Origin of the sequence: Chryseobacterium wanjuense (assembly GCF_900111495.1) — a bacterium.
Taxonomy (GTDB): Bacteria; Bacteroidota; Bacteroidia; order Flavobacteriales; family Weeksellaceae; genus Chryseobacterium; species Chryseobacterium wanjuense.
In genome coordinates, this window is sequence record NZ_FOIU01000005.1 from 57,672 (window position 1) to 115,342 (window position 57,671).

The window sequence follows — 57,671 nt, forward strand, 5'->3', positions numbered from 1 at the left end:
ACAACTTTACAGTTTTCAACAAGCATTTTTACAATAGCAGTCGCAAAACTCCCGCTCCCTACAACCCCTACGGAAATATCCTTTTTATTTTTTTTCGGACCCGCAGATTCTGTATTTGTTTTCTTTTTAGCCATAATAGAAATGTGAACTGCAAATATATTAAAACAAAGATTGAAGAGTGGTTTTCGGGGCATGATAAAACCCATTTTTAGATAAAATTAACACTTCGACAGTCTAATTACATGCTAAAAATTTAAATTGTAATTGTTATTCAGTTTCTTAACTTTAGTATTAATTATTAAAAATTTACACTATTATACTAAAAAAGGAACCATTGAGATTCCTTTTTCGCTAAATAATAATTTATTTTTCATTTGTATATTCACCTTCTACATAATTGCCATTTTGGTAACGGACCGTATCTGTATGCCAAGCGTAAACTCCTGAAACCATTATCCCTAGATCCTGGATGTATTCAAATATCATATTTTTCCAATTATCAAAAGAAGGCAGATGATTTTGCAAGACTAAAAACTCCTTCAAATAATCATCATGCAACTCAAGAGCTTTTATATAAGCTTCCTGGATTGTGATTTTATATTCCTGCTGCAATACCTTCACAATATTCATAGTGTCACCTTCCCGATGAAGTTCTTTAGGTAAAGAGATAATGTCGTTATGAATACCAATAAGCAATGAACAAAGGGTCTGAATACGCTTAATATGAGGATGATCAAAAATCTCATCCGGTATTTGTCGATAATCTTTTTGCATTGCAACATAATCACAATAGGGCTGAACACCGCTTGTATCTTCTCTGATAAGCAGATAGACAGGCAGTGGAGGAATTGTGTTCACTCTGTAATATGTTTTTTCTTCGGCATAACCTTTAAACACCCTGTCAACTGATTTTACAAATCTTTTGTATAAATGCTCCGGAAAATCGCATCTAAGAGCATCCTGCCTGAGTTTCCAATACAAATGGAATATGCCGTTTTCAGAAGGTTCTTTAGGGTCATTGCCTGTCAATAATTCATGAATGCGATTTGTAATTTCGTACATTTCGTTTCGTGAACAACGGTCAAAATAATCATCCATCATTGCGCCGTTTGCCGTGTAATTGGCAAGAGGAAGCAAATCATCAATTGATTTCAGAAAAGGACATCCACGTGCTGCAATATCACATAGATTGTGCTCTTTATGCTTTTCACGGGCTTGTTTGCTGTGAATAATGTATTCTGTATCGATCCAGTTATAATATTCTTCCCTCAATCGTTGAAAATCGGGATGAATTGTATCAGGAAAAGGATACTTAGGTTTGGGTAAATCGAGTAAGCCTGCGTAAAACTCTTCGTTTGTCATGGTTTTCATGGGAAATGATTTTGTTATTAGGGTTTATGTGGAAAATAAATTGAGTACTCTTGGATAGATTGTTTTAAATAACCTCAGATATTATGTTTTAGAAATGCTTTTTTACAGCTTACCGCAACATGCTGCAATTCATCAGCCTGTAATTCTGAATGAAGGGAAAATCTTAAAACAGGTCTTTTCTTCGCGGTAGCGGGGGTACAGAAAGGAGCCCCGAATATTCCTTCTTTATCTAAAGTCTGCTTCAGAAGCATCATTTTATATTCTGATTTTGCTTTGAGTCCTATTATTTGTGATTCGCTTTCACTCACATCAATGCCTGTTTCCATCAGAAGTTCTTTCAACTGATTTGAATGCCGATGTAGCCTTACTCTTCTTTCATCGCCTGTTTCTGAATTAATCAGATCCAATACTGCATTTAATCCGTTAATATCAAAGGGCATTAACGCAGAACTGAATATCTGCGGTTTGGAGGTCACATTAAAATAATCTCCGAATTCCTTCGGACATAAAATTAATCCGGCACGGGAAGCAAATGCCTTCGCAAGACTCGCTGTTCTGAATAAAACGACGTCATTGATCCCGAGTTCTTCAACCAGACCTTTTCCATTAGGCCCGTGAGTTCCGAATGAGTGGGATTCGTCCACGATAAGGGTACAGTTTTTAGTTCTTGCAATCTCGGCAAGTTCACGTAGCGGAGCTATGCTTCCATCTGTACTGTAAATAGAATCCACCACAATAATTCCTGAACCCAGCTGGCTGATTCTTTTTTCCAGATGACTGATATCGTTGTGCATAAAAGGCACAGCTTTCCCATTTCCCATTTGAATGCCGTTCCAGATGCTCATGTGCGCCATCATGTCGATATACACAGGAACATCCATATCTTCTACCAAAGTCTGCATTAATCCGAGATTGGCTACATAACCCGACTGGCAAAGGAGGGCAGATTCTGAGCCGAAAAAAGAAGCCAATCTCCTTTCAAGAACTGTTTGAGGTGCTTCTCCGTGAATAAATGATGCCGACATTAATGGTGTATGAGCTGCCCCGTCAAACGATCCGGATTGAGAAGCCAAGACTTGGGAATCTACGGATAATCGCAGATAATCATTGCTGAGGAGATTGATAGAGCCTTCGCCCGGCGCAGCTCCCCGGAGAATATGCTCGCCTCCCCATTCTTTATGTAGTCTGTTGGCATAAAAATCATCCATTCTTTTTAAAAGAAAATCAGGATATTTCCCATGCTTTTCCGGCAAGAAATACATTAAATTGTTTTCCATAGTTATGATGTTGATTGGTGTTTAATTTATCACAATCTAAAAGCTTTTCCCGGCGGAATTCTTTTTACATCATCATTATAGCTTCTTCATTAAAAAAATTTTCAGAAGAATTGATTTTAGAAATAATTGATATTATTCAAATTTAATAATTTTTCAATCATCAGTGACTTAAAATAGATTAAAAAATGCTTACATTTTCATAAGCATCACTTTTCAAAAAAACAAAATACCTGAATGCATCATGGGAAGAGAAATTTATCTGTCGAGCATTATCAATTAACATAAAATATATTTACTTTGTGTTTTAGGTGGCATTCAGGTATTGTTATAAGAATAAATTTATTTTTAACCAGCTTTAGAGAACAGTTTAAGCTGGAGCATTTTGCTATATCAGAATAAGAAATTAAAGTCTATTGCACTCTTTTTAAAGAAATTCCTATAATCGTATTGGAAGCAACAGTGGTGTATGCAGCATCTGTGGAATAGGCAACAATAGACATTCTGTAATATTTACCGTCTGAGAAAAGAATTTCTACAAGATCCTGCTCCATATTGGTATTATTGGTATTCAGCCAATCGTCACCGTCAATCGGGGTGCTGTAATAATTGGGAAGAATAGTCATATTCGGTGAGTTTTGCAGAGGATTTGAGGTAGATAAGGTGGCATACGAAATAATCACATTACTCGTATTGGTATTATAGAATCTCGGCCTCAGAACACTGTTGTCTCCTCCTAATATATCCAGCCTAATACCTTCGAACAGCGGGAGGTCAGCAGGATTTACAAATTCTGAGAGGGCTTTTCTGGTTATGGTTCCAATGTTGGTAGCGAGCCTTCCTGTCATCTGATTTTTGCTGGTGTTACCTGAGTTATTTTGAAATGTTCCGGGTACTACGAACCTATACCCTCTTTCTTCTCCTATCTGAAAGTCGCCGCCACCATCTGCGATGCTCAATCTGGTCCATTTTGCTCCATCCCAGTAATAATAGCCTTTGGTAGTCAATGTTCCGGCTCCTGTATTATAGACAAAAAGTCCTGTTGCGGGAGAGGGAATTGTGATAACGTCCGTGGTAGAATTAAGCGCAATACGCGGAGGCAGAAAACCTTTGTTGATGGAACTGACATCCAACATGGCCGACTGATCAGGATTTGAAGTATTAACCCCCACCTGAGCGGAAGCTGTGACACCAATTGCAATGATCATTGCAGATAAAGTTTTTTTCATAATATTTGTTTTAAATTAAAAATTGCAGATTTATGTTGTAAGTAGAAATACACTGAAAGACTTAAATAATTCACACAGAAATGAATATTTATCCAATAAAGCCAAGTCTCATGGTAATTTCCAGAGCGTTTTTATACAATTTGAAAATTATGATATAGGCTTAAAATTTTATATGAAATGTTCTTATTTTGCTGAGAAAAACGCTTCCTGCCTTTAACAGGAAGCTACCACTAACTAAATTGCATTAAACATAACACGATTATTTTTTAATCTTTATTATCAGTATTCTCTTAAAAGCCGGTTACCTTATAAGATAAATTTTCTTTTCCATTTGGTAACCGTATTTCTGCTGAGGTTGAAATGGCTGGCCAATTGTGCATTGGTGTACTTCCATTTTTTCTGATAGTCTAATATCTGAAGTATCGCTTCCTTGTCGTACGCGCGGTGATTTTGATTGAAACCTGATGTTTCTCTATCTTCTCCTTCATGATTAAAAAGAAGCTTGTTGAGCGTGATCACTTCCAATACGGATAATTTCTCTTTAGATAAAATAGAACTGTATTCTTCCTTTCTTTCAGGATATTTTTCATTAATGAGATCCGTATAAATTCTTTTATAATCCGGTTCTGATTTTTCCATAGTTTTTAGTTTTATCATGATTATTTCCTTGGATTTTCTTTATCCATCATTTCTTATACTTGGCAATCCATTTGTAAAGGGTGGTTTTAGGGATCTTATATTCATTCATGATCTGAGCTTTTGTCATTTCTCCCTTACTGATCTTATTCAGAATAAATTCTATGATTTCTTTTGTATAAATATTTTTCCGGAATTGCGGTAATGATGATGCGCTTTTCTTCTCAGATATATGGTTATAATCCCGGGAAGACATCGGAGCATACAATATCAAATGCTGTGAATAAAGCCTGAAAAAATCATAATCTAACAGTTTAGACCATCGAAGCAGCATTTTGGCTTCAAGATCATCAGACTGATACATCTTCAGGATTTCTTCTTCGGTAGTATTGAAAAAATTACAGATACGATCCATTTCTATCCCACTCTCAACAACGCCGCTTTCTATTATTGCCCCGATGTTGATCTCTTTTAAATCCATTTTCATTTATAAATTATTCTTCTTCATGAAATAAGAGATGATACCGTTCATTAATCTTTAAAACTGTTTCTTATTGTTTGATTTCAGCTTACTTTTTTACTGAAATATCCTTGTTATAGACAGGGATCCATGCACCATCGTATTATTGGTTGTGGCAGTACATAAAAACATTGGTCTTATTTTATCTCCGGCATTCAGGGTTCCTGTCCACAACAGTGCGTTTCCGTTATCCACTGTTGTACTCGACATATTTGATCTTGTATCTCTTAGTATAATATTCCAATTTGCTCCTCCGTCCGTACTTTTTTGAAAATAAGCCATCACAAACCATGAAGTAGCACTATTATCAGGTACTACATGGTTGTTCGAGGTCTGCATATTGATCATATAAAGTCCTCCTGCTCCGCTTGGAACGGTAAAAACATTGCTTGTCCAGGCATTCATCAAGTCTATATTTTCTACCGTAAACTGCCCTACCACACTGGTACCTCCACTTACATTTTGGGTTCCGGAAACATTGGCATTTACTAATACCTTTTGCGTTCCTGCCTCGCTCGGCAGACCGTTTACATATCCCAAAACACCATTAGCATCAGCTACTACGGTTCTGGTAGCAGTAAATGTCTGATCCTGTGAAGATGATGGACTTCCGTCCGGGGTTGTGGAAATAGCGTTTGTGGCACCGTTGGCGGGAAGATATCTCAGCCGGGTATTACCTCCGTTATTGTCAAATTTTTCTGTGGGATTATCTGTATTGATTCCTATGCTGCCATCTCCCGTAATATAAAGCCTTTGCTGCGAGGGTAGTCCTCCTCCGGGGCTGGTTCTGAATTCTAAAACAGACGGATTAACATTTCCATTTGCAGTAATCATCAAACCATTACTGTCTCCGGATGTTGATATTTCGGCATAATTATCTGCGAATGTATGCAGGGTAAGATTGGTAGATAATCCGTTGGCATTTACATCGGCACTATTTACTTGTATCATTGCATAATCTGTAAGTCCAATTTGTCTTAATCCATCATCAGAAAAGTTGGTTTGCTGCTCATTTCCTTCAAATGAAAGACTTTTTCCGTTGAAGTTTAATTTCCTGTAATCGGTCAATGCTCCGTCAGAATTGTAGATATTGGTATCTTTTGTTGTTGCCACCCATTTCGTCCCGTTAAAATAATAGTAGCCCGTCGCGGTCACATCTATGGTTTGGTTAGCGGGAGCAGTATCAGCAGCCGTCACATAAACCAATGCGCCTGTCTGAGCAGTGGTATAGGTTTTTCCACGGAGTTGAACGCCTGTTAATCTGGGTGCTATAATACCGTCCAGTTTTGTTGTATTGGTCGGCATTCCTGTTACATCTAATGTTGCCTGCGGTGTTGGAGTTCCTATTCCAACCTGAGAGAACAATAACGTGCTTGCAATCATTGCAAATCCTGTTGTAAATTTTTTAGTCATGTTTAAGGTTTTTACTGTGCAGAAACTTTGTAAAATTTGAAAAGTTCTTCGACAAAAGTATCAACTCTCAGGATAGATCTGAAGGAATAAAGGAGAGGATTTCAGTTATTAATCTGCTAAGAATTTTAATTTAAATAACTGATTTTCAGTGTGTCTTTTTTGTAAATCAATATTTTTGGATTTGATTTAATTTTTTGATCATTTTTCACTATTTCATGATATTTCTATAAATAAAAACTGTATTGCAAAAAAAAATTCCGGTCAAAAGACCAGAATTAAAAAGTAATTTATGATTAATGATTTTATGTATTTTTTTCATCAATTGTCAACTGATTGATGAAATAGGACGGTGTTACCCCGGTTTCTTTTTTGAAAGCCGCTGCAAAAACTTCTCTGGAGGCAAACCCACAATATTCGGCCAGATAAGTGATTTTATATTCCCGAAACACAGGTTCTTTATACAATAATTCTGTGATACGGTGAATCCTCAGTCCATTGAGATAATTATTGACATTTTTACCTTTATACTGATTAATAATTTCCGAAAGATACCGCGGATTGGTGTCAAGAGAATTTGCCAGATAGGAAAGATTCATCTCTTTTTTAAGAAACTTTTCAGATTTTTCAAACTTATCCAGTTTTTGGAGGATGGTACTTATTGTATTATCGTTGATATTCAGGATTTTTTCGAGATTTAAAGCTGGTTGGTTTGGCATCACCTCAACAGAGGTTTTGTTCTCTTCATTTTTCAGCTCCGATATGATATTCTCGTATTTTGTATGAAGTATTTTTTGATTTCTGCGCCATAGCAAAAATGTGAGTATACCCAGGATAAGAATTCCAGCTCCGATTATTGTTAAAATGTTGATCAAATTACTTTTATGATCTTTTTCTTTTTCCTGAACAATATTTTTAACAGGGTCATTGATTGCTATTTCCTGAGCATCAAGAATACTATCGTTCAGCTTCATATAAAGCTTGGTATATTTTGCAGAGTTTTGTAAATCTCCTTTATTTGAATAGGATTCGTATAATACTTCAAAAAGATCTCTTCGTATTTGCGGTTTACTGTCGCTTTTTTCCAGAATGATCCCTTTCTGAGCATACGCAATGCAGCTGTCATATTCTTTCTCATCATATAAAAGCCACGACATTTCATTATGAACAATGAGCGGAGCATCTTTTATGATGTTATATTTTTTACAGATATCCAATGCTTTATGAAAATACTCTTTCGCTTCCTTTGTCTTTTTCTCCCGATTACTCGTTACGCCCAAATTCAGGTAAAGAAATGCCAATGAAGAGTTTTTTCTACGTTCAATGTCCTTAGAATCGTCAATTTTTTGAAGCGCCTCAAGTTCTTTTTGATAATATTTTTTTGTAAGCCCCGGAACCGGAGATTTATTTCGCATAGCTTCCAGGAAAGCCAGATCAGCATATATCACTCCTAAAAAAAGATATTTTTTATTGCCATCCTTCATCTTGTTGTTGTACTTAAGTGCTTCATTCAAATAATTCAGACCTTCATCTACCAACCCAAGATTGGAATACGCAGCACCTAAATATGTGTAATGTAGACAGCTCAAATCATCCCTCTTTATTTTCTTTATTAATACTTCGTTTTCTTTACTGACTATAATTGCTTCTTTAAATTTTCCAAACGAACTCAATTTGTTCATTATAATTAAGTTGCATCCAAGTACTCCTAAATCGTAGTGAATTTCCGCAGCTCGTTTTTTTAATTCCTTTGCCTTATTAAGCAGCTCTTTAGGATTTGCAATATCTTCTGCCTCCAGTAAATTATTTATTTCTTTTTTAAGAGATTCCTCCGTTCTATTTTGTTTTTTTGCCGGGTCAGAACAAGAAACTGTAAAAAACAGTAATAGAAAATAAACTAAAAATAGTACAGGTTTTCGCATATCAATTGAGTTCATGGTTTATTTTTTTGATTCAATAGTTGATTTAAATTTTACACTTAATACTTTATTACCATTAATTAAATCAATAAAAAATCAACAACAAGTGATTTTTTTATCCCGTAAATATACATTCAAAGTTTGAAAATTTTATATTAAAAAAGAAAAGCTTCTTATTTTCCTCTATCTCAAACTGATAAAAACTAACCTCTACCAAATAGTCCCTGTTTAAAAGAAATTTTATCAAATTTTTATTGCCAAAATTCAATCGATTTTAATAATGGACATCGTATTTATATCGAAATCCGGAAGAATGGGCAATAAAAATGAAGATTTACTGTTAATAATTGATAATAAATGTGAGGAAAAAATGACATGAATAAATGACTCTGTGATGACATTTAAATAAAAATGAAGAAATTACACTGTCTATTTGTTAAAAATAATACCCAAAATTTATTTTTATTAAATTTGCACCTTTAAAACCGTTTTGTAATATACTAAGAGAAGAAATATGAAGAAATTTCTAAGCAGCAAAAGGAATGTAAATCTCCTTCTGGGAGGACTTTTACTAGTAGTTTTTGCCCAAGGCATTTTCATCGCAAAATTGTATTCTGAAAAGGATGACAAAAATTACGAAGTGAACCTTGTAAAAATAAACACTGAAAAAGACAGTGTAGATTACTTAAAAATGAAAACAGATCTTACATTAGTAGATCAAACCGTAGCGCAACTGAATTCTTTCCTGAAATCTAAAGATGTTTCCAGCGAAAAAGTAGCAGTACTGAGCAAAGACAGTATTTCGAATTCCGTTTACCTGGCAAAACAGGCCAACAGATACAGCCAATACCTGATGGATCTTCAAAACAAACTGATGCAGGTTCCTTTGGGAATGCCGACTGACGGATATATTTCATCCAACTTCGGGATCAGAAAAAACCCGATTCCATTTAAAACTGTTTTTGCATCCGTAAAATCCGGTGCAGCCACAGAATCTAAACCAGCTGCTGCAGTTGCTTCAAAACCTGAAGTAAAAGCTGAACCGGTAGAAAAAATAATTGAAGTGACCGACAGCTATGGAGAAAAAAGACAGGTAAAAGTAATGGTAACGCCAAAAGCAGCTCCTGCTGCTCCGGCTCCAACAGCTAATTCATCTACAAAAGCCATCGCTTCCAATACAACCAAACCAACCGAAAAAAATAATGCTCCGGCTGAAGCTGACCAAATGCAGTTCCACAAAGGATTGGATATCGCCGTTCCTTTCGGGTCTGACGTGATCGCAACGGCTGCAGGAACTGTGATTTTCTCAGGACAAAAAGGCGGATATGGAAACTGTGTGATTGTTTCTCACGGAAATGGTTTAGCAACACTTTACGGGCATTTATCCCAACTCGTAGCTAAAGTAAATGATAAGGTAAAAGTGGGTCAGGTAATTGCAAAATCCGGGAACTCAGGACGTTCTACAGGACCTCACCTTCATTATGAAGTACACAAAAACAATACTCCGGTAAATCCGAAGTTGTTTATGAATTTATAAAATAATTTAATCTGTATAGATTTCGGGGGGCTCGTCTTTGACGAGCCCCCCGAAATTTTAAATATATCTACGAAAAAATTAGTCATTTAATAAGCAGCGGTAAAACGCTCACGAATGTGATTGTTCTGTTCAAGTTCATCTACCAAAACTACCGCTACATCTTCCACAGAAAGAATACTTCTTCCGTTTTCATCAAATACCGGATTGTCTAAAGCCGTTCTGTATTTTCCAACTCTTACGCCTGCAGTTCCCTGATGCATTTCGATTGCGGGACTGAAGAATGTCCAATCCAACGTTTTATTTTCTTTAATTTTATTTAAATAATCTCTGGCCGCCGTCGCTCCTGCTTTATATTCTGCCGGGAACTCCGGAGAATCCACCAATTGGTTTCCGTCGATATACAAGCTTCCCGCTCCACCTACGGTAATAAATCTTTTCACACCGGATTTTTCAACGGCTTTTTCGATATTTTCTGATCCTTTTAAAAAGTCATCATACAAATTCGGATTCGTCCAGCCTGCATTAAAAGCACTGATTACCGCATCACTTTCCTTTAGCACATTGGCAAGTTCATCAACATTATTTACATCAACACTTTTTACTTTTACCTTTTCATTTTCATGTACTTTTGAGGCATCTCTTACGATGGCTTCCACTTCATACCCTCTGTTTGCCAACTCTTTCACTACCTGTGCTCCTACAAATCCTGTTGCACCGATTACCGCTACTTTTTTCATATAATTTTATTTTATTTAATTGTAATAAATATTGTTACATTTATAGTCAAAAAATTTTAGCTGAATTGATCACTGAATTGCTTCAACGACTTATTCCCTAAAAAATTTAAAACCAATTGATCCATTTCATCATACAATCCGTTCAGATGATTATTGATTTCCCTTCCCACCGTACAGGCCGGATTCGGATTCTGATTTTTCTTTCCTAATACTTCCGTGTTCTTTACAGCAAGATAAATCTCAGAAATACTTATAGAATCTGCATTTTTGGTCAATTGGCTCCCTCCTACTTTTCCCTGTCGGCTTGTAATGAGGCCAGCTTCCCTTAAAATGCTCAATTCTTTACGAACAATGACAGGATTTACATTAATGCTTCCAGCGATCCACTCGGAAGTAAGCCATTCCTGTGGACTTTGCGCCAATAAGGTCATGATATGTATCGCCGTAGCAAATCTTGTATTGTTCATCTTAATTATAATGCAAATATAAATAATTTTTTAATTGTAACAAATTTTATTACATTAAATTTTCATTAAAGGATCAGCCTATCCAAATCCAACAATAAATAATTGATATTCTGATTGATCGTGCGTGTTGCCGACTGCATCTGATTCAGCATGGCAGCGCGATTGTGAAGATCATCCGAACGGTAAAATCCTCCATCACTGAAAATTACTGATTTATCCGCTGCTTTCAAATCATTGTCAAACTGAAAATGAAGCCACCTTTTCTTAATATTCTGGATAATCGGTTTTCCATCTTTAGTAGAGAATTTTTTTTCCGTATACATATACCATACGAAAGGCGGGAAATTCGTAGATTCAAGTTTTTGTTTCCAAATATCCCTCAACAGATTTCGTGAATGAATAAATTCCACCTTCTTCCCTTTCGGGTTTAAGGTCGCTAATCCAAAACCGGCTCCCAGAACCCCTCCGCTGATGTCAATCGCATTGCTCCAGCCGTTATCCTGCACAATTCCGCCCGCCACTGAAGCTGCAGCACCCGCAACAATAGAATACAGAATCAGTTTGTTATTTCTGGAATCATTCAGGTTGTCGACATAGTTTCCGATTTGTGCCACCCTTTCACCTTCACAATCAAATTCCGCGGCTACAGCATCCAATTCCGTTAAAGCAATGGTTATTTTACTATTGATTTTGCTTTTAAGCTGTAAAACTTTCACCTGAGATTCTAGTGAGGTGTCTTTTTTAAGTTCCATGATCTGATGCACCTCATCCAGATTATCCAATGCATTTAAAATTAAAATACTTTGATCGGAAAACAATCCTTTCAGATCGTGGTTTGCAGCAATGATGGAATCTGAGTTGTAAGACGGAAATTTATTGACATAATTATATTGAAAAGGAGCCTTGCAATAACTGTCTTTCAGGGTAAGAATATTCTGCTTGATAACCTGGTTTTTCTTTGAAACACAGGAAATCAAGAGACTGAAAATTGCTAAAAAATAAAGTAGTTTCTTCATTTATATGCTTTACTTGATGTTGGTAAACGCAAAGACGTAAAAGAAATAATATGTTAAACTATTTAAGGCGTAACGATTTTATCTTCGATAAAATTTAGCGTTATATTACCTGCTGAAAATCTTCGATTTTCCTGCGCTTTAAAACATAATGCAATAAACGTCTTTACACCTTTGCATTTGCCAACATTAAATATACATAAATAAAAAAAATTTACCCGAAATACGGGTAAATTTTTAAGCTATTTTTAAGTTTTATTTTATTTGATTTCCAGCAGTTCCACTTCGAAAACAAGTGTACTGTTGGGTCCGATTTCTTTGCTGATCTGTTGATCTCCGTAAGCCAGATGCGGAGGAATGATCAGTCTCCATTTGCTTCCGACAGGCATTAGCTGAAGTGCTTCCGTCCATCCTGCAATCACTCTGTTTAAAGGAAAAGATGCAGGTGTCCCTCTTTTTACAGAGCTGTCAAAAACCTTTCCGGAAATTGTTGTTCCGTGATAGTGGCATTTTACTGTAGACTTCGGTCCCGGCTTTTCACCGTCTCCTTCCGTGATGATTTCGTACTGCAAACCACTTGGCAACTGAACTACACTTTCTCTCTTGCCATATTCTTCCATGTATTCTTTGCCTTCTTTAAGGTTTTTCTCTGCCAATTCTTTTTTACGTTTAAATAACATATCTGCTACTCCCATAATTGATATTTTTTACAAAGATAAGATTTTAGAGCCGGAAGATGGAAGTGGTGAGATGGAAGTTTTAATTTTGATTGATTCAATGATTTTATTTTCAATGGATTAAGCTTACATATTCTTACTTCCCGCTTCCAGCCGAGAAAAGTTCAAATATTTTTAATATTAAGTTAATAGCAATTCCGATACTTGGCGTTATAATTGGATTTAAAAACTAAATGCCACATCCACAAAAATATAATAAGAAATACGATAAGCTGACCGATGAGGAAAAAGAACTCCTTGAAATCAGCAAAAACAGCATTACAGATTTTGTTGAGCAGTCAAGTTCTGTCAGCGACGTTCATTATGCTACCAGAAATGCCCATGCAAAGACCTATGCCGTCGCAAAGGGAGAATTTCTCATTGATAAAAATGTTCCGGAAGAGCTTCAACAGTTTTTTGATAAGGAGAAATATGATCTCATCATCCGTTTTTCGAACGCCCATCTGAAAATTAATAAAGGTAAAAAAGATATTCCCGCGTATGGTTTTGCGGTGAAGATCAAGGACGAAAGCGGTGATCTGATCGCCAATTATCCTTTGGTGAATTTCCCGTTGTTTCCCATCAATTCTGTGAGTACGTTTTTGAAATTGTTTACTTCCGTCAACCGTTTTTTTGTAAAAAAATGGAGTTCATTTTCATTAATGATGCAAATCTCAAAGGTAATTCCTTCAACATTTACCGGCTCATTCTTAAAGAATATTTTTAAGCTTTGGAGAAAAAGAAACGATTTTATTTTATCATTTGATTATCATTCTGTCGGTGCTTACCGATTGGGAGAAAATATGATTAAAATTAAATTAAGTCCAAAATCCGTTGATAAAAATTTTAATAAAAAACTAAAAACAAAAGATGCACTTTCAAATTATCTTAAAACAAATGATTTTAATGCTGATGTACTGATTCAGATTTGCTATGACCTGAAATATCAGCCCATCAATAAGCTCAATGTAGAATGGAAACATTCACCTTACCTAAAAATCGGGGAAGTGAAGATCGAAAAAAATTCGCTTCTCGATCCGAATGCCTGTGATAACGAACTGCTTTCTTTCAATCCTTTTGAAAGTAAACCTTTTTTTCAGCCTGTCGGGAAAATTCAGAAACTTCGCGATGAAGCATATAAGATTTCTCTGCAGACGAGACGGAAAATTAATAAGCTGTTGAAATATAAGTGAGGGGCGAGATGCGGGTTACGGGATTCGAGGGTTTGAGGGTTTTGGAGTTTGAAAGTTTTTTTAATAAGAAATTACAATATCATTTCGAGGGAAGGAGAAATCTTTAATTTTAACGAAAACAAAAAAGGCTCTACACATGGTAAAGCCTTTTTTATTTTGATTTTAATATTACTCTTCTATTTTTTTGTCGTCGTTATCTCCGGTCACTTTTTCAGGGAATAAAACCGATAAAAGAACTGAAATTACAAGTACTCCCCCTACAATTCCCAACGAAATCGGTGAAGGAATGTGAATCCATGGAGCAATTAACATTTTAACTCCGATGAAGGCTAAAATAATGGCCAATCCGTAAGGTAATTTGCTGAACATATGAATAAAATTCGCCAACAGAAAATACAGTGATCTAAGTCCTAAGATCGCGAAAATATTCGATGTATAAAGGATAAACGGATCATTTGAAATCGCAAAAATCGCAGGAATAGAGTCTACGGCAAACAGTACGTCTGTAAACTCGATCACCGCAACGACTACCAACAGCGGTGTTGCCATTCTGATTCCGTTTTGTATGGTGAAGAATTTGTCTCCGTCATAGTTGTCTGAAACTTTCCAGAATCTTTTCACCAACTTCGCTCCGGGTGTATCGCCAAAGTCTTCATTATCATCATCTTCGCCTTCACCCCATGATTTAATTCCGGCATATACCAAGAATAATCCAAAGAGTGTCATAACTACATTGATCTTCACAGCATGTCCGAAAATATTCATTTCAGGAAGGTAAGTAAGATTAATAAGTCCGATTCCGGCAAAAATAAAGATCGCCCTGAAAACCAGCGCCCCAATAATTCCCCAGAAAAGAACTTTGTGGTGCAGGCGTTTCGGAACTTTGAAGAAGCCAAAAACGAGGATAAATACGAATAAATTATCCACCGAGAGCGCTTTCTCGATCCAATACGCCGCCTGATACTGCGTGAATTTTTCTACCGCCAATGCATGACTTCCGGCTCCTCCGTCTGTATTGTAAACCCAATACACCACTCCGGAAAAGACCATAGACAGCGAGATCCATACAATTGACCAGATGGTAGCTTCTTTGGAAGAAACTTCGTGACTTTTTTTATTGAAAACTCCTAAATCCAGAAGCAACATGATAACGACCGTTATCGCAAATCCCCAAACAAGACCGGGATGAAGGTCTAAAATACTAGTATTTTGTTCCACTTTTATATCTGTTATTATATGATAAAAGCAATAGCTGTACAGTGTACAAGTATTGCCGATTTTTATTTTTTTGAAAAATCTGATTTCAATAGTAAATAAGTTTTGGCTAAAGCCGAATTGGAAACCTATTTTTTTGAACGGGCTAAAGCCCGCTTCTATTGAACGATTTTACAAGTATTTCTGTTTTACAGTTTCTATGGTTTCCTGTAATTTTCTGTCAGCGGTAGGATCTCCGATTGCGTTGAATTTCCACTCTCCGTTTCTCTTGTAGAAAACACCCATCACCATTGCAACATGCCCTCTGAAAGATGCATCGTTGGCAATATCATATTTAGCGAAAACTTCTCTTACATTCGTAGGCGTTCCTTCGTAAATTCTGATAGAAGCGAAAGGAATTGTTCCGAAATCCTGTCCTTTGTAGCTGTTTAGAACCAAAGCAACATGCTCTACATTAGGTTCAAGATTGCTGAAATCTACGGTGATCACTTCATTATCAAGACCGTCGTCTCCGTTTACATCACCTGTTAAATCGTCTCCGCTGTGTCTTACAGAACCGTTTTTTGATTTTAAATTGCCAAAGTAAATAACTTCCGTCGCGTTTTTATTTGAATCATATAAAATACAGCTTCCATCCAAGTCTACTGCTTCTCTCGTAACTCCACCGAAAAAACCTTTTTTCTCGATTGCTCCCCAGTTGATCCCTACACAAGCCTGTGTAAGAGTTGTCCCGTTTTCTTTCGTAAGGTTAATTCTTTGACCTTTTTGTAAGTTAATAGCCATCTTTTTATGTTTGTTATTTATTATTTTTTTTAAGTGATTCAACTAATAATTAAATTAGCCTTTTCATTCTATTAGACCAACTAGCTTGGCTGCTAATTTGTCTTTTTATTAATTATTTAAATTTAAATTCAACATGGCGCGAAGAATATTCGTTTCTTCATTCACGTCGAATATTTTGCTCATAATATCTATACTTTCGAGATTTCGAAGATAGTCTTTTAAAACAGGTTCTACATCATCGGGCAATTTCCGTTTCCTTTCGTGGATGGTTTCTTCCAACTCTTCATTTTTCTTTTTCAACTGATTGATAATCGAAATCTGGTTGGATTCATTTTCGGAAGTATTTAAATAAGATAATTCATCATCGATTAAATACATTCTCTTTTCCTCTACATTAAATATAAAATGTTCATTTGATTGAAAAATCTTAAACAATTCATACTCATTCCTCTCAATTCTGTAGCCACACACAAAACGAACTTTAAACTGCTGTATATTCAGCTTGCCCAGCAATTTTCGCTCGATCGAATAATCCTGATACCGGTAAGAAGGAACCGAATGCGCTTTCAGTTTGCTTTCATCGGCATCCGTTCTGTAAAATTCTGCTGCGTATCTTTTTTGAAAATACAAAACATCATTCCAGTTCAGGGTAAATTTATCCTCCGTAAGATCTTTATACAGATTCCTCAGATGCTGGGAAAATATACCGCTGTAGATCTTCCTGTCTGTTTCAAAACTGTCGACTTTCTTTTCTTCAAAAGCCTCAATGTATTGATTATTAATATTAATCTCGTTAATAACAGCCAACAGATCGTTTTCCTTTTTCTTTTTGATTTTGGTCAGCAATTCTATTAAACTGTCGGTGTACTGAAGGTGAAAAAGCTCTAATTTGTTATAATCCAGCGTTTTATTTTCTTCGAAAAGTTTGTGTATGATATCCGTCTTGATATAGATCGAGATTATATCAACATTTTCAAAAAAATTCGAAAGAAGCTTAAGTTTCGTTAATCTTCTTTTGCTTTGTGATAGTATGCTTACAGCTTCATCATCCACCTTAGTCCTGTATTATTAACTTCTGATATTTGCTTTTAGTTCGTGTTCCAATGTCTGTAAATCCTGATCCAGCTTTCTTCTGTTTTCAGCGCCCTGTTTTTGGATCTGTTTTACTTCATTTAATGTACTGATCAACATATTGGTGGTTTCTCTCAATGTTTCGGCAGAGACAATGGTCTGTTCGTTGGCTCTTGCAACATTTCTTGAGTTTTGCCCCAGACGTTCGGCATTTTTTCTTAAAATTTCTTCCGTTGTAGAAGATACTTTCTGCTGAATTTCAATATTCTGCTGCTGTCTGTGCATCGCAACCGCCAAAGAAAGCTGGTTTTTCCAAACCGGTAACGTCGTCGTTAAAATAGTCTGTGCTTTCTCAGCGATCGAAACGTTGTTATTCTGAACCAATCTGATCTGCGGAAGAGACTGCATCATAATCAGACGAACGACTTTAAGATCGGCCATTCTTCTGTCTAATCTAGCAATGAAATCTCTTTTGTCAGCAATTTGATAATCTGCATAATTCTGAACATTCGTTTCCATTTCCGCCAATTCCTGAGATGCTTTTTCCATTCTTAAATTTCCTGCAATCACAAGATCTTCAATTTGTTTGATGGAATTTACATTGCTGTCGAAAATAGTCTGCAACACCGCATTATCCTTAGAAGAAGTGATAATTCCAGCATTTACCTTATGTGAAATCTGATCAATATTATTAACGATTTTGTCGTATTTAGCAAAAAGATTTTCAACCTGCGTCATTACCTTTTTCATGAAAGGCAACTTGCTTAAAAAACCTTTTACAGGATTTCTGTTGTTGATTTCATCAACATCTACATAGTTTAATTCGACTAATAAATTGTTAATCAATTCACCTACTTCACCAGAATTTGATCTTCTTACGTTTCCTAAAAAGCTGTCACTCTGATTGGCCAGCGTTTTTTGAAGATCTGCACCGAAATTCACGATGGATCCCGGGTTTGTTTCATCGATAGCATTGGCCATCGTTTCGTATTTCTGACGCTCCTCTACCTGCAATTGGTTAAGGTTTACATTTCCGTCCCTGTCTACAAGAACCGCTGGAGCCGCATTTTGAGCTGGCTGAGCCGGCGGAGTCATAGAAGTTGGTTCAAACGTTTTCAAAGGTTCGATTGACCCAAGAGGATCTATTGGTTGATTTTCCTGATTATCCATGATACATTATTGATAAATTGATACAAATTTCTCAAGGCCTTCTCTTTGCCCGCTTCCTACTGCTTCGAATTTCCATTCTCCGTTTCTGTTGTAGATTCTTCCGAATTCCACTGCCGTTTCGATGGAGAAATCTTCGTCTAGCTCGTATTTCAGGATTTCTTCATTTGTATCCGTATTGAAAATTCTGATGAAAGAATTTCTTACCTGCCCGAAGTTCTGCTTTCTTGCATCTGCATCGTGAATCGTTACTACTACTGTAATTTCTTTTACAGCGGCATCAATTTTAGTTAAATCAATTTTAATTTGCTCATCATCTCCCGCTCCGTCACCTGTCAGGTTATCACCGGAGTGAATCACTGCTTTATCCGGAGACTCAAGATTGTTGTAAAAAATAAAGTGATTATCAGAAATTAACTTTTTATTTTCTCCTAATAAAAATAAAGACGCATCCAGATCAAAAGCAGTTCCTGTCGAGGTATTGTTGATATCCCATCCTAAGCCTACCGTGAATTTTGGTGCATTTATATTTTCTCTTTGTCCTTTCTGTAAGTTAATAGCCATAATATAATTCGGTTTGTGTTAATATGTTTATATTGTTTTCGTATTCTTTTATCAGGTGGTAATTGTTGCTGATCGCCAGTTCCAGCAAGTGATCCATCTGTTCCTTTTTTACTTTAGACGAAAGATATTCAAATTTACTTGATTCTAAGCCTAAAATATATTTTACAATCCTTGTATTAAACTGGAAACTCGGCTTCACCATTACTTCTGCGATGTGTTCTACATTTTTCACTGCATAATAATTGAAGAAGTTTTCAATTTTAGGGTCGATATTAAAATTCATCAGTTCAGCGTAATACATGAATAAAAAATCTGCTTTTACGTCAAATTCATCAAGGATTTTATTCACTGTAAATTCATGACTTCCCGTGATTTTGATATCGTCTATAAAAATACAAAGTTTTCCCCGTAAAAAATCTTTATCCAGATAATAAGTATCATTGGCAATCAAATTTTTACGATCTTCAAAACTCAGATTTCCATAATCTGTCGTGTAGGTATGATTTCTGTTAATTTTCGATAAAATGCTGGATTTTTTTCCTTTCTGGAATAAATAAAAATCCAAATATTTTTTAAAATAAAAACACAGAAAATTAGAAGCCGTAGGAATCGCCATATAAGGACTCGGCAACACTACAATTTCTTTATCCGTATCTAAAAGGCTTTCGTTTTCAGCAATAAAACCTTCGAATAACTCTTTCGCGAATTTCTCCGCATACGACTTATCGCCATACTTGAAATAGCTGTATTCTGCAGGCGAAAAAGTGAATTCGTCCGCCGAATGAATGTGGTGTAAGCTGTATCTCCTGTTCATAATTATTCACAATTATAGTTGGTGTTTTAGTAAGTGGGCATTGAAACCAAAATCTCTGGCACCTTTGTAATCAGCAATCGGGTTGTCGCCGATGTGTAAAATCTGATGCATTTGCAGATCCGGGTTTTTAATCCTGTTTTTCACCTCCTGAAACACAAGAGGATTGGGTTTCGAACAATTCAATTCATCGGAATAAATATGAAAATCTATATACTGATCGAGGTTTTCATTGATCAGGAATTTCCTCATCGTGGTTCCTTTGATAAATCCTGTATTGCTTAAAATATTGATTGTTTTGCCCTGATTTTTAATTTCGTCAAAAAACTGGTGCAAATTTTCAAAAATTATCATGGGTTTGTATTCCAGGAAAAGCTGTTCGCTTTTTAGATAAAATTCATTTAATTGAGTTCTATCTAATTGTTTTACATCTACATTCAAAGATCCCAATATCAGTAAATATATTTCGAACGTATCGATATTGCCACCAATAACTTCATTAATGGTATTACAAAGATCATCATAATATTTTACGGTTTTCGCAACTTCCTCAATCGGTTTTTTTACGTTAAAAAATGAGGAGAACAGCTCAACTCTTTTTGCTTTAAATTCAGGATGAGATTTGATTAAAGTGAGCCACAGGTCAAAAGAAAAATGACAGTGGTTGTGAATGTCGATATCTGTTTTCAAAACGGTTACAGTTAAAAGTTTTATTTAGCTTTTTCTGAAAAAGATTTTAATTTTTTTATCATCATTTTGTGTCCGAATTACTCAATTCTTCCCAAAGATAAAATTTTTAAATTAATGGATCGAGTTGATTTGTTGTTTTAAGATATTTTTATGATTTTCCAACATTTGAATTTTATTTTTTTGATTTAATTTATGAAAAATCTTTAACGCAAAGGTCGCATGGTTTTTATTTACATTTTTGAAAATATTTTCCAGACGCAAAGGCACTTCGTTCAGCAAATGATAGCAGCACGTCTTAGCCCAGTAAAACGACTTTCCGTTCATAGTGTTAAAAATAATTGATAAACAGAATTTTTTAAATTTCAGTCATTTGAAAAAAATTAAAAAAAGTTTTTGCTATTAAAATATTTTTTCTAATTTCGCAACCGATTAAAAATCAACAATGTCAACAAAAATGGTAAATATTATAATCACAAACAATCCTATCAGAGCTGTGTACTTTGGTAGCACTAAATATTTATCTGAATAACGATCGACCTTTATTAAAACAAAACATATGGAAGGCCTATCTATTCGGATAGGTCTTTTTTGCTACCCCTACTTTCAGCTTTTTTACATTCGAAAAGGTTGTCTCATTTTTTTTAACGCAAAGAACAATTTTTCTTCCCGAATAAGGAAAGAGAGCAAAGGTTTTAATCAATAAATTGATTATAAGAAGCCAGCTTCATAAGCTACTTTGCTGCCTCAAATAAAACAGTTTCAAATAGAAACTTTGCATTAAAAAATGAAGCACAATCTTAAAAATCAACAATTTAAATTAAACAAAATGAAATATAATACAAGAAATATAGGGATAATAGCACACGTCGATGCCGGAAAAACGACCTTAACGGAAAGATTGCTGTATTACACAGGAATGATTCACAAAATAGGAAACGTAGACGAAGGAAATACCACGATGGATAAAGATATCCAGGAGAAAAACCGAGGAATTACGATTTCATCTGCAGCGATTTCTACCCAATGGAAAAAAGACCAAAATGTTTTCAATATCAACATCATTGATACTCCGGGACACATTGATTTTGCTGTGGAAGTTGAACGTTCTTTAAGAGTTTTAGACAGTGTTGTGGCAGTTTTCTGCGCTTCTTCGGGAGTTCAGCCACAGACGGAAAATGTTTGGTTCCAAGCTGAGAAACATGGTATTTCCAAGATTTGTTTCATCAATAAAATGGACAGAATCGGAGCCGATTTCTTTGCTGTTTTAAATGAAATTAAAGCAAAATTAAATGCAGTTCCTTTGGCTTTGCAAATTCCGATCGGTTCTGAAGATACTTTTGAAGGCGTCATAGATTTAATCAAACAAAAAGCGTTGTACTGGATCGATGAAAACGGAGAAACGATTATTGAAAAAGAAATTCCGGAAAATTATAAAGCCGAGGCTAATGAATGGAGGATAAAATTAATGGAAACTTTAGCAGAATCTGACGAAACTTTCTTCGAGCATTTCCTGGATTCCGAAACTCAAATTTCTGAGGAAATGATTGTTGAAGCGATACAAAGAACCTGTCTGTCAAGAAGTTTAGTTCCTGTTTTATGTGGTTCCGCTTTTAAAAATAAAGGAGTTCAACCGTTGCTTGATGCGATTGTAAGTTACCTTCCTGCTCCCCATCAATTACCTTCTATTAAAGGAAAAGATGCGAAAACGGAAGATACTATCGAGCTTGAAAGAAATGAAGAAGAAACTTTTTCAGGGTTGGTTTTCAAAGTGATAATTGACAAACATATGGGTAAACTGGCGATGCTGAGAATTTATTCAGGAAACATTACATCCGGGGACACTGTTTTGAATGTGAGAACAGGTGAAAATTTCAGAATTTCGAGGATTTTGCAGATGCAGTCGGACAAAACCTTAACGATTGAAGAAGGAAAAGCGGGCGATATCGTCGCTTTAACTGGAATAAAAGATTCGAAAACAGGAGATTCTTTATCATCTGTTGAAAAACCTGTTTTGCTTGAATCCATTACGATTCCGGCGCCAGTTATCCGCGTTTCGATTGAACCAAAAACAAATGCCGATGAAAAATCTTTCGGATTGGTTTTGGCTAAAATCCAGGAAGAAGATCCATCGTTGGTCGTTGAAAGAGACCGACAGACAGGTGAAACTTTATTGAGCGGTTTGGGAGAATTGCATCTGGAAGTGACTTTAGAAAAAATCCGATTGAATCACGGAATTAAGATCAATCAGGGAAAACCTAAGGTTTCGTATCGGGAAATGTTAACCGAAACAAGAACTCACAGAGAAAAACTGGTGAAACAAAACGGCGGAAACGGCCAGTTTGCCGACATCACTTTTGAAATCGGGCCTCGTGAGGATCATGAAGTCGGCTTGGAATTCATTAATCAAATTAAAGGCGGCGTGATTCCGAGTGAATTTATTCCGTCTGTTGAGAAAGGCTTCAGAGAAGCGATGGAAAACGGACCGTTGAGCGGAAATCCTTTGGAAAGCATGAAAGTTACTCTTTTGGATGGATCGACTCACAGCAATGATTCTCATGCTCAGGATTTTGAAGTGGCAGCAAGGGATGGTTTCAGAGCAATAGGACAATCTTGTAAACCTAAATTAATGGAACCGATCATGCAAGTTGAAATTCAGACGATTGAAGAATACACAGGAGCCGTAACCGCGGATATCAACAAACGAAGAGGAATTATCACTTCGATTGATGAAAAATCCGGAAGAAAAATTTTCGCAGCGGAAGTTCCTTTGGCTTCTACTTTCGGATATATTTCTGATCTGAGAACGTTGACCAGTGGTAGAGCTTCGATCAGCATGAAATTGTCGCACTATGCTTTGGTGCCTGATTTCATGGCAAATACATTAGTGACCTAAAAAACGAGGGCTGTAAATTTATTTTGCAGTCCTTGTTTGGGTTATAAAGGTGAATGGTCAATGGTGAATTGTGAATTTTTCTTTTCCTCTCGCTGATTAGGCAGATCTTTTTTATTAAAAAATACTTCCTAACAATTCTCGATATTAAAACCTCCATCATCCAGCTTCCCGACTTCCAACCCATTACTCTCAAACCCTCCTACTCAACACACTCTCTTACTTCTCCGGCATCACCTTATACGTCGGGTCTTCCTGAATATTCACTTCAATTACGGCTTCGGCATTTTTCAGCATTTTCCGGCAGTCTTCGCTCAGATGTTTTAAATGTAGTTTTTTGTTTAGTTGAGCATATCTTTTTGACAATTTGTTTAATGCATCAATGGCACTCATATCGACAATACGGCTTTCTTTGAAATCGATGACCACTTGTTCAGGATCGTTTGTGGGATCAAATTTATCTATGAAAGTAGTTACAGAACCGAAAAATAATGGCCCGTAAATTTCATAATATTTAATACCATTTTCATCAATATACTTCTTTGCACGAATTCTTTTCGCATTATCCCAGGCAAAAACCAAAGCTGAAATAATAACGCCCACCAACACGGCTAATGCCAAATTATGTAAAACAATGGTAATCAGAGCAACCGTTATTCCTACAAAAATATCGGATTTCGGCATTTTGTTGACAATTGTGATTGAAACCCACTGAAAAGTACTGATCGCGACCATCATCATTACACCTACCAAAGCAGCCATGGGGATTTTTTCAATAAACGGAGCGCCGACCAGAATGATAATTAAAATAGTAATCGATGCAATAATCCCGGAAAGTCTTGCCCTCGAACCGGCATTAAGATTCACCAAAGTCTGGGCAACCATCGCACAGCCACCCATTCCGCCGAAAAATCCGTTGGTCATATTCGCAATACCTTGAGCTACAGATTCTTTATTGGCATTTCCTTTAGAATTGGTAATTTCGTCAACCATGGATAATGTAAGAAGAGATTCAATCAGGCCAACTCCCGCCATAATTAATGCGTAAGGGAAAATAATCTTTAACGTTTCCAGAGAAAAAGGAACTTTCGGAATATGGAAGCTTGGAAGACTTCCGCTGACGTGAGCAATATCTGCAACTGTTTTAGTATTAATATTAAAACCTAAAACAATAGCAAAAACAATAAGGATTGCCACCAAAGAAGCCGGAACAACCTTCGTGATTTTCGGAAAAAAATAAACAATGGCAATCGTAAGAGCCGTTAAACCCGACATAATATATAAAGAGGTTCCGTGCAGCCAACTGACAACGCCATTTGCCTCTGTCATTTTAAACTGTTCAACCTGCGCCATAAAAATAATCACTGCCAAACCATTCAGGAAGCCGTACATGACAGGTTGTGGAATTAATCTTACAAATTTTCCCAACTTGAAAATCCCGACCAGCATCTGGAAAATTCCGGCGAGAACTACTGTCGCGAAGAGATATTGTACGCCGTGAGATTGTATTAATGCTATTAAAACAACAATCGTAGCTCCCGCTCCACCGGAAACCATTCCCGGACGGCCACCCAAAATTGCGGTTACCAGTCCCATCATAAAAGCAGCATAAAGTCCCGTTAAAGGTGAAAGCCCCGCAAGAATTGCGAACGAAAGCGACTCGGGAATCATGGTCATGGCGACGGTAAAACCTGCCAGAAGTTCATTTTTGTAATTTATTTTCTTCGAAAAATCGAATAATACTACTTTATTTTCCATTCGGATGCAAAGGTATGCACTAGAAATTTTGTGTACAATTTTTCAGAATATTCATTTAATATTTCACAAAATGTAGATGGTTACAGTGCTTCTTTATCAAATATAAAGCACACACAGATATTTCACACTATAATCCACTTATCCTATACTATTTTCATCAAAAGCGTATTTTAACAAAATTTTTTACTTTGTTTTTTGGGTTTGATTTCTATTTTTTTATATATTTGGAAATGAAGATATTAATTATTTCTTAAAATTTCAATAAATACAATAGAATAAATCTAAATAAATTCTATTGAAGAATATAATAAAAGTAAGAAATTAACAAAAAATTTATATAAAGAGAAAATTGCATGAAAGAGCTTTAATAGGTAATATATTATTCATACTTAAAATAAGAAAAGGTTAGAATATAAGGTTTTACTAAGCGAAAGGGATGAAAAAACGAATGATCGCTCAAAGCATTGACGGATGTAATATGAATACGCAAGGAATTCTTTACAATATACACTGAAATCAATAACACTGGATTTTATACTGGGGTATTTGTTTGGTCAAAAATTGTCTGAGTCTGTAACAGAATCATGGTTTTGTTATTTCAAATCAAATAATATTTTGATCTGAAATTTTTATTAGCCTTTTTTTTAACTTATTCTTATATTATATATCAGAAATATGATCCTATTTCGTTTTGCATGCAGACTATTTAATAAATAACAATTTATTAAAAATGCTATACAAAGAAATACATATAGGACAATTTATCAAAGAGAGAGTCGATGAACAGGAAATTTCTATGGAAAGAATCTGTAATTTTCTGAAGAAAGACGATGAGTTCATTGAAAAAGTTTACAAAAGCAAATCCATAGACACAGACCTTCTTCTCCGTTGGTCTAAATTATTGGAGTACGACTTTTTCAGACTTTACAGCTCCCATCTTATTTTATATTCTCCCCCATCTGCTGTTAATAAAAGTACCAGCCAGAAATCTGAAAAAATTCCTTATTTCAGAAAAAATATCTATACCCAGGAGATTAAAGAATTTATTATTAAAAAAATTCAGTCCGGCGAGATGACACAGAGTGATGTGATCAAAGAATATTCTATTCCCAAGAGTACGCTGCACCGTTGGCTTCAAAAAAACGATACCAATTAAAACACAAAAAAAAATATGCGTCCGAACTATAAAAAGATTTATCTGGATATGTTGAAACAGGATCAGCCGGAAAAGCTGCAGGATCCTAAAATACAATCACTTCTGAAAAACCTTAAAACAACAGAAGATGTTCTGAATTTTAATGAACTGGTTTTTAAACAATCTAAGGAAAGCTTAAGAAACAACCAGAAATTAAAAACCTACGACAAGAAAACAATGCTGAAACTGTTGCAATATCAAAAAAAGCACGGATTTTCGACGAGTTTTATGTCTAAAAAATATAAAATAAGCAGAACCACTCTTGCAAAATGGAAGAAAACTTTCGAAGAGGAAATTTTATAATACAATCATACAGCCGGTAAAATTTACCGGTTTTTTTTATTTTATTTAAGGCAAGATTAAGTTAAAAATAAAAAAATAAACCGTTTTGTCATTTTTAAACAATTAAATTTTTACACAAAAATAAACGGGAAACAAAAAATTCAGATCTAAAGTATTGTATGAAGTGAATAAAATATAAAGATTTAATTAAGAAATTTAATGTAAACAAAATAGGAACATTTAAATAAAATAATTAATAATCAACAAGTTACATTAAAATAGTATGCGAATGGTATACTATTTTTTTTGCATTTTCATGAAATTTGTTTCCCTTTGCAACAGAAAAACACACAACGCATTTGAAAAACTTTCGAAGTCAACAAATGCAAACATGAAAAGGGAAAAAAAGTTTTGACACAAAAACACAGATGAAAAAAAGAAGTTTATGCCGGGATCGCCCCAAAAAAATCCCGGTGTAAATTTCAAAACTAAAAAACACAAATGAAAGAATGGAATTCGATGTCGGGAAAATGCCCCAAGCTCCCGACTGAGATTCCAGACGAAAACACAAATGATGAAGAAAATTTTCAATTAAAAACATAAAACACAAATGAAAGGATGGAATTCAACGTCGGGAAAATGCCCCAAGCTCCCGACTGAGGTTCCAGACGAAAACACAAATGATGAAGAAAATTTTCAATCAAAAACATAAAACACAAATGAAAGGATGGAATTCAACGTCGGGAAAATGCCCCAAGCTCCCGACTGAGGTTCCAGACGAAAACACAAATGATGAAAATTTCATACACTGAAAAAAAGTAAAAATACATAATGAGGGATTATAGCAGAGAAAATGGGTAATATTTTTCTCATCCTGATATTACCCGGCTGCTATAAATTTTAAAACAATAATTTAATTCTAAAAAAATAGAAACCTTTTTAAAAATTTACAAGAAAAAGGTACACACAATCAATATTCATCAATAAATATTATTAATCATAACGATAAATTTGATTAAAACTTAATATTTATTCTTTTTTTTCAATCAACAATCTTATTTTTGTAGGCTAATTAACACAATCAGTTATTTTAACTTCAAGGGGTGAAAGTTAATATGAATAAAATACTCATTTTTATAAGAAGCAGCATTGTACTGCTTGTCTTCGTATGCTCAAATAGAGCAGCCGGCCAACAAAATCAACTGAAACAAATTGATGATCTTCTGGTAAAAGCAGATAATTATAATAAAAAATTTCAGGATATTAATGAACTGAAAACCGCTCAGCAGGCTTATAGTCTGGCTCAAAAAGCTGGAGATGACAATAGAGAAGCTAAAAGTGTCTATTATATAGCCCGGTCTTTATTCAATCTAGGTTTGTTTAAGGAAAGCCTTTCTTATGTGGAAAAAGCAGATTCTGAAAAACATTTTACCAAAGATCCTATTCAAAAGGTTTTATTCACAGAATTGAAGGCCTACCTTTATAAATCTTTGAAGCTGGATTCTCAAAGTAAGAAAGAATTTACAAATGCTTTTTCACTGCTTGGCGATAATAACAGCAATGATGCCTTTGAAATCAGATCCAGAATCTATGCAAATCTATCGCAAAATACTACTAATCAAGACTCTATACTCATCTATTATAATCTTCAAAAAGAAGAATTAAAGAAATTGCCTGAGAAAAAATATTTTGGAGCTTATTGTGAAAACTACAACTATATCGGAAATTTTTATCTGGGAAATAATAAGCTTGATTCTGCCTATTATTATCTGGATAAAAGCTACCAGCTCAAACAAAAATATAAGGATCCCGTACTTTACGAGCAATATTATTTTCTAGGCTCTTACTACAAGCAAAAAAAAGAATATAATAAAGCATTGGATTATTTTCTTAAATGTTATGAAAATATGAAGAAGTATTCATCCAGACTTGAATATTTTCGTTCTGTATACTCTCAACTTACTTCTACCTATTCATCGCTAGGAAATAAAGCAAAGCAAAAAGAATTTGAAGATCTGGGGAAAAAGACCGATATGAAAATCCTTACAGAGCAAAACAAGAATGTAGAACATGCACTGAATATTATTTTAAATGACCAGGAAAAAGAATTAAAAAAATCTGAAACAACAAAATACATCTGGATTTTTACCGGGATTCTGGCTTTAATATTAATTTTTATTTTCGTTTACCGCATTTTAAGAAAAAATTTAAAACATAAAGAAATACTCATTACCGAAGTTCACAGTACCCTTCAGGAAAAAGAAGAAATTATTTCTCAAAAGACTGTTGAGACTGAAGAACTTCAGCTTAGGGTAAATGATGCTTATAATGAAGTGATTGACCTTGCCAAAAAAAATGATCCTTCTTTTTATTTTCGTTTTCAGGAAGTCTATCCTGATTTTCAGAAAAAGCTTTTAAAATACAGCCCGGGTCTCCGGACTTCCGAGCTTAGTCTTTGTGCTTACACTTTTTTAGGATTTAATGTGAAAGATATTGCAGATTATACATTCAAATCTGTGAACACCGTACGGAATAGAAAACAAAACCTTAGAAAGAAATTTAATTTATCCGGTGAACAAGATATGGCGATTTGGTTAAGAAATTTAACTGAAAGAAAAAACTAGAATAAAAATAAAAAACTAACTATCAACAAGTTAAATAAAAGTAGTATATGAATAGTATACTACTTTTTTTGTGTTTTCATGAAAATTGTTTCCCTTTGTACCAGAAAAACACAGATGAAGAATAGAAATTTTATGTCGGGAAATGCCCCAAAAAATTCCCGGCATACATTTCAAAAAACAAAAAACACAAATGATGAAAATTTTTCATAAGTAAATAACAAAGTAAAAATGAAAGGATGGAATTCTAAGTCGGGAAGTTGCCCAAAATTTCCCGGCTAAAATTCCGAACCAGAACACAAACGATGAAAATTTTCAATTAGCAAATAAAAAAAGTAAAAATGAAAGGGGAAATTCTATGTCGGGGGGGGGCGACCTCAAACTCCCGGCATACATTTCAAAAAAAAACAAACACAAATGATGAAATTTTTTTCAAAATTCTAAACACAAATGAAAGGATGGAATTCTAAGTCGCGAAAACGCCCTGTTCCCGACTAAAATTCCAGACGAAAACAAATGATGAAAGTTTTAAAATTTAAAAACACAAAAAACACATAATGAGGGAACTTATAGCTGCAGGTAATGTAATCATCCCTATATTGCCTGCCCTATAATTTCTTAAAATCCTAAATTCTACATTTTTTGCATTTGCGGTAAAACTTATTTTCTTATAAATTTTATTAATTAAATCAAATAATTTAAATATAAATCTTCAATTAATTTTCGCATCTACGATTTTATTTTAGTAACTTAGTAAGATACTGTCATGATAACTTTAAGGGGCGGAAGTTAATATGAAAACAACCTTTATTTTCTTTAAAAACAGCATTTTACTGTTTATATTTTTATGTTCAAATATAACGTTGGGGCAGGAAAATCAATTGAAACAAATTGATAGTTTTCTCCATGAATCTGAAAAAAAACATAGTCATTATAACCATCTGGAAGAACTGCAGATAGCAAAAAAGGCTAATGTATTAGCCAAAAAAATTGGTGATAACCAAAGAATAGCCGAAAGTAACTATATAATTTCCAGAGCATTAGCCAGCCTGGAATTGCCAAAGGAGAGCCTATCTTATATTCAAAAAAGCTTAAATCAAAAGTATACTCAAAAAAACATTCTGCTTCAGGCAAAATTCAAAGAGATAAAAGCATATGATTTTTATGTTTTGTCTTTAAAATCTCAAAGTTCACAGGAACTAAAAAGTATTTTAAAGCTTTTAAAAAACAAGACTGATACTGCTTCAGCACGTATTCTGGCAAGAATTCATACCAATATTGCCAACCAGTATTTTGATAAAAATTCTATTGATTCTGCATTTATTTACTACAGAACCGCTGGGAATTTCTTCGGAAAGCTCAATGAAAAAAGCGCTCATAACACAATAGCAGAGTATTATATTGCGCTAGGAAATGCTTTTTCTCAAAAAAAGGATTTTGATTCTGCATTTCATTATTATCAGAAAAGTTATGACCTGAAGACCAAGTATAAAGATCCTATTATATTTATGCAGTATATTACTTTTGGTAACTATTATCAGGATCAAAAAAAGTATAATGTTGCTTTAGATTATTATTTAAAGGCACTCCAGAATATCAAAGAATATTCAATTAATATCACTCCGTTCAATTCACTCAACAAAAATATTGCCGATGTCTACGGAGCTCTTGGTGATAAAGAAAAACAGAGCCTTTTCGAGAATATTTATACCAATAAAGAAAGTGAAATAGCCGCCACCAGAAGTGAAAGCATGGATTATGCATTGAGTATAATTGTCGATGACAAGGAAAATAAGTATGAAACTTCTGAAAAGAAAAAATATATCTGGATTTTTGTTGGCATTGTGACCCTTGTATTATTCTTCTTTTTTATTTATTCTGTATTAAGAAAAAATTTAAAGCAAAAGGAAACAATTTTTTCTGAAGTACACGGCACATTACAGGAAAAAGAAGAGATTATTTCCCAAAAGACCGTTGAAACCCAAGAGCTTCAACTTAAAGTAAATGAGGCATATAATGAAGTTTGTGAATTGGCAAAAAATAATGATCCCAACTTTTATTCCCGTTTTCTCGAGGTCTATCCTGATTTTCAGAAAAAACTTTTAGAATACAGTCCCGGCCTCAGAACATCTGAGCTTATTCTTTGTGCCTATACATTTTTAGGATTTAACATTAAGGATATTGCCGATTATACTTTCAAATCTATCAATACTGTACGAAACAGAAAACAAAACCTTAGGAAAAAATTTCTCATACCCACAGAACAGGATATGGGAATGTGGCTACGAAATGTCCTGGCTAAACCAACTGGTAAAGAAGAATAATATCAAAAATTATAAAATTTAAACAGTTAAAAAAAAATTGTCTTTATTTAAAATTTCAATTTCAATAAAAATTGTTTAAATCACTTCAACTAGACGCTAGTTAAAACTTATCTTACTAAAAAAACCAAAATTAATAACTGACAATCAATTAATTATAAAAAACAGTATCTAAATAGTATATCCTTTTTTTTGTTTCTTCATGAATTTACCTTCTCTTTGCATAGTAATTTTTTTCAGTCGATCGTTATTAATATTTTATTAAACACAAATGATTAAAAAATTATATCAATAAGTTTCGCCCCAAATTTTCTGGTATAATTTACAATAAAAATTATTTCAAAAAACTGAAAAATATTAGATTTAAATTACAAACACAAGCAATGATGAAATTTAAATTTCAACGAAAGCCGGGAAGCTTTTTTTGATATTTAAAACCCAAACACACATGTGAAAAAAAATTTTATTAAAACAAGGGCAATATTTCAATATTGCCCTTTTCTTAAAACACTCCATTTTCAAATAATATTCTTTATATACTTTCAATTAAAAATCCGATGAAAACATTTTCATCGGATTTTTTATTTTCATAAAGGTAATGACAAAAAGAAAAGGACAAAAGCGGGGCTTTTCATTCGCCGGAGTCGAACCGGATAGCCTTGCCGGAGTAACCGACTTCGCTATTCCTCCCCAAAGGTGAACGATGGAACTTTTCTTTACGACACTTTATGTAAAACAAGGCTACAACCAAAAAGCGTAATGTCGTGCTCTAACCAACTGAGCTACTTTTCCTATTTGAATTTTGTGTTTTGATTGTGGAAAAGGCGGGACTCGAACCCGCGACCCCGTCGTAATGAGCGAAGTAACACTATTCTACGGCACCTGTTTCAATTTTTATGCAAAAAAGAGACAAAAGGCGAAAAGACAGACATGCACCTGATCCCTACTGTTATTCAGGAAATTGCACTTTTCTTAGATTTTTGAGATCTAAATTCTGACTCGAAGTAAGCCTTTTCTACGGCACTCTTTTATTTTTTAATCAAGGTAAAATTATAGAATCCTTTTTTCAGTTCATTTGCTCTACCAACTGAGCTACTCTTCCTCGTGGAACAGGCAGGATTCGAACCTGCGACACAATGTTTGGATATCGAAGTATGATTCTAAGACGACACTTGATTTTTATTTTATCGTTTCAATGTTTATAGTTTTTAAAATCGAGCAAAAATTTGAAAGAGGCTTTTTTTCAATTTGGATTCGAAGGAACTCTTTCTTACGGCATCGATTGTTTTTAAGTAAGGTAAAAAATCAAACAGAGACTTTGCATGCGGCACGCTACCAATTACGCCATCCAGAATTTTCGGGAACAGGATTCGAACCTATATAACCGCTCCTTAACGAAGAAATTCTGTTTTACGACACTTACTTTTTTGAGTTTTTATGGTTATTGTTTTTTGTTGTTGCAAAATTATTGTGTTAGTACGCATTCTTTTTACGCAGTTGAAATTATTTTTAAATTTAAAAAACCAAGTAACAAGTTATAGGAGTTTTTTATGTTGTTCAAGTTTTAAATTTGATCGATGGAACTCTTATGGTAACGACATTGGTTAATATAAACCGAGCAATATAGCGAAAAGACTCTATGTCAATTGGAAGTCGAAGGATTTCTTTTCTTACGGCATCGGTTTGTTTTATTAATCATAATCATCTTTTGCAAAGAAAGTAATCTGGGCCTTATCTAAATCAATTAATAAAAAACATATATAAAAGCCCATATCATAGCCACTCCAATCTCCAATGTTGAATATTCTATAATTATCGTTTTGAAACAATTTCACTAGAAAATCATTGATCATTTTACTTGTCAATCTATCTGAAGATTTCCATTCTTCGTATACACTTCCCTCTTTTGCAATCTCAAACAAATATCTTTGTAGCTTCAATTTATTCATTTCTGCTATGGGTAATTTTCTAAAATTTTCCAATGAAGTATATTGTGTGGCTATTGTGAAAAAATCGCTATCTTCATAGAAGTAGAGACTTATCCTTCTTAAAGTTTCATTATTTATAAGATGATAAATAAAATCTTTTGCATCAGAAGTTGCAGACTGAAAAGGAATATTAATATCAAAATCTTCTAACGGTTTATGAATGGAATTAAGATAATTTCTAAATTCCTCCTGATTACTCTCAATTGTTTTGATAAAGAAAAAACCATTAAAGATTAATTTAGAATATTCCTTTATAAATTCAGTTTCCTCTAAACCAATATTTATTTCGCTAAACTCAAAATCTGCTACTTTTTTATATTTATTTTCCATTTCTGCAGTTTGTTTTTTCCTAGCCCCGATTGCAACGGCATCCTTTTTCTTTTTTCTCAAAAAAGAAAAAGATATAGTGGAAAGCGGGAAATAGCTCTTAAAAAAATTGGTTATTAGTTTTATTTTTAAAAGCAGTGCCTTTTACAGTACTACTTTGTTAATCATTTCAATCGCTGATTTTCGGTCTTCCAAAGCATTCAGTACATCGAAAATTTTGTCGGACCAACCTGCGATAAGGTATACATCATTCTTTTTGATATCCAATGGTTGTTTTCCGTAACCTGCCAAATCAAAAATATACAATTTTGCATTGGGGTTGAAACGTTTGTATTGATTCCATGAGCTTTCAAAAGAATTTCTATCTCCATTGCTATTCCATAGCTGTGTATCGGTGAACAGCATTACTTTATCTACCTTTTCACTTCTGTTCAAAAGATCTTCGATCACCAGATAACCGTTTGTGGAATAACCAACTTCACCTTCTCTTTTATAAAACGCATCAACGTTTCTCAAGATACCGTTTTTAGGCATCGGAACTCTCTTCCAACGGTCACCAAACATACCTGAAATCACATTTTTGCACTGTGACTGCAACATCATCGACATCAACAAACCGATATCGTACAACAAAACCTTAGATTTCGGAGAAACCGGCTGCTGCATCGACCCGGAAACGTCTGCCGCAATCACCACCGAAGTCTCGAAGCCAAAACCTTTGATGTTTTTTGCGCTCACCAATACCGCATCTTCCAATGCTTCCAAAATTGATGACAGATATTTTGAATCGATCGCTTTCAATTCTCTATACGCCGCCAAAAATCTGAATGGCAATTGCTTCGAATTTCTCACCGCCTTTTCATCTGACAAATAGCTGCACACCTTGTAAATCGCATCTGAGGAGACGTTGGCTTCCAGAATATTTCTGAGATTTCGCAATGTTGCCATATAACCCAATTTGTTGCTGAAAATCAGTTCTTCCCATTTATTTTTGAAAGCAATTTTTTTTTCTGCTTCATTGAAAAATTTTGCCTGTCCCAACATGGAAAGTTCAACTTCCCATGTGTAAGGCGTTTCTAACGAATCGTTTACAATTTTATTGAAAATAGCCTGTTGATTTTCATCTTTTGCTTTTGGGTGAACCAAAAACAAGGCATCTTTCAAGGTTACTTCCGCTTTTCTGTTGTATTTCGCGAACTGGTACTCATCAAATTTATTGAATGATTTTACCAGACCTTTTTGAATCTGTTTTGAAAGTTTGTTCAACTTTTTAGTTTCCGTTCTTTCATTGGCCAACTGGTAATAAGCCAGCAATTCGGTGATTTCGTCAGCTCTTTGGATGACTCCGTCCACGGTTTTGCTTACCAGGTCTGTTCCTGATGTTTGCTTTGCCAATTCGGTCGTCAATACCAAAGGAATCGAACGCAGGTACATATCTTTTCTAGCATACACCGCCAGTTTTGCCACAAATTCAGGGTCGTTTTTCTGAATCAGAGTCTGGATTCTCGCCAGTCTGTCAGCTCCTTTTTCATAGTTGGTATTGGATAATCCTGTTGTAACAACAGCACTGTATAATTCTTCTGCAGGTGTCATCGTGTAAGCTTTTGCACCTTCGTAGTTCAGGACTACTCTTTTTTCTTTTCTTAAAAAATTAAATTTCATGGTTACTGTTTTATTGTTAAACATGTTGGAAGATTATCACTTCCTCACTGATTTCTGATGCAAAGTAAGAGCAGTGATGCGCAGTGTTTTTGCGTAGTTGTTTTTTTTAACACTAATGACACGAATTTTTGTAATAAATTGTGTGATTGCTTATAATAGATTCTTTATTACGCGTTGCTTCATTCGGAACGACAGTCCGGATAAAACAAGCATAAAATTTACACTCGTCTTTATTTTGTAGCCTTGATGAGATTCGAACTCACATTCCCTATCGGCATTGCGGCTGTAAATACGCTTCCCTACTTTCCCTAAACGATTTCGGTGCATCTGTAAACTCTACCCATTAGTCCGCGCAGGTCTAACCGGAATATCCGCAAACTCTACGGTAAGTAATATTTTGCCGCAGGCTTTTCCTTTTAAGCTACAAGGCTGATTGTAAAGCAGGTTTCTTGTTACAGAAACCCACTTTTTATAGTAAATGATTATTAGTTTCTATTTTGCAAAAATCTCTTTCAGCTGAGAAACGATATTGCTGTTTCCGGAAACGGTGATATCTCCAATTTTGTCGGCGATTTTCTCCATGTATTCCATTTCTTTCAGCTTCCAAAGGACTTCGTTTTCTTCCATTAATTTGGCTGTGTTCAGCAAACTTCTGGTAGAAGCGGTTTCTTCGCGACGCATGATGCTGTTGGCCTGAGCTTTTTTCTCGGCAATCAAAACCTGGTTCATGATTTCTTTCATTTCACCCGTTAAAATCACATCACGGATTCCTGCGTCGGAAGCTTTTAAGCCCAATTCCTCTGCCTTATTTCCAAGATTTTCAAGGATTTCTTTTCCTACAGAATCTTTTTTCAACAGCAATTCATCCAATGTCAAAGCTCCCACGAATTCACGCAAAGCCAGCTGCATCAGAATATATAATTGCTTGTCATATTCTTTATTTTCCATCAACGCTTTTTCGATGTTTTCCACCTGAAAACGCACATAGAAATTGATACGAAGCATCGCCTTATCCTTTGTTAAAAGTTCCTGACCGGCAATTTCCATTTGCTGCATACGCACATCGATGGCTTTTACCTCGACAGAAATTTCATTGTTCCAGAAATAATAGGTTCCGGCTTCTAGAACCTTTGTCAATTTTCCGTCAATTAACAATAATCCTTTATATTGATTCGTCACCACAAACTTTCTTGTGAAATTTTTCAACTTCATATTTTCAAGAATTGTTTTGGAAATTTTCTCTGTAATTTCAACTTTGGTTAAATCCATTTTTTGAAAGTCTCTGTTTAGAATTCCTTTCCAGAAAGCATATTGACCAACATTCAGTACTTCTTTGAAAATTCCGTTTTCAAAAACCAATACGATTTCACCGTCTTTTACTTCAACGACTTCTAGCATTGATTTCAGGTTTTCATTTTTCAATAAAAGAGTAAGATCATCAGAATTAGCCTTAAACAAAGACTTCATATCATATACCTCTACGGATTTATTTCCGTAAATCCAGTGTTTACCCTCTTTTAAAATTTCAATTAAGTTTCCGTTTTTGAAAACCAAACCTGTCTGATAAGCATTAATTTGTACATTTTTTAACATCGTTTTTATATTTATAAGGATTATTAATTTTAACTAAAAAAGGAAAATCCCAGAATCTTTTCTTCTGAAAATGGCGGAAGAAAGGAGTTCGGAAAAATTCATTGAGTTCGGAAAAAATATTTTCAAATTCAATTTCTAAGTTTTGAGATTTTGGGCGTGTCCCTCACCTTGCTAAACCAGCAACTCGGGTCGCTACGTTCACTTCTATCTTTTTTTTGCAAAAAAGGATATCCATTACCATCGCTCACGCGGAAAACCGTTTTCCTTAGAAAAAACAATCAGTAATAATTGATTCTTCATCTCGATTTCATTTTCGGAAAACATCTTTCTTTCAGGCTTTTTCAAAATGTGATTCAACAACTGAAAAAATCCCGGACTTTTCCATGGTGAATATTTTTTATGAGATATTCAAACTCGCTTAAAAAAAATAGATTTTTAGTCTATTTTCCAACTACAGTGAAAGTGTAGTGCTCTAACCAACTGAGCTATCCCGTGCGCAACGAGAGAGGGAGTCGAACCCTCGCAAAAATCTATTGTTCTACCTATTGAACTATATCCCCTTTTGAGAGATAGAAGGACTCGAACCTTCAACCGATAGAGTGGTGAGATTTTTTGGAAAATCTCTAAACCTTCAAGCCAAGCTGAACAGAATCAATAATGTCTCTCGCCAAATTTTTCTGCAATGGTGCTATACAGAAACACTCAACATGACCTACCTGATATTTTGACTAAAATCTTTTTTTCAAAATTTTAGTGTTGTTTCATTTTGATGATGCAAAGTAAGAACATTGATGCGCAGTGTTTTTGCGTAGTTATTTTTTTTTATATAAACACGAATTTTTGCACTAAAGGCACTAATTTTTGTTTTTTGATATTTGTGAAAATATTTGATTGTTATAATAGATTCTTCATTACGTGTTCCTTCATTCAGAATGGCAATCAGGAGGTTTAACATAGGCAACAAGCAACCGATAACTAGCAACCAGCAACCAGCAACAAACCACCATCAACCAAAATAAAATCTATCTATCATTCATTTTACATAAAGGAATTAAGAGTTTGGAATTTTTGGAAATCTCTTTCCTAGTTTTGTTTTGATTAAAATTAAAACTATGATTAAAGGATTATATGAAACTCACATTCAGGTAAGTAATCTGGAAAAAGCTGTAGAATTCTATACTAAAGTTTTAGGACTGGAATTAGCCCATAAAGAAGAAAGCCGTAGAATTGCATTTTTATGGATCGGAAAAAATAAGGAATCAATGCTGGGTCTATGGGAACAGAGAGAAAATTTGCAGACCAGACATTTTGCTTTTACAGCTGATAAAGAAGATATACTGAACAATTCCGTTGAGTTTCTGAAAAATAAAAATTTAAAACCATACAATTTTTTGAAAGACGGAATTGAAAAACCTATGGTTTTCGCCTGGATGCCGGCTTTGGCAATTTATTTTAATGATCCCGACGGAAATCAGCTGGAATTTATCTCGATATTGGAAGGAGAAGGAAAACCGGAATTGGGTGTGCTTTCTTATGAAGAATGGCTGGAGAAAGCAAGAGCATAAACATCTATTTTTCGCCTTACATTAGCAAATCTCAATTGAAAAATTCTCAAACCGTTAGGTAAACAATTGTCTGAACTCTACCGGACTTAATTTTGTTTTGCTTTTAAACAGCCTGCTGAACGATTGCGAATGTTCAAACCCAAGTTCATACGCGATCTCGCTTACCGACAAATGGGTGGTTGACAATCTTTCCTTCGCCTTATCTATAAGGCGATTCTGAATGTGTTGTTGCGCATTTTGCCCCGTAAGGCTTCTCAGCATATCACTTAAATAACTTGGTGATAGATTAAGATGATCTGCCAGATACTGAACTGTAGGCACTCCTTTAAACAGACTTTTTTCTGTATTAAAATATTCATCGAGAAGGATTTCGGTTTTTAACAGTAAATCGGCATTAACAGCCTTTCGGGTAATAAACTGGCGTCTGTAAAAGCGGTTGCTGTAGTTTAGAAGTGATTCGATCTGGGAAATGATGACATCCTGGGTCATATCATCGAATCTTTCATTCAGTTCTTCTTCAATGTTTTTAAAAAGAGTGATTATCGTTTCCTTTTCCTTAGCGGAAAGATGCAGTGCCTCATTTGCCGAATAAGAAAAAAAACCATATTGCTTAATTTTTGAGGCAAGCGGGTACGTTAATAAAAAATCAGGATGAACAATGAGAGTATATCCTGAATGATCACCATTATGGTCACTATCTGCAGTTACCTGATGGGGAGAAACAAAAAACATTCCGCCTTCATCGAAGTCATAGTACTGCCTGCCATATTTTAACTTACCTGTCAGATTAAATTTCAAAGATATTTTATAAAAAACAGATGTACGAATAGCCGGCAGGTGACCTGTCGGCAATGTATTGGCAGTATTATTAATAAGGCTTATCAGTGGGTGCAACGGTTTGGGAAGCCCAAGTAGCCGATGCACTTCTGACAAGGAATTATAATGGTAAGGAGTATTGGCTTCCTTCATATCATAAATATAATTAAAAATATTGATTACCAAGGAATTTCTCCTGTCTCAGGATTATTATCGGGGCAGAAAAACTTACCTGTTGGCCCGTCATTATCAATGAGTGCATAACGAAGAATATGTTCTGCAGCTACCTCTACGCTTCCCGTTCCAAGGTGATGATTAAAGTCTGTAGCAGTAGACGGTGGACTCACAGCGTTTACCTTAAAATCTGTGTTACGCAGCTCATAAGCCAATGCAATAGTATACATATTTAATGCAGATTTTGAAGACTGATACACAGCACCTTTTGCATGATAATATTTGTATTCAGGGTCGCTGTGCAAGGTAAGTGACCCCTGGCTTGAGCTTACATTTACAATTCTTGGTGTCGGCGATTTCTGAAGCAGATCAATAAATGCCTGCGTTGTTCTAATGACACCAAATACATTTACATCATATACTTCTTTAAATTTATCAACACCCGTACCGAGTGCAGTGTGCATCAACGGAATATCTCCTTGAAATTCTATCCCGTTAATACCTGCATTATTTATCAATATATCCAGCATATCTGTTTTATTACCGATTTCATTGCGTGCTGCATTTATTGATTCCTGATCTGTGACATCCAGCTGTATTGCTTCAATATTTACAAGACCTTCGGATGTAAGTAATTCTACAGCATCCAGACCAGATTTAAGATTGCGGCTTCCTATAAAAACATAATATCCTTTTTGGGATAACTGTCTTGCCATCTCCAAACCAATTCCTTTATTGGCTCCTGTAATTAATACTTTTTTCATTTTATATCTGTTTAAATTTCAGATACAAAAATCGTTATCATTGTCCCCGGCTTTGTAACCTTATTGCGGTATTTTGTAACATAATCATTGGTTACAGAAAAGACTTTACGTAGATAGTTTCTGAAGACACCAATGCAAAATTTTCGCAATATTCTTCGCATCATCCACACCTCTGTGATGTGTACCTTCGAGCGTGAGATTCAGCTCGCCCAAAGCTCTTGCCATGCCCACACTTTTGCGAACAGTCGGGTGTAGTTCCCCGAACAAAGTTTTCACATTGATATGATCATCACTCAAAGGATAATCCAGATTGAATCTTCTTGCCTGGTTTTGAAGCATATTCAAATCATAGTTTCCATAACTTGCCCAAGTCAGGTCTTCAGAATCGTATTCCGCTCTCAGAATATCCAATGCATCTTCGAATAAAATACCTTCATCATCAAGCATTTGTTGGGTAATGGAAGTCAGTTCCGTACAAAACGGGCTCACTTTTGAAAATTGAGGTTTCACTAAAATCCCCTCATTTTGCGAAATTTTACCGGTTTTTGCATCCATAATACAAACTCCGATTTCTACAATTTCACTTTCCTGGCCTCTCGGCGGGCGGTCATTCCAACACGTGGCTTCGAGGTCTATAATTAATATGTTGTCTGTTGTTTTCATTGTTGAATATTTAATTGTTAAAAGGATGGAAGCTGGGAGTTGGAGGCTGGAAGTAATTTACACACTGCAAAAACTTCCCGCTTCCATCATCCATCTTCCTTACCAAATAATTACTCCAAAATCTTCCTTAAAATTTTGGCAGCGTTGTAAGCATCGTCTGCTCCGCTGTGATGATTTCCTTCAAAATTCATATTCAGGAACTTCAGGGCTCGTTTTAAGCCCATCATTTTATGAAGTCCGTTATAATTTTTGAATTGATGCATCACATTGATATAATTTTCCGAAAAAGGATTTTCGATTCCAAACCAATCACATTGTTCCATGATCTGCTCTTTATCGAAGTTTCCAAAACCGGCCCAGGTAAGTAAGGCTGAATCATATTCATCCCTGATTTTTTCGCAGGCTTCTTCGAAATATATTCCTTTTTCTTCAATTAATTGTGGAGTAATTCCGGTGAGATCTGTACAAAATTTGTTGATTTTAGACCTTTCAGGAATGACATAAATGCTTTGTTTCCTGGAAATTGCTTTGGTTGTTCTGTTTAATTCGCAAATTCCTATTTCTATAATATCGGTTTTTTGACCAGGCGGGATTCTGTCGTTTTCCCAACACGTGGCTTCCAAATCGACGATTAATATTTCGTTTGTTGTTTTCATGTTTTTTTAATTTAAAGAATGGAAGCTCGAAGTTGGAGGTTGGGAGTGAATTACACACTGCAAAAACTTCCTGCTTCTAGCATCCAGCTTCCATCATACTAATTTCTCGGTGCAAATGGCGGCGTCCATTTTTTCTTTTTCATGATCTCTTTCACTTCCTCGTAAGAAATTGGGTAAAAATTATGACAGTCTACTCCAACATCGATGCTTAAAGCCATTTCATCATCCGGCAATGTTCCGTGGGAATGTCCGTAAAGCTGCCAAATCCCACGATGTGAGCCATTCCAGGTACGCATGGCGTAATGAAAAAGAATGATTTTCTGTTTGCCATTACTATTTTCCGGTTCATCAATTCTTAATTCGTGGTAATCTCGAATGGAATCAAATCGTTTTGGGTAAGTCAGCGCTGCACCTTCGTGATTACCTTTTATCAAATGGATATTTCCGTTTAATTGATCCAGAATTTCTTTGGTAAAATCCGGTTTTCCTAAACTTAAATCTCCTAAATGGTAGACCGTGTCACTAACTCCGATTTTCTCATTCCATCTTTTAATGAGTTCTTCATTCATATGATCCAAAGACTCAAAAGGTCTTTCAGAGAATTTTATAATATTTTCGTGACCAAAATGATGGTCTGCTGTGAAAAATATATTGGGTTTCATTTTTTTTATTGTTCATTTTTAACTACAAAATTTGAACGTTCTCACTGTCATTCTGAATGGAACGAAGTGTAGTGAAGAATCTCTAAAATCCTTATGCGAGATTCTTCCTTCGTCAGAAAGACAAACTAACTGTTTAAAATTGCAATTTTAGTTTAATAAATATTTTTAATCAATTTCCTTGAAACGCTTTATAAAAAGCCGTTTCAATTTCCAGTTGATCACTTTCTACATATCTTCGTGAAAAGTGAATCGGAATTGCCTCTTTCACTTCACATTCATTCATGACTTTTCCGGATGCAGACGCAAAACTATGATAATTGATCTTCGCAAATTCCTGATCTTCATCTTTGTAAAATGTTTCGATGTAAACCAGATCTGCCCCTTTGAAAACCGTTTTTATTTTTTCATAATTGTCTTCACAAACGGCATGATCCATAATTACACCTAATTTGTATCCTGTATTTCTAGTCAATAAATGAAAAAAAGCTGAAGCTCTATACACTGTTTCTTCAATCTGAATTTCTTTATCGGAATCGTTATTTTCAAAAGCTGTTTTTAATTCGCTGATCCATTTTCCTTTTTTAAATTCAGAAGCATTCTCATTAAAAGTCACTGAATCTTTTTCCTTGAACAGATAAGCAATGGAATCTGTTTTATGATCGAGAATGGCAAAGTCAACATTCACATATTCATTTTCAAAAAGGAAATTTTGTGTTTTTATCAATTCAAGATTCCAATGTGGCGGATGAATTTTATAAACATTAATTTCTTCTCTTGAAACGATTTCTCTAATCTCATATACAATCGCATTTTCATCAATTAAATTCCAAGTGTAAGATTTTAATCTGGCTTCAATCTGCTGATGAATATTTTTCGGTCCGCAAATCACAATTTTTTCTCCGCTTCCAATCTGATGTCTGAAAATTCCATCAAAATTTGAAAAATGATCAATGTGAGTATGACTGATGAACACCGCCGAAACGGATTGAACTTCTTTCACCGTCAATAAACTTGCTTCACCGCAATCACATAAATAATGCTTTGCTGAATTTGGGACTTTTATTAATATGCTTATGTCTTCTTTTAAAAGACTTTTTATTTCTGCTTGTAACATTTTTTTTAATTTTTTATGAACCACAAAATCATTTTCTCTGTTTGTATTCAGGAGAAATCTAAACCTCAATTTTTAAATTAATTTTTCCACAAATATTGCCTAGATTCCTACGGAATGACAAACTTAATCGAAAATTTTATGGTTTTATTTTACACATAAAAAAGTTTCGATAAAATAAATTACCGAAACTTAATCTCTATTTTAAACAATAAGTTCTTTTACCAGTTTTCTGCGCACACCAAAATCAGACTTTCTGATCTTACACATACGATTATCAGAGGTATGATGGAAAACAATACCTTCCATATTATTCTCAGGATTACTCAAAAAGTTTTTGATAAATTCAAAATCTAAACTTTCTAAACTAAGAATATTTTCTCCATGTTTTACCAATAAATGACCTTCTATATTTTCAGGATTTCCTTGTATTTTCTCACCAATAAGTTCATACGTTCCGTCTTCCACTTTGCCCAATTCAGCCAAAGCAGCGAAACCTTCCCAAAAATATTTATCTTCTTTTTTATCAATATCACAAGCTACCCAATGCGGATGATGACCGGTAATAAGATCAGCTTCCTGACACGGAATTGCACCATCTGGAGCTATTTTTCCCTTCTTGGCATCGTATCTTTTGTATAATTTCCCATTGATTACTGCACATGCAGAACCATCAAACTTTTGTGTAGCAACAGCTTCTCCACCAAAAACCCATTTATTTTCAGGATTAATTTCGTTAATAACTCTTCCTAAATTATTTATATCTTTTTTGAATAATGTACTTATCTTTTTCATTTTTTAATAGTTTTTAAAGTTTTTTAAAAGGCTTTCAATATTTTCCTTTCCAACAGGATTCATGGAGTGGCAATAGAATTTTGGCAAATTCAAATAGTTATCCATACAATATTCTATGAGCCATTTTGCGCAATCATAGCCTGTTTTTTCCACAAATTCCTGAGAATCCGGTTTTAAATAATGTTCATCCGCAAGGTCGTGGTCAAAAGAGATCATTTCCGGAAGTCCTTTTTCCAAAATCCTGTTGACAAACTGTTCGTAATTTCTAACGATATGCCAGTCTTTTCTGAGGAAAATATCCTGTTTGGTATAATGATATGCCTCAATCGGGTATCTTATATCATCCAGAAATAAGAATCTTTTTGTTATTTCCATTGCTTTATTTTTTTAATTGGAAAAGTAAATTTTCAATGCTTTGACAATGCTTTTCACGTTGGTGTTTGGATAAAACCCGGAGCTGTTGATGCAATTTATTTCAACAATTTTCCAACCTTCATCGGTTAAACAAATATCCATTACAAAGGCTTCTTCTAGGTTGAAAATCTGGATCATTTCATTAGCGAAATTCAATCCGTCTTCTGAAATTTTTTCTTCGAAAGGCGCATTATCATTAAATTTATAATATCCTGCATCAATAATCTGTCCACCAACAATCCAAAGTCTTGCTTCTTTAATCGTTCGTTTTGCTTCAGAAATTTGAATCAAAGAATCTTCTGTAATTCTGTTTAATTGATTTTTTAATGATTCAAAAACGAAATCTTTCCATTCTGCTTCTGTGAAAACTTTTCCTGTGAAAATTTTAGCTTCATTATAAGGTTTAATGAATTTAATTTCATCTTTTTTCCAAATCAATTCTTCTGAAATTTTATGTACGGAAACTTTATGATTGAGAAGATTTTCACCATAATATTTGGAATACACTTCATACAGGTGATTTCCTCCATAGAAAGAACCGGGAAACCAATCTGTATTTTGTTTTGCCAATCTTGCAATCGTCACCGAACCATATACAAAAACATCTTTTCTGTCTGTTTCGAAGTCTATTTTTTCTGCAGTTGGAGGAATATTAATTACATGGTAATCAATATTTAATTCTTCCAAAGCATCAAAAATTTTGTAGTGATCGGGATCTAAATATACATTAGCCTGAACTAAAAAATACATGGTTATTAGTTTTTAAGGTTTTATTTATTTTTTTAGTTGGAAGCTAGAAGCTGGATGCAGGAAGTTAAATTCATACAGTTAAAAAACTTACATCATCATACATCCCGCTTCCTACTTCCTCACACCATCATATCAGCACAATTGGAACTAGCGAATGCATAAGGTTTTGCTTTAAACACATATCCCATTCCCAGAATGTATCCCATTGCGTCTTTCAAAGCGATGTTGGATTTGAAATCCGGGTCGGTATTAATGTCTGCGTGCACCTCCATTTCCACACCATAAGCATCCAGAATAGAGCAGATCGTGTATGCAATTTCTACGGATTTGTTCACCTCGTTCAGCATTCGTTCTTTGATACTGATATTCTGTATTTCTCTTTCTTTTCTGATAAAGGTAAACGCTCCTTTTCCCTCACGAATAAAGACCACTGCCGTAGCATAATTGATGGCATCACCATACACATGGGAGTCTGAACCCACGCACACTTTCAGTCGGTGTCCATTGGCTTGTTCGCGGATGATGGCTTCTTCTACCAGCTGTGTGATAGAGTGTTGGAAAATTTTCCCAGTCATGTTTTGCCACATTTGTTGTTGCGTTTCCATTTTTTCTACATGTTTTGTTTTGTCTAAATTTTTATTAATTATTTGTTATGTTAATGATGAATTATCAATCGCTTTGCTTGTCAATTTTAAAATTCACTTGCAACGCAAAATTCACATTTGACCATTCACTTTTTTGTTGATTCATCAGGACTCGAACCTGAACAACAAGAGTCAAAGTCTTGTGTGCTGACCAATTACACTATGAATCAGTTTTAAGTTTTGAGTTATTACCCATTGTCCATTACTTATATTTAGGTCTGAGAAAAGCTTGTCTATATTTATAAACTATGCCTGTTATATTTGTAAAGATCTTCTGCGCTCAACAAACTTTTCTCTTTCCATTTAAACCTATTTTTTTGTGAATTGTGAATTACTTTGTAGTCAATTTTTTAAAATTCACTGGCGTAGCAAAATTCGCTACCCACTTATTCACTTTTTTGTATTCTATAAGGGAATCGAACCCTTGTTTTCTGCTCGAAAGGCAGGCGTCCTGAACCGTTAGACGAATAGAGCGTTTTTTGAATTGTAAATCGTCAATTTGCTTTGCAGTCAAATTTTTAAAAATTGACTACAAAGTAATTCACCATTCACTTTTTTTGACCACTGATCAGGAATCGAACCTGAACAACAAGAGTACATTTCCTGCATGCTGCCATTACATTATCAGCGGTTTTGTGGAAGTAGTAGGATTCGAACCTACTCAGCAATGAAGCAACAGATTTACAGTCTGCCCCGACTCTCCAACTTCGGCGTACTTCCGGATTTGGTGCTAGTTGATTGTTGTTGGTTGATAGTTTTTAGATCATGCAATATCTCTAACTTCTAATCTCCAGCATCTAATTTCTTTTTTGTGAAGAAAAATAAAGCTTGTCATTATTTTTTTAGTTTGATATATGAACTTCTTCGCTCGACAAACTCTTTTTTTCTTCGGAACTAATCTCATTTTAGTTATTTGAGATGGTTATGGGATTCAAACCCACTCAGCTCACGCAACGGTTTTGCAGACCGCCCCGACTCTTCCACTTCGGCGAACCATCGTTTTTTAACAAGTTGTTAGTTGGTTGCTAGTTGATTGTTTTTAGATAATATTACATCTCTAAATTCTCATTTCTAGCTTCTAACTTCTACTAAAAAAATAAAGTTTGTCTCAATTTTTTGTTTGATATAAGAACTTCTGCGCTTTGACAAACTTTATTTTACCTAAAATTTATATCATGTTTACAACTTCCCTCATCCATCTTCAATTTTCCAGCCTCAGGTGAGTTAAGAAAAAGCTTGTCTATATTATATCGTGTTTTTGGCGTAAAGATCTTCTGCTCTCGACAAACTTTTTCTTTTTCTCTTTGAAACAATTAACTTAGTCTGAATTGTGAATTGTCAATCTACTTTGATCGTTAAGTTTAAAATTCACTTGTGAAACAAAATTCACTATTGACCATTCATTTTTTTTCGTCTGGAAAGCAAGATTCGAACTTGCGACCTCCCGCGTCCAAGGCGGGTAAACAACCACCGTTATCTTTCCAGTTTTGCAGATTCACTTCAAAATTCTTCTCCGAGAGACAGTCGGATCCGAAGTTTTCCGTGAATCTTTGCGGTCTATGCGAGAATCGAACTCGCAGTGCCTGAGCGACAGTCAGGCAGGTTAGCCATTACCTCAATAGACCATTTTTTTGTGATTCCGACAGGACTCGAACCTGTAACCCTGGGTTTAGAAAACCCATACTCTATCCAGTTGAGCTACGGAACCTTGAAAATGTGAATGGTGAATTCTCAATCCGTTTTGCTTGTCAATTTTTTAAAATTCACTATTGACCATTCACATTTTTTTGTAATCGCAGAAGGACTCGAACCTTCAACCTTCGGCGTATCAGACCGATGCTCCAACCAATTGAGCTATGCGATTATTGTAATTTGTGAATCGTCAATCCGTTTTGCTTGTCAATTTTAAAATTCACTTGTGAAACAAAATTCATCATTGACCATTCACATTTTTGGGTATCTCCGGGGATCGAACCCTGTTCTCCGGTGCCACAAACCGACGCTTTACCAAATAAGCTAGAGAAACCATAAAAAAAGCGCCTCTTTTTGAGAGGCGCTTTATATTTTTTTGACGTGTCAGTTCATTAGCTGACCCCAATATATAAGCACCTTTTATCCACAAATTCACTATCAAGAATACATGCATACCCCAGTCCCATCGGCTCCTGTCCGTGTTGTCTTGAATACTGATTAGATATTTTATGTAACTGTTTCATTTTATTCTTGTTGTTTAAAAATGTTTCTGTTAAAGCTTGAAAACTTGTTGCTTTCAATTTTCGGTTGCAAAGTAAATATGATTTTTTTTAACTCGCAAATTTATTTTTCATTTAACTTATTGAAAATCAATTAATTAATTCCATATTTTAGAATAAAGAATTTCCGTCCGCAATATTTTGCAGATGTCTTAAATACCTAAATGACTGTCTCTCATCGGGTTACTTATCACGCTTTATTTTCTTATTAATTGTTCATTGTTGATTAAATAATTTTCACTTTTATGGTTATTTTTTTTCATTCTAAATAATTTCTGTCCTAAAAACACAAAAAACGCCCCGATCATCGAGGCGTTTCTGCAGTATTTTGATTAAATTTTTACGAGTTTACGGTAAATAATTTTCAAAGCAAGCACATTTCGCCTCATTCAATATCATCCATTCATATCCAAACGATCCCTTTAGTACAGGGTGATCGCATAGATTTAAACTGATATGTGCTCTTTGTATTGTCATAATTTTATTGGTGCAAAGATAAATGTTTTTCTTAATTAAATAAAAGGTAACTGGGAGTGTTGGTGCAAATGATTCTATAATTGACGCTAATTTTTAGTGTTGAAAAAATGCTTCGAGAGCCTCACTATGGCAACGCGACAAATGTTTCGTTAATAATAAAACAGCTAGTATTAGAGATGTCATGCTGAGGTTCTCGAAGTATCTATATTACATAATTTTTACTTTGAGATTGCTTCGTCGCCCTGCTCCTCGCAATGACGAAATCAATTCCTAAACATCCTGTTTCTTCCCGTCTTATATCTCGAAATATCTTTCAAAATCACTTCATCATCAGGATTAAAATGCTTTAATTCATTTACAATTTCAGAATGAGTGGTTACTTTTTCCGCAATGATTTCGTAGGCAATATTTCTCGCTGTTGTCTGAAGTTTCGGATCTTTTTTAAATTCATATTTCATGGCTTCCAGATAAGTGATCTTCTTTTCTGAAGGTGTTTTTTTATATAACTCCTGAATTTGCTGATCGAGTTTTTTAACATCAAAAATATTCGCAAAATAATTATTCAGACAATTGAATGCATCGCGATCTTCTTCCCAGCCTTTCAATAAAATTTTCTGGGCTTCATCCGGCATTTCCATTTTTTTGCGGTAGATCAGAGAACCTTTTACCATCTGATTATTGTTCACATAATCGTCTACAACCATCTGATAATAAGTGTTTGCATTTTTAACATCATTAATTTCCCTGTACAAATCTCCCACTTTTTCTTTTTGTTCGAGTTCCTTATACAGATCGATTGCCTTTCGGTATTGTTTTGCTTTTTCGTAACAGTTGGCCGCTTCGGATTTGTTTTTTAATTTCTTAAGATAAATAACAGCCGCCTCAGTGTAAAATCCGCCGTCTTCCAAAGTTTTTGCGCCGCGATAGTGATCCCGAAGAAGATTCATATATACTTTTGCAGCTTTTTTATAATCTTTCTCGTCGATATATTTTTGGGCAAGATCTTCATATTTACTTCTGATTTTATCGAAAAGAGAAGCTTCAAGATAGAAATTTCCGCCTCCATTCGCACCTTTTCGACTCTGCGAATTTTTCTCTTTTTCTTTGTCTTCCAAACGAAGAAGAACAATAAAAATGATGAAAGCTACGATCGCAAAAATCACCAAAGTCCCAATAACACTCCAAAAACTTTGATGAAACAGCTGCGCCAAAATCCCGATAACCTTAATGATTACCAGAATAAAAAATGCCGCCATGAATTTGTCTATAAACTTCTGCCTATTCATCTTTATCCGATTTTAAAATGGTTTTGTCTTCGCTGAACAAACGGTAAAGCAGAAGCACAACGCAAATGATAAGAATCCAAACAAACCAGTTGTAGCCGAACATTTCGATCAAAGGATAGAAAATATACGCTAACATCGCAACTAAAACTATAATGAGAAAAATTTTAATTCCACCCGGGACATTATTACCCCCAATGTTTAAAGATTTTCTTTTTACAATAAAATTATACAAGCCAACAACTCCTGTCATGAAAATTATCAACCAAATAATTTCCGAGAAAGAAATATTGTGTTTTGAGTAAGGTTTTTCTTTTTCCAGCGTTTCCACTTTTTTTGCTTTATCGGGATCAACTGGTGGTGGCTCCGGGTATTCTTTAGTTCCGTAGAGACGGCCTAATGAATCTTCAATCAGAACCTGTTTTTTCTTCCATATACTTTTTACGATTCCCTGATCTGCAGGTTTTCCCGAACTTATTTTTTTAAGCGAATCCGTGATTTTTTTCTTGTACTTTTCTTCACTTTGCGCTACATATTTTACGATTTTTTTACGATAAACTCTTTTTAAAGAATCGGTTGAAGAGTTCTTTTTATCATTAAATTTAAAGATATCTTCCTGAATTTTATTAATTGGTCTTCCTCCTTTCTTTAAATATTCTTTATAACTTTTCCCTTCATCTCTCTCACTAAGATTTAATGATGCTTTCATATGCTCATCCATCAATTCGCGTCTCTTCCTACCATACATCGAGTCGATTTTCATATCAATATCTGTAACCCCGGACTGATAGGCAACAACAGGTTTCATCAGATCTTTATTGACTTCTGAAATCTTTCCTGATGATGCAACCGACGGAGCTTGCGCAGGTTCATCCTTACTTAAATGCATGAAAAATCTGAACAAAGCAATGGCAATCAAAAACACCCAAAATACCCAGCGGTATTTTTCAGAATAGGTCGAGCCTGTTCCGTTCGAATTATTTCCACCGAATAATTTTCCGAACCATGTATTTTCCAGAAATTTAAACTTCCCAAATCCATCCCCTCTGGAAGTTCCCATCACATCCAGCGGAACACCAAGATCTACCGCTCTGTCGGGATATTTTTCAATATATTTTAAATATTTCTCTATTTCTTTTTTGTTACCCTTCATCACTTTTTGCAAGTCAAAAGGCAGACTTTTCATCCATTCCTCTTCTGTTTGTGGTTTTTGAAGGGCTTCCAGCACCTTTTCATCGTCCATTTCTACAGTGTAGCTCTCAATTTTCTGAGGAATTTTCACACCGTTTAAAGGTTTTCGGATATTATCTTCAGACTGTTTTGGATGTTGAATTAATGAAAGCCAGTCGATTTCTTCATTTAATTTTACCAATCCGAACTCAGGATGCATGATCAGAAATTCAGAATCGATGCTTTGCCAGTCTTCAGGATTAATCTTGGGATAAAAAGTGGTGTTTTCAGGAATGAAAAATTTATTATCAATACACTGAAAATAAGAATTTTTTCCAATTTCGCCCGGAGCATTATTTTTAAAAATCAAAAAACAACCATACAAAACATTCGGCTGGTTGGAAGGTATCGGAAATGACTGAACTTCATCTAAATCTATCCCTAAAATTTCCATTTCATGAAGCCACGTCAATGGTGAAGAACCTTTTATTAAAAGTCCTTTCCTGGGATAATTATTTTTCGGAAAAGGTTGTATTCTAAGTTCCATAATCCAAAATTTGATCTATAAATCTCTTCAGACATTCGGCATACATGTCTTCCATTTTTTTCACTTTCAATAAAGTACTGGTGGGCAAATAATATTCTGAACCGCCAAATTCCGTATGGGTCGCCAACGCCAGAAATCCATAATCGGTCGACGGAATGTAAAATTCCGGAACATTTTTATTACTGCTTTTAAAAGTCAGCATTCCTCTTGAATCTGTAATGATTTCGCTGCCATCGGAAAAAGTAAATTTATTTTTGTTCTGTTCGGCGAAAATTTTCAACTGATGCCTATTTCTGTAAAACGTTAATGAATTATCATACAATTTATTCAATTCACTATTCGAAATCACCAGATTATCTTCTATATTGATTCCGATATTGCTGAAATTGTTTAAAATTTTTATTCCGCTATTTGAAAGTTTTTTAATTTCTGCGTCTACTTTAGTTTGGTTTTTAATGATTTCCAGATCATTTTTTACTTGTTCAATAGAAATATTGCCTTCCAGATTTATTTCATGAATCCAATCCTGCGTTGGATGATGCAGGTAAAAATTTCTATTAAAATAAATTAATTGAAAAATTGGGGGAATATTTTTCCCTGTCAAATTCAATTCTGAATATTCTTTTGTATTTAAATTCAATTTAGAAATCAACTTTTTATCCGGCTGATATTGGCATAAAATAAATTCATGCTGCTTATTTCTCGCCAGTGCAAACTGCCCTTTCGGTTTTACTGAAATATCTTCAATCAAAACTTCACAGCCATGATGGATTTTATAATAATCGTAATAATTTTTGTTGTAATAATTATCTGACAAATACGTTCTTAACAACTGTTTTTTATTACTTAAAATATAAAATTCACCTTCATATAAAAAAGTAGCCATTTTCTTAATGGGTGCCGGAAATAAAATCGGATAATTCAAAGGAACTTCTGTTCTTTTTCCATTTGTAGACACATTTTCCCGTTTTTGTTTTCTCTGTGGCGGATTTGCCCACAACTCCTGCAACGGAAGTACAATTTTCTGGATATGTTTTCTGGTTCCTTTATGGTATTTGTAAAAATTCAGTTCACCGTCCGCGGAAGTTGTCACGATAAATTTCAGTTTGTCCCTGTTCTCATGAATCACTTTCTGCACCTTTTGATTAGCCAGATTTTCTTCATGAGTGATAAAAAAAACTTCAAGGTCTTTTTCCGGATGCTTTTCATCGAAAAACGTTTCCAACGCCTGAGAGACATCCAAAAGAGGACTTACCTGATTGAGATTTTCTATCACCTGCTCTACTTTATCCAAAGCAATCGGTACATTGGTTTGTCCCAACGCAAAAACCTTACATTCCGAATGTGCTTTCGGATGCTTGATCACCGCGATTGCCGAAGCAAAGGCCAATACTTTCGGAGTTCCCCAATTTTTCAGGGAAGTATCGATGAGAATAATTCTTTCAAAAACATTTTCCTCAGGCGGAATTTCACGTTGGATATACAACGCTTCATTATTCGCGACACGGTTCATGAATACCTCATCTTCATTGGCAAATTCTGACAAAAGCATTCGGTGGAGTTCACCTTTATTGGTCATATCCGAAATCCCTCCGATGGGCTGTTCGCCTGGTGAGAGATGTCGCATCGGGATTTTGAGACCGCTCCAGATTCTTTTAATTAAGCTTCCAACCTGGAAAGTTTTGGGTTCTTCGATCAATTCCTGGATAAAATCTTTGTCGGTTTCTACGGTAGTTTCTTCTTCAACGACTTCGTCTTCCAGTTCGGGAATATCAACAATACCTTTCATCGCTTCGATGATGGATCCGGCAGTCGGAAACTTCTTTTGAAGATATGCCAGAGCATTAATATCATTATTGATTACCGGAAAAACCAATTTCTTTTTCTCGGCAGATCCGGAGATTTTGTATGGTCTTTTTTCAAATATTTTTATAATTAATTCTGAGTTCCCGGAAGAAAGGATATTATGGGTGTTTTTAAAAATTGTTTTTAAAAGGATGATTTTATTTTGTCCTTTTTTAATCGAACTTCCCAGGGAATTTAAATTCTCTAAAAAGCGTATGGCAAGGTCAATATCAGCGCTTTTGTCTATTCCAAATGCTGTATTTTGTTTTTTTAAATAATAAAAAACACCATCCATATTCAGGTAACCGTCCTGAATCGCGTACAAAACAAGAAGCAGCGAGCCAAAAGACGGAAACCCCTGATCTTTAAGCTCTCTTAAAACCTCTATTACGTAAGGCCTGTACGCAATTGCCCCTACATTCGGGATCGAAATAAGGTTGTTTTCATTATAGCCGGTATCGTCAGGTACGTCTTCATCAGTCGTCCACTCCCAGAAATAATTTTCATATGATTGGAAATATTCTCTTAATTCCATTCTTTTGCTTTTTCGGTCAGGCGGAATGAGCTTACGGATAATTTTCGGAAATCATTTTTATTGATTGATAAAACGCTTCCTTCTTCATTCCATAAAATCCATTGATCCTGACCTGCATTATATTTTCTTTGCAGTAAAGAACTCAAATTTTTAAACTCAAAATCAAAACCTGTCGGTAAAAGATGCCCGTCTTTCGCCCAGAATGTTTTTCCCGGAAGGCTCAACAAAGGCATTCCCAAGAATAATGCTTTTTCATTCATGACGATCCAATCCAAATTTTCCAGTTTGAATTTTGGTAAAGCTATAATGGTGTCTTTAATTTCAGTGATCGAACTTAATAAAGCTGCTGCAGGTTGTTCCTCTTCGCTGGGTTTTAATCTTACTTCAACTTTTTCATCAATTCCGAAAAAATTCTGATTTGAAGGAGGGAAAGTTAATCTCAATGCTTTGTCGATAGGAGTCCACAGCAAAGCCGTTCTTACTTTTTTACTCGGAACCAGGGCATTTTTCCGGAACAACAATCCTTCTCTCAGCTCGTACAATAAAAAATCAGGCAGCTGCTGAATTTCCGGTGAAACAGCCTGTTCATCGGTAAAACCTTTCAGCCAGATTACATCCTCTTCTAATGCAATCTGAACATTTTTCCAGTCACGGATCGACCCTAAAAAATCTTCATCCGCTCGGGGAAGTTCTGCCCAAAATTCTTTTATACGCTCTGAAGAATCTTTTGCCATAGACTTTCGATTTCTTGTTGGATATACTGTTTCTGTTCCGGATTTTTGATCCAGTCGCAACGGGTCTGAAGGTATCTTAACTTATCCTTAATCACATTTTGCTCTTCAAAACTCAATGTTTCGTTATTCCATTTTTCTACCAGGATTTTTACGTCTTTCATCACCTCTTCCGGATTCGGAGTTTTGTTTTGTAAAGCCTGTGGATGGGATTTCGGATTGTCGTCCTTTTCAATTGTCCTGTTGATAATTCCTTCCAGGATTTCGATCTGCTCTTCCGTATCCCAAATATGTTTTAAGACCCATAAATCGGATAAGATCGCTTCATTACGACCGCAAATCAAAGCACTCGCTGCGATAAGATTCTGCAGTTTTACTGCCCGACGGTCGGAAATGGCAATTCCTGTATTTCTAAGGCTGATAATAGTGTTTAAATACACTTCATAAATCGGTTTCAGATCAACCGTTTTACACAAATTCTGCAATTCTCTGATCTCATCTGAAAGAATTTCCGGAATATCCGTTTCTGTATCATTTTCCAGTTTTCTTCCGGCCAGCAATACCTGCTGAAGAAGTTCGGGATTTACATAATCTACATTAATTCTGATCAGAAAACGATCGAACAACGCGTTCAATGCTTCGTCTTCCGGCAGAACGTTGCTCGCTCCCACAAACATCAATGCGGGAAGGTGTTTTGTTTCTTTTCCTCTTTTAAAAATCTTTTCATTCAAAGCCATTAAAAGGGAATTCAGGATCGCGGAATTGGCATTGAAAATCTCGTCCAGGAAAACCATTGACGCTTCCGGCATCATGCCTTCGGTGTTGGTGAGCAATTCACCTTCTTTTAATTTTCGGATATCGAAAGGACCGAAAATCTCGTTCGGTTCGGTAAAACGAGTCAAAAGGTATTCGAAATTTTTCCCGTCTTTCACCGTTTTTGCCAATGTTCTTACAATCGCAGATTTTGCCGTTCCGGGAGGACCGTACAAAAAGGCGTTTTCTCTTGCCAGTAAGCAAATTCCCAATAAATCCACTACATCATTTTTTCCGACAAAGGTGTCTTTGACGTGCGTAAGAACTGTGTTTAATTTTTCTATATTTTGAATCATTAATTTTCTTTTATTTTTAACGCAAAGAGCGCAAAGTTTCTTTTAAATAATTCCCTGTTTTTAAGTTTACAAAGGCGTTTCACTTAGCAAAGTAAGCAGAGATTTAATTATTCTTTATTTTAATTCTCTACAAAAAACATCTTTTTTAATAACAGGTAAGAACGGTGTTTAATTTTTCTATATTTTGAGTCGTTTTTATTTATTTAATAAAATATCTTAGTAATAAAAAGTATATAAATCCACTGATGGTAAGTGTTAAAAATAGGTCTATATAAAAAGTAAACGGAAGTTTTAAATATTGAAGTCCAAATACAAAATAAGATATGACCAGTAAAACAAATAATGTTATATAAAACCAATGCCAAAGCGATGTTATAATCATAACAGCTGTGATCAAAATAAAATATGACATTACGGCAAAGAAAATAAAGAAATATTTTCCATATACCTCATACTGATGATGTATAAAATTTAGAAAATCTGATTCTGTTTGATTTCCTTTTATAAATTCATAACTATTTATCCAGAAGTCAAGAAGAATTTTGACAGGATTAAAACCTAAAACAAGACTTAATACAGAAATGGTTGAAGTTAACAGAAATAGCATCACCAATTGAAAAGCAGCTCCTTTTTTTCTTCTTTCCCGCATTAAAATATCCGACTCGGGAATTGATAATTCTTGATCGGAACTGTAATTCAAATAACTTGTTATAGGAATATATCCAAAATTAATTTTTATACCATTTTTAAGTTGATAAGAATATAATGGTTTAGAAAAAAACATAAATATGGTTAATGCATTTATGTCTAATTTAAAAAGTTTCATATTAATATAATAGCCTATAATGCAAAACAAAAACATATGCGTTGCCACGATGAAACCTACAGTAATTGCCGAATTAATTTCCATGATTCATTATTTTTAATTCTTTCCAAAAAACATCTTTATACATCCCGAATTCTGCGATCAGCAATTCATTGATGTAGGGAATTTCAGCCAATTGGTAGGCTTTCTTTTCTACAATTCTTTCAAGATATAATTTTCGGTAGGTTTTATCTTTTAATTCTTCTTTCCAGTTAATTTTTTCCAAATCCAGATCAAAACCAATTGCTGAATAATGAAATTGGGCTAAAATATTTTCCAGCATTTTGATTAACGAATCTTCCGGGTCAGCATTCTGTAAAGCGGAAATGACCTGCGGCAAAAACCTGAGCGACAAATCTGCAGATAACAGTGAAGAAATGTCTCTTTTCCCCTTAAATTCAGGAATCAATTTCTGCAAATCTTTTGCCGTATTTTTTCTTACCAAATATAGCTGTGCACTGTGGTATAAGATTTTCGCTGCCCAAACCGTCGTTTCACGGTCACAACTGATCTGATCCGACAAAAATTCCAATCTTTCTTTTTCGAATTCAGACTCAAAATAATCTGCGGCATCCTGCTCTTCCTTTTGGGAAATCTCCTGGATATCCGTGAAAATTGTAATGCATTCGTCCTTTCGAAGCAGAAACAAAGTATCTAAAAATGGGGATTTGGTTTCCATCATCTAACAAAAATAAAATTATTTCTCTGAGAATAAAACTTTTAATTGAATGATTGATAATTAAATAATATTTTCATTTTATATAATGTGGAGGATTTTGATTGATAAGGCTTCGTGAACATTCGTTCGTAAACCTTTCAATAAAAAACCATTAGATAGCTTCACCTTTTCAATAATTTTAATCGATCAAAAGTTGTTATCTTT

General features: G+C 34.8%; 48 protein-coding genes and 9 tRNA genes (1 of these 57 only partly in view). 8 read left to right on the forward strand and 49 right to left on the reverse strand.

Translation table 11 applies throughout. The features are described from left to right. From BMX24_RS19645 to BMX24_RS19685, 8 genes are all read right to left on the reverse strand, one after another. Positions 1–134, reverse strand: the start of a protein-coding gene (locus BMX24_RS19645) for an NAD(P)H-dependent glycerol-3-phosphate dehydrogenase (protein ID WP_089795908.1). 907 nt of this gene lie to the left of the window's left edge; only the first 134 of its 1,041 coding nucleotides appear in the window; it begins with the start codon at positions 132–134; the stop codon falls past the left edge of the window. A gap of 229 nt (positions 135–363) precedes the next feature. After that, positions 364–1,371: a terpene synthase family protein gene (locus BMX24_RS19650; RefSeq protein ID WP_089795910.1), complete on the reverse strand. Its 1,008-nt coding sequence runs from the start codon at positions 1,369–1,371 to the stop codon at positions 364–366. A gap of 74 nt (positions 1,372–1,445) precedes the next feature. After that, entirely contained in the window at positions 1,446–2,648 is a 1,203-nt protein-coding gene (gene cqsA, locus BMX24_RS19655; protein WP_089795912.1) for an alpha-hydroxyketone-type quorum-sensing autoinducer synthase, read from the reverse strand. 410 nt (positions 2,649–3,058) lie between these two features. After that, on the reverse strand, positions 3,059–3,874 hold the full coding sequence (locus tag BMX24_RS19660; protein WP_089795914.1) for a hypothetical protein: 816 nt from the start codon (positions 3,872–3,874) through the stop codon (positions 3,059–3,061). Positions 3,875–4,180: 306 nt separating this feature from the next. Next, a complete protein-coding gene (locus BMX24_RS19670) occupies positions 4,181–4,513 on the reverse strand; it encodes a transposase (RefSeq protein WP_089795919.1) in 333 nt (110 codons plus the stop codon). 46 nt (positions 4,514–4,559) lie between these two features. Continuing rightward, a complete protein-coding gene (locus tag BMX24_RS19675; RefSeq protein WP_089796082.1) occupies positions 4,560–4,991 on the reverse strand; it encodes a transposase in 432 nt (143 codons plus the stop codon). Between the two features lie 96 nt (positions 4,992–5,087). Beyond that, on the reverse strand, positions 5,088–6,443 hold the full coding sequence (locus tag BMX24_RS21395) for a hypothetical protein (RefSeq protein WP_228404935.1): 1,356 nt from the start codon (positions 6,441–6,443) through the stop codon (positions 5,088–5,090). A gap of 302 nt (positions 6,444–6,745) precedes the next feature. Then, the gene (locus tag BMX24_RS19685; RefSeq protein WP_089795921.1) at positions 6,746–8,377 is read right to left on the reverse strand and encodes a helix-turn-helix domain-containing protein; all 1,632 of its coding nucleotides are present in this window, start codon (positions 8,375–8,377) and stop codon (positions 6,746–6,748) included. Between the two features lie 496 nt (positions 8,378–8,873). On the opposite strand from BMX24_RS19685, the gene BMX24_RS19690 reads away from it, so the two are divergent. Next, a complete protein-coding gene (locus BMX24_RS19690) occupies positions 8,874–9,896 on the forward strand; it encodes a M23 family metallopeptidase (RefSeq protein WP_089795923.1) in 1,023 nt (340 codons plus the stop codon). Positions 9,897–9,982: 86 nt separating this feature from the next. Here BMX24_RS19690 and BMX24_RS19695 read toward each other — a convergent pair whose 3' ends face one another. The 4 genes from BMX24_RS19695 to BMX24_RS19710 all read right to left on the reverse strand — a co-directional run bounded on the left by BMX24_RS19695 (position 9,983) and on the right by BMX24_RS19710 (position 12,808). Next, on the reverse strand, positions 9,983–10,633 hold the full coding sequence (locus BMX24_RS19695; protein ID WP_089795925.1) for an NAD(P)-dependent oxidoreductase: 651 nt from the start codon (positions 10,631–10,633) through the stop codon (positions 9,983–9,985). Positions 10,634–10,689: 56 nt separating this feature from the next. Continuing rightward, the gene (locus BMX24_RS19700) at positions 10,690–11,100 is read right to left on the reverse strand and encodes an Rrf2 family transcriptional regulator (RefSeq protein WP_089795928.1); all 411 of its coding nucleotides are present in this window, start codon (positions 11,098–11,100) and stop codon (positions 10,690–10,692) included. A gap of 65 nt (positions 11,101–11,165) precedes the next feature. Beyond that, positions 11,166–12,116, reverse strand: a complete 951-nt coding sequence (locus BMX24_RS19705; RefSeq protein WP_089795930.1) for a hypothetical protein — start codon at positions 12,114–12,116, stop codon at positions 11,166–11,168. Between the two features lie 257 nt (positions 12,117–12,373). Continuing rightward, positions 12,374–12,808: an FKBP-type peptidyl-prolyl cis-trans isomerase gene (locus BMX24_RS19710; RefSeq protein ID WP_089795932.1), complete on the reverse strand. Its 435-nt coding sequence runs from the start codon at positions 12,806–12,808 to the stop codon at positions 12,374–12,376. A gap of 215 nt (positions 12,809–13,023) precedes the next feature. Here BMX24_RS19710 and BMX24_RS19715 point away from each other — a divergent pair, with 215 nt between their 5' ends. Next, a complete protein-coding gene (locus BMX24_RS19715; protein ID WP_089795934.1) occupies positions 13,024–14,022 on the forward strand; it encodes a catalase family protein in 999 nt (332 codons plus the stop codon). Between the two features lie 168 nt (positions 14,023–14,190). On the opposite strand, the gene BMX24_RS19720 is transcribed toward BMX24_RS19715, so the two are convergent. The 7 genes from BMX24_RS19720 to BMX24_RS19750 form a co-directional block, all read right to left on the reverse strand. Then, positions 14,191–15,240 carry a TerC family protein gene (locus BMX24_RS19720; protein WP_089795936.1) on the reverse strand — a complete coding sequence of 350 codons (1,050 nt, stop codon included), beginning with the start codon at positions 15,238–15,240 and terminating at the stop codon, positions 14,191–14,193. 168 nt (positions 15,241–15,408) lie between these two features. Then, complete coding sequence (locus tag BMX24_RS19725; protein WP_089795938.1) at positions 15,409–16,020, reverse strand: TerD family protein; 612 nt, start codon at positions 16,018–16,020, stop codon at positions 15,409–15,411. A gap of 108 nt (positions 16,021–16,128) precedes the next feature. Further along, positions 16,129–17,073 (reverse strand): hypothetical protein, encoded by a 945-nt coding sequence (locus tag BMX24_RS19730; protein ID WP_089795940.1) that lies wholly within the window; start codon positions 17,071–17,073, stop codon positions 16,129–16,131. A gap of 15 nt (positions 17,074–17,088) precedes the next feature. Further along, complete coding sequence (locus tag BMX24_RS19735) at positions 17,089–18,261, reverse strand: toxic anion resistance protein (protein ID WP_170835760.1); 1,173 nt, start codon at positions 18,259–18,261, stop codon at positions 17,089–17,091. 6 nt (positions 18,262–18,267) lie between these two features. Further along, positions 18,268–18,822 (reverse strand): TerD family protein, encoded by a 555-nt coding sequence (locus BMX24_RS19740; RefSeq protein ID WP_089795942.1) that lies wholly within the window; start codon positions 18,820–18,822, stop codon positions 18,268–18,270. Beyond that, positions 18,812–19,636: a phosphoribosyltransferase family protein gene (locus BMX24_RS19745; RefSeq protein WP_089795944.1), complete on the reverse strand. Its 825-nt coding sequence runs from the start codon at positions 19,634–19,636 to the stop codon at positions 18,812–18,814. The genes BMX24_RS19740 and BMX24_RS19745 overlap by 11 nt, the downstream gene beginning before the upstream one ends. A gap of 12 nt (positions 19,637–19,648) precedes the next feature. Then, positions 19,649–20,323, reverse strand: a complete 675-nt coding sequence (locus BMX24_RS19750) for an HAD family hydrolase (protein WP_089795947.1) — start codon at positions 20,321–20,323, stop codon at positions 19,649–19,651. 826 nt (positions 20,324–21,149) lie between these two features. Here BMX24_RS19750 and fusA point away from each other — a divergent pair. After that, entirely contained in the window at positions 21,150–23,216 is a 2,067-nt protein-coding gene (gene fusA / locus BMX24_RS19760; RefSeq protein WP_228404937.1) for an elongation factor G, read from the forward strand. A gap of 216 nt (positions 23,217–23,432) precedes the next feature. On the opposite strand, the gene BMX24_RS19765 is transcribed toward fusA, so the two are convergent. Beyond that, positions 23,433–24,971 carry a SulP family inorganic anion transporter gene (locus BMX24_RS19765; protein ID WP_089795954.1) on the reverse strand — a complete coding sequence of 513 codons (1,539 nt, stop codon included), beginning with the start codon at positions 24,969–24,971 and terminating at the stop codon, positions 23,433–23,435. Positions 24,972–25,701: 730 nt separating this feature from the next. On the opposite strand from BMX24_RS19765, the gene BMX24_RS19770 reads away from it, so the two are divergent. From BMX24_RS19770 to BMX24_RS19785, 4 genes are all read left to right on the forward strand, one after another. Next, on the forward strand, positions 25,702–26,127 hold the full coding sequence (locus BMX24_RS19770) for a transposase (RefSeq protein WP_089795956.1): 426 nt from the start codon (positions 25,702–25,704) through the stop codon (positions 26,125–26,127). A 15-nt stretch (positions 26,128–26,142) separates the two neighbouring features. Then, a complete protein-coding gene (locus tag BMX24_RS19775) occupies positions 26,143–26,469 on the forward strand; it encodes a hypothetical protein (protein ID WP_089795958.1) in 327 nt (108 codons plus the stop codon). 1,094 nt (positions 26,470–27,563) lie between these two features. Continuing rightward, positions 27,564–29,072: a hypothetical protein gene (locus tag BMX24_RS19780; RefSeq protein WP_089795961.1), complete on the forward strand. Its 1,509-nt coding sequence runs from the start codon at positions 27,564–27,566 to the stop codon at positions 29,070–29,072. A 791-nt stretch (positions 29,073–29,863) separates the two neighbouring features. Continuing rightward, on the forward strand, positions 29,864–31,393 hold the full coding sequence (locus BMX24_RS19785; RefSeq protein ID WP_089795963.1) for a tetratricopeptide repeat protein: 1,530 nt from the start codon (positions 29,864–29,866) through the stop codon (positions 31,391–31,393). Between the two features lie 1,688 nt (positions 31,394–33,081). Here BMX24_RS19785 and BMX24_RS19790 read toward each other — a convergent pair. From BMX24_RS19790 to BMX24_RS19800, 3 genes are all read right to left on the reverse strand, one after another. After that, a complete protein-coding gene (locus BMX24_RS19790) occupies positions 33,082–33,768 on the reverse strand; it encodes a hypothetical protein (RefSeq protein WP_089795966.1) in 687 nt (228 codons plus the stop codon). Between the two features lie 81 nt (positions 33,769–33,849). Continuing rightward, positions 33,850–35,367 (reverse strand): TROVE domain-containing protein, encoded by a 1,518-nt coding sequence (locus BMX24_RS19795; RefSeq protein ID WP_089796086.1) that lies wholly within the window; start codon positions 35,365–35,367, stop codon positions 33,850–33,852. A gap of 492 nt (positions 35,368–35,859) precedes the next feature. Beyond that, the gene (locus BMX24_RS19800) at positions 35,860–36,960 is read right to left on the reverse strand and encodes a slipin family protein (RefSeq protein WP_089795968.1); all 1,101 of its coding nucleotides are present in this window, start codon (positions 36,958–36,960) and stop codon (positions 35,860–35,862) included. 1,112 nt (positions 36,961–38,072) lie between these two features. On the opposite strand from BMX24_RS19800, the gene BMX24_RS19810 reads away from it, so the two are divergent. Continuing rightward, entirely contained in the window at positions 38,073–38,525 is a 453-nt protein-coding gene (locus tag BMX24_RS19810) for a VOC family protein (RefSeq protein WP_089795972.1), read from the forward strand. Positions 38,526–38,579: 54 nt separating this feature from the next. Here BMX24_RS19810 and BMX24_RS19815 read toward each other — a convergent pair whose 3' ends face one another. The 26 genes from BMX24_RS19815 to BMX24_RS19930 all read right to left on the reverse strand — a co-directional run bounded on the left by BMX24_RS19815 (position 38,580) and on the right by BMX24_RS19930 (position 57,470). Further along, the gene (locus tag BMX24_RS19815; RefSeq protein WP_089796088.1) at positions 38,580–39,494 is read right to left on the reverse strand and encodes a helix-turn-helix domain-containing protein; all 915 of its coding nucleotides are present in this window, start codon (positions 39,492–39,494) and stop codon (positions 38,580–38,582) included. Positions 39,495–39,520: 26 nt separating this feature from the next. Then, the gene (locus BMX24_RS19820; RefSeq protein ID WP_089795973.1) at positions 39,521–40,279 is read right to left on the reverse strand and encodes an SDR family oxidoreductase; all 759 of its coding nucleotides are present in this window, start codon (positions 40,277–40,279) and stop codon (positions 39,521–39,523) included. 105 nt (positions 40,280–40,384) lie between these two features. Continuing rightward, a complete protein-coding gene (locus BMX24_RS19825; RefSeq protein WP_089795975.1) occupies positions 40,385–40,942 on the reverse strand; it encodes a 3'-5' exonuclease in 558 nt (185 codons plus the stop codon). Positions 40,943–41,052: 110 nt separating this feature from the next. Next, on the reverse strand, positions 41,053–41,598 hold the full coding sequence (locus tag BMX24_RS19830) for a 3'-5' exonuclease (protein WP_089795978.1): 546 nt from the start codon (positions 41,596–41,598) through the stop codon (positions 41,053–41,055). 98 nt (positions 41,599–41,696) lie between these two features. After that, positions 41,697–42,260, reverse strand: coding sequence for a metallophosphoesterase family protein (locus BMX24_RS19835; RefSeq protein WP_089795980.1), 564 nt, complete (start codon positions 42,258–42,260; stop codon positions 41,697–41,699). 169 nt (positions 42,261–42,429) lie between these two features. Continuing rightward, positions 42,430–43,374, reverse strand: coding sequence for an MBL fold metallo-hydrolase (locus BMX24_RS19840; RefSeq protein ID WP_089796090.1), 945 nt, complete (start codon positions 43,372–43,374; stop codon positions 42,430–42,432). A gap of 201 nt (positions 43,375–43,575) precedes the next feature. Further along, positions 43,576–44,166: an RNA ligase 1 family protein gene (locus BMX24_RS19845; protein WP_089795983.1), complete on the reverse strand. Its 591-nt coding sequence runs from the start codon at positions 44,164–44,166 to the stop codon at positions 43,576–43,578. Positions 44,167–44,169: 3 nt separating this feature from the next. Beyond that, positions 44,170–44,541: a cyclic-phosphate processing receiver domain-containing protein gene (locus BMX24_RS19850; RefSeq protein WP_089795984.1), complete on the reverse strand. Its 372-nt coding sequence runs from the start codon at positions 44,539–44,541 to the stop codon at positions 44,170–44,172. Positions 44,542–44,553: 12 nt separating this feature from the next. After that, a complete protein-coding gene (locus BMX24_RS19855; protein WP_089795986.1) occupies positions 44,554–45,330 on the reverse strand; it encodes an ATP-grasp domain-containing protein in 777 nt (258 codons plus the stop codon). A gap of 119 nt (positions 45,331–45,449) precedes the next feature. Beyond that, the gene (locus tag BMX24_RS19860) at positions 45,450–45,935 is read right to left on the reverse strand and encodes a ribonuclease H-like YkuK family protein (protein WP_089795988.1); all 486 of its coding nucleotides are present in this window, start codon (positions 45,933–45,935) and stop codon (positions 45,450–45,452) included. A 136-nt stretch (positions 45,936–46,071) separates the two neighbouring features. Further along, positions 46,072–46,144: transfer RNA gene (locus BMX24_RS19865), tRNA-Gln, on the reverse strand. Positions 46,145–46,375: 231 nt separating this feature from the next. Beyond that, a tRNA-Glu gene (locus tag BMX24_RS19870) sits at positions 46,376–46,448 on the reverse strand. Positions 46,449–46,610: 162 nt separating this feature from the next. Continuing rightward, positions 46,611–46,694 (reverse strand) — tRNA-Tyr (locus BMX24_RS21250). Positions 46,695–46,890: 196 nt separating this feature from the next. Beyond that, positions 46,891–46,972: transfer RNA gene (locus BMX24_RS21255), tRNA-Cys, on the reverse strand. 415 nt (positions 46,973–47,387) lie between these two features. After that, positions 47,388–47,459 (reverse strand) — tRNA-Pro (locus BMX24_RS21260). A 68-nt stretch (positions 47,460–47,527) separates the two neighbouring features. After that, a tRNA-Asp gene (locus tag BMX24_RS21265) sits at positions 47,528–47,599 on the reverse strand. A gap of 9 nt (positions 47,600–47,608) precedes the next feature. Continuing rightward, positions 47,609–47,682 (reverse strand) — tRNA-Arg (locus BMX24_RS19875). An 82-nt stretch (positions 47,683–47,764) separates the two neighbouring features. Next, positions 47,765–47,838: transfer RNA gene (locus BMX24_RS19880), tRNA-Ile, on the reverse strand. A gap of 90 nt (positions 47,839–47,928) precedes the next feature. Further along, a tRNA-His gene (locus BMX24_RS19885) sits at positions 47,929–48,001 on the reverse strand. A 965-nt stretch (positions 48,002–48,966) separates the two neighbouring features. Beyond that, positions 48,967–49,989, reverse strand: coding sequence for a tetratricopeptide repeat protein (locus BMX24_RS19900; protein WP_089795994.1), 1,023 nt, complete (start codon positions 49,987–49,989; stop codon positions 48,967–48,969). Then, positions 49,982–51,703: a hypothetical protein gene (locus BMX24_RS19905; protein WP_089795996.1), complete on the reverse strand. Its 1,722-nt coding sequence runs from the start codon at positions 51,701–51,703 to the stop codon at positions 49,982–49,984. Before BMX24_RS19905 ends, BMX24_RS19900 begins: the two co-directional genes overlap by 8 nt. Continuing rightward, on the reverse strand, positions 51,693–54,083 hold the full coding sequence (locus BMX24_RS19910; RefSeq protein ID WP_089795998.1) for a hypothetical protein: 2,391 nt from the start codon (positions 54,081–54,083) through the stop codon (positions 51,693–51,695). Before BMX24_RS19910 ends, BMX24_RS19905 begins: the two co-directional genes overlap by 11 nt. Continuing rightward, positions 54,074–54,817, reverse strand: coding sequence for a hypothetical protein (locus tag BMX24_RS19915; protein ID WP_089796000.1), 744 nt, complete (start codon positions 54,815–54,817; stop codon positions 54,074–54,076). The genes BMX24_RS19910 and BMX24_RS19915 overlap by 10 nt, the downstream gene beginning before the upstream one ends. Next, on the reverse strand, positions 54,790–55,923 hold the full coding sequence (locus BMX24_RS19920) for an AAA family ATPase (RefSeq protein WP_089796003.1): 1,134 nt from the start codon (positions 55,921–55,923) through the stop codon (positions 54,790–54,792). The genes BMX24_RS19915 and BMX24_RS19920 overlap by 28 nt, the downstream gene beginning before the upstream one ends. 199 nt (positions 55,924–56,122) lie before the next feature. Then, entirely contained in the window at positions 56,123–56,833 is a 711-nt protein-coding gene (locus tag BMX24_RS19925; protein WP_089796005.1) for a hypothetical protein, read from the reverse strand. Then, positions 56,823–57,470 (reverse strand): hypothetical protein, encoded by a 648-nt coding sequence (locus BMX24_RS19930; protein ID WP_228404939.1) that lies wholly within the window; start codon positions 57,468–57,470, stop codon positions 56,823–56,825. Before BMX24_RS19930 ends, BMX24_RS19925 begins: the two co-directional genes overlap by 11 nt. Positions 57,471–57,671 lie beyond the last annotated feature (201 nt).

Excerpts from the sequence above, each read along its gene's own strand:
- BMX24_RS19650 (WP_089795910.1), bottom strand. The coding sequence starts at position 1,371 with ATGAAAACCATGACAAACGAAGAGTTTTACGCAGGCTTACTCGATTTA.
- cqsA (WP_089795912.1), bottom strand. The coding sequence starts at position 2,648 with ATGGAAAACAATTTAATGTATTTCTTGCCGGAAAAGCATGGGAAATAT.
- BMX24_RS19660 (WP_089795914.1), bottom strand. The coding sequence starts at position 3,874 with ATGAAAAAAACTTTATCTGCAATGATCATTGCAATTGGTGTCACAGCT.
- BMX24_RS19670 (WP_089795919.1), bottom strand. The coding sequence starts at position 4,513 with ATGGAAAAATCAGAACCGGATTATAAAAGAATTTATACGGATCTCATT.
- BMX24_RS19675 (WP_089796082.1), bottom strand. The coding sequence starts at position 4,991 with ATGGATTTAAAAGAGATCAACATCGGGGCAATAATAGAAAGCGGCGTT.
- BMX24_RS21395 (WP_228404935.1), bottom strand. The coding sequence starts at position 6,443 with ATGACTAAAAAATTTACAACAGGATTTGCAATGATTGCAAGCACGTTA.
- BMX24_RS19685 (WP_089795921.1), bottom strand. The coding sequence starts at position 8,377 with ATGAACTCAATTGATATGCGAAAACCTGTACTATTTTTAGTTTATTTT.
- BMX24_RS19690 (WP_089795923.1), top strand. The coding sequence starts at position 8,874 with ATGAAGAAATTTCTAAGCAGCAAAAGGAATGTAAATCTCCTTCTGGGA.
- BMX24_RS19695 (WP_089795925.1), bottom strand. The coding sequence starts at position 10,633 with ATGAAAAAAGTAGCGGTAATCGGTGCAACAGGATTTGTAGGAGCACAG.
- BMX24_RS19700 (WP_089795928.1), bottom strand. The coding sequence starts at position 11,100 with ATGAACAATACAAGATTTGCTACGGCGATACATATCATGACCTTATTG.
- BMX24_RS19705 (WP_089795930.1), bottom strand. The coding sequence starts at position 12,116 with ATGAAGAAACTACTTTATTTTTTAGCAATTTTCAGTCTCTTGATTTCC.
- BMX24_RS19710 (WP_089795932.1), bottom strand. The coding sequence starts at position 12,808 with ATGGGAGTAGCAGATATGTTATTTAAACGTAAAAAAGAATTGGCAGAG.
- BMX24_RS19715 (WP_089795934.1), top strand. The coding sequence starts at position 13,024 with ATGCCACATCCACAAAAATATAATAAGAAATACGATAAGCTGACCGAT.
- BMX24_RS19725 (WP_089795938.1), bottom strand. The coding sequence starts at position 16,020 with ATGGCTATTAACTTACAAAAAGGTCAAAGAATTAACCTTACGAAAGAA.
- BMX24_RS19735 (WP_170835760.1), bottom strand. The coding sequence starts at position 18,261 with ATGGATAATCAGGAAAATCAACCAATAGATCCTCTTGGGTCAATCGAA.
- BMX24_RS19740 (WP_089795942.1), bottom strand. The coding sequence starts at position 18,822 with ATGGCTATTAACTTACAGAAAGGACAAAGAGAAAATATAAATGCACCA.
- BMX24_RS19745 (WP_089795944.1), bottom strand. The coding sequence starts at position 19,636 with ATGAACAGGAGATACAGCTTACACCACATTCATTCGGCGGACGAATTC.
- fusA (WP_228404937.1), top strand. The coding sequence starts at position 21,150 with ATGAAATATAATACAAGAAATATAGGGATAATAGCACACGTCGATGCC.
- BMX24_RS19765 (WP_089795954.1), bottom strand. The coding sequence starts at position 24,971 with ATGGAAAATAAAGTAGTATTATTCGATTTTTCGAAGAAAATAAATTAC.
- BMX24_RS19770 (WP_089795956.1), top strand. The coding sequence starts at position 25,702 with ATGCTATACAAAGAAATACATATAGGACAATTTATCAAAGAGAGAGTC.
- BMX24_RS19775 (WP_089795958.1), top strand. The coding sequence starts at position 26,143 with ATGCGTCCGAACTATAAAAAGATTTATCTGGATATGTTGAAACAGGAT.
- BMX24_RS19780 (WP_089795961.1), top strand. The coding sequence starts at position 27,564 with ATGAATAAAATACTCATTTTTATAAGAAGCAGCATTGTACTGCTTGTC.
- BMX24_RS19785 (WP_089795963.1), top strand. The coding sequence starts at position 29,864 with ATGAAAACAACCTTTATTTTCTTTAAAAACAGCATTTTACTGTTTATA.
- BMX24_RS19795 (WP_089796086.1), bottom strand. The coding sequence starts at position 35,367 with ATGAAATTTAATTTTTTAAGAAAAGAAAAAAGAGTAGTCCTGAACTAC.
- BMX24_RS19800 (WP_089795968.1), bottom strand. The coding sequence starts at position 36,960 with ATGTTAAAAAATGTACAAATTAATGCTTATCAGACAGGTTTGGTTTTC.
- BMX24_RS19810 (WP_089795972.1), top strand. The coding sequence starts at position 38,073 with ATGATTAAAGGATTATATGAAACTCACATTCAGGTAAGTAATCTGGAA.
- BMX24_RS19815 (WP_089796088.1), bottom strand. The coding sequence starts at position 39,494 with ATGAAGGAAGCCAATACTCCTTACCATTATAATTCCTTGTCAGAAGTG.
- BMX24_RS19820 (WP_089795973.1), bottom strand. The coding sequence starts at position 40,279 with ATGAAAAAAGTATTAATTACAGGAGCCAATAAAGGAATTGGTTTGGAG.
- BMX24_RS19825 (WP_089795975.1), bottom strand. The coding sequence starts at position 40,942 with ATGAAAACAACAGACAACATATTAATTATAGACCTCGAAGCCACGTGT.
- BMX24_RS19830 (WP_089795978.1), bottom strand. The coding sequence starts at position 41,598 with ATGAAAACAACAAACGAAATATTAATCGTCGATTTGGAAGCCACGTGT.
- BMX24_RS19835 (WP_089795980.1), bottom strand. The coding sequence starts at position 42,260 with ATGAAACCCAATATATTTTTCACAGCAGACCATCATTTTGGTCACGAA.
- BMX24_RS19840 (WP_089796090.1), bottom strand. The coding sequence starts at position 43,374 with ATGTTACAAGCAGAAATAAAAAGTCTTTTAAAAGAAGACATAAGCATA.
- BMX24_RS19845 (WP_089795983.1), bottom strand. The coding sequence starts at position 44,166 with ATGAAAAAGATAAGTACATTATTCAAAAAAGATATAAATAATTTAGGA.
- BMX24_RS19850 (WP_089795984.1), bottom strand. The coding sequence starts at position 44,541 with ATGGAAATAACAAAAAGATTCTTATTTCTGGATGATATAAGATACCCG.
- BMX24_RS19855 (WP_089795986.1), bottom strand. The coding sequence starts at position 45,330 with ATGTATTTTTTAGTTCAGGCTAATGTATATTTAGATCCCGATCACTAC.
- BMX24_RS19860 (WP_089795988.1), bottom strand. The coding sequence starts at position 45,935 with ATGGAAACGCAACAACAAATGTGGCAAAACATGACTGGGAAAATTTTC.
- BMX24_RS19900 (WP_089795994.1), bottom strand. The coding sequence starts at position 49,989 with ATGAATAGGCAGAAGTTTATAGACAAATTCATGGCGGCATTTTTTATT.
- BMX24_RS19905 (WP_089795996.1), bottom strand. The coding sequence starts at position 51,703 with ATGGAACTTAGAATACAACCTTTTCCGAAAAATAATTATCCCAGGAAA.
- BMX24_RS19910 (WP_089795998.1), bottom strand. The coding sequence starts at position 54,083 with ATGGAATTAAGAGAATATTTCCAATCATATGAAAATTATTTCTGGGAG.
- BMX24_RS19915 (WP_089796000.1), bottom strand. The coding sequence starts at position 54,817 with ATGGCAAAAGATTCTTCAGAGCGTATAAAAGAATTTTGGGCAGAACTT.
- BMX24_RS19920 (WP_089796003.1), bottom strand. The coding sequence starts at position 55,923 with ATGATTCAAAATATAGAAAAATTAAACACAGTTCTTACGCACGTCAAA.
- BMX24_RS19925 (WP_089796005.1), bottom strand. The coding sequence starts at position 56,833 with ATGGAAATTAATTCGGCAATTACTGTAGGTTTCATCGTGGCAACGCAT.
- BMX24_RS19930 (WP_228404939.1), bottom strand. The coding sequence starts at position 57,470 with ATGATGGAAACCAAATCCCCATTTTTAGATACTTTGTTTCTGCTTCGA.